Source organism: Pseudomonas sp. 5.2, assembly GCF_059025405.1.
Genome location: NZ_JBYBHH010000007.1, coordinates 282,969 through 335,718, shown reverse-complemented (window position 1 = coordinate 335,718; position 52,750 = coordinate 282,969). Strand labels below are relative to the sequence as shown.

Here is a 52,750-nt window from a genome sequence, read left to right as displayed (position 1 = left end):
CCCGGTGGGCCTGGTGCTGCGCCTATGTGGCGCGGCGCAACCACAAGGGCAGCGCAAGGCCGCCTGAAACACCGCGTTCTATCTGCCGCAACCCTCGACAACAACCCGAAAAGGTACGCGAAGATGTACGAGTCCCCGTTCACCCGTCGTTTGCTTCAGTGCGCTTGTGCCATGGCGCTTTCCGTGACGTGCCTGGGCGCCAGCGCCTCCACCGACAAGCCAGGGGAGGGGGTGAAGATAACCCCGTCGTTCCCTTCGGTGGATGAAGAACGCTTCCGCGGCGAAATCGCCATGCAGGGCCTGCGCGAATTGGGCTACAACGTGCAGAAACCCAAGGAAACCGAATACGCCACGATGATTCTGGCAGTCGGTTACGGCGACGCCGACTTCAGCGTCAACCTGTGGGACAAGCTGCACGCCAGCTTCTACGAGAAGGCCGGCGGCGACCAGAACATGGTCAAGGCCGGCGATATCATGCCTGGCGTGTTGCAGGGCTACCTGATCGACAAGAAAACCGCCGATCAATACAACATCAAGTACATCACCGACCTGAAAAAGCCCGAGCTGGCCAAGCTGTTCGACACCGACGGCGATGGCAAGGCCGACCTGACCGGTTGCAACCCCGGCTGGGGCTGCGAACTGGTCATCGCCCACCACATGAAGGCCTATGACCTGGACAAGACCGTGCACGTCAACCAAGGGTCGTATTTCGCCTTGATGGCCGACACCATCACCCGCTTCAAGGAAGGCAAACCGGTGCTCTATTACACCTGGGTACCCCAGTGGGTGGCCGGGGTGATGGTGGAGGGGCGCGACGTGGTGTGGCTGCAAGTGCCCAACACCGATTTGCCGGGCGGCGGCAACAGCGTCGATACCACGTTCGAGGGCAAGAACCTGGGCTTTGCGGTGGACAAGGTCGAAGCGGTACTCAACCGAGCGTTCGCCGACAAGAACCCGGCGGCACTGAAGTTTCTGTCGCTGGTGCAGATCAGCGCGGCGGACGAGAGCGCGCAGAACCTCAAGATGCAGAACGGCGAGAAGAACCTGAGCGACATTCAGCGCCACGCCCAGGCGTGGATTGCAGCGCATCGTCAGCAGTTTGATCAATGGCTGCAGGCCGCGCGAGCGACAGCGGTGCAAGCCAGCAACTAGCGGCGCCACCTTGCAGGTGGGTGATTCTTCCAACACTACGATCAAGGAAGCCCTCGCACCATGATGACTTCGCCGTTCTCGATCCCCGCCCAGTCACGCCGTATCGACCCGTCGCGCCAGCGTGCTGCCGCGCTCAGGGCCGACGGCTCGGTCGATGACAACGACCGCAGCGAAATCGGCCCGACCCCTCTGGCGTTCGCCGAGTGGGCCGCGCTCGGCCTGCAGGTGCCGCAGTTGGCGACGATGCGTGAGTACCGCCTGCAACGCATCTGCGAGCAGCTCGTGGCCCGTGACCTCGGCGGCATTCTGCTATTCGACCCGTTGAACATCCGCTACGCCACCGACAGCACCAACATGCAGCTGTGGACCACCCACAACCCCGCCCGTGCCTGTTTCGTCGCTGCCAGCGGGCATGTGGTGCTGTGGGATTTTCATGGCTGTGACCACCTCTCGGCACACCTGCCGTTGGTGCGTGAGCTGCGCAGTGGCGCGTCGTTCTTCTACTTCGAAACGGGCGAGCGTACCGACGAACATGCCCGGCGTTTTTGTGCCCAGGTCGACGAACTGCTGCGAACCCATGCCGGCGACAACCGCCGCTTGGCCGTGGACCGCATCGAGGTTGCCGGCCTGCGAGCCCTGGACGCCTTGGGCGTGCAGGTGCACAACGGCCAGGCGGTGACCGAGTTCGCGCGTTTGATCAAGGGCCCCGATGAAATCCTCGCCATGCGCTGCGCGGTGGCTTCCTGTGAAGCTGCCATCGCCGAAATGCGCCAGGCCATGCGCGCCGGGGTAACCGAGAACGACGTCTGGGCGGCGTTGCACAGCGGTAATATCCGCCGTGGCGGCGAGTGGATCGAAACCCGCATCCTCAGCTCCGGCCCGCGTACCAACCCGTGGTATCAGGAGTCCGGCCCACGGGTGCTGAACGACGGCGACCTGCTGTCGTTCGACACCGACCTGATCGGCGTGTACGGCTTTTGCGTCGACATGTCGCGCAGCTGGATGTGTGGCGGGCTTGAGCCGACGGCCGAGCAAAAACGCCTGTATCGAATCGCCCATGAGCACATCCATGTCAACGCCGACATGGTCAAGCCTGGCGTGCGTTTCTCCGAGCTCACCGCTAACGGGCATCGTCTGCCGGAAAGCTGCCGTGCCCAGCGTTATGGGGTGATGTTCCATGGCGTGGGGCTGTGCGACGAGTACCCCTGTATTCGTTACCCGGAAGACTTCGACGCCTACGGTTACGAAGGGGAACTGCAGCCTGGCATGGCGCTGTGCGTAGAGGCCTATGTGGGGGAGGTAGGAGGGCGTGACGGGATAAAACTGGAGAACCAGCTGCTGGTGACGGAGACGGGGTATGAAGTGCTGACCCATTACGCGTTCGAAGACAGCTTTCTCGTCGAGTGACTGAAGCGGCCCGGGCCCGCTTGGCGGCCCCGGGTTGTTGCAGCGTAGGGGTTATCCGTTCAGCTCGGCGTCGGCCAGGGGTTGCGCCTGCTTGCTCGCGGACTTCTTCTCCTGCACCACGATGTAGAACTCCTCGCCGTGTTTCACCGCGCCATACAGCACGGCCTTTTCGATCAGCTCAGTGCCACGCAGGTGGCGCAGCATCATCGGGTCCTTGCGCAGGTCGCGGTACAGCGCCAGGCACAGCAGCACCATCACCACGACAAAGGGCAGCGCCACCACGATGGTCAGGTTCTGCAGCCCGGTGAGCGCTTCGCCGGGGTCGCGTGGGTCGCCGATCGCCAGCATGATCGCCGCCACCGTGCCGGTCAGCGCCCCCCAGAAGATCACGGTGCGCCGTGATGGCGTGGTGGTGCCGTGCTCCGACAGGGTACCCATGACCAGCGACGCGGCATCGGCACCGGAGACGAAGAAGATACCCACCAGGATCATCACCAGTACCGAGGTCACCGAGGCCAGCGGGTAGCTGTCCAGCAACTGATAAAGGGCATGGTTGCTGTTCACGGCGCCATTGACCAGTGCGAAGCTGCCTTCGCGCAGGGCGTCGATGGCGGCACCGCCGAAGATGGTGAACCACACCAGGCTGACCAGGCTCGGTACCAGCAGCACGCCGGTGACGAATTGGCGGATGGTGCGGCCGCGGCTGATGCGGGCAATGAACATGCCGACGAAAGGCGTCCAGGAGATCCACCAAGCCCAGTAGAACACTGTCCAGCCGGCCAGCCAGCTGTCCATCTGCTCACCGCCGCTGGCGTTGGTGCGAGCCATCATCTCTGGCAGCATCTTGATGTAGATGCCGATGGAGGTGGGCAGCAGGTTGAGCATCAACAGTGTCGGGCCAACCAGGAACACAAACACTGCCAGCACCAGCGCCAGCACCATGTTGGTGTTGGACAGCCACTGGATGCCTTTGCCGATGCCAGAGACCGCAGAGGTGACGAAGGCGATGGTCAGCAGGGTGATGATCGAGATGTAGAACAGCTTGCCGGGGCTCTCGATCCAGCCGTTGTATTCCAGGCCACCGGCGATCTGCAGGGCGCCAAGGCCGAGCGAGGCGGCAGAGCCGAACAAGGTGGCGAAAATCGCCATCATGTCGATCACACGGCCAATTGGGCCGTTGGCGTGTTTACCGATCAGGGGCCGGAAGGCGGTGGAAATCAGCTGCGAGCGGCCGCGTCGGAAGGTGCCGTAAGCGATCACCAGGCCAACGATGGCATACATGGCCCAGGGGTGCAGGGTCCAGTGGAACAGGGTGGTGGCCATGGCCACCTGCATGGCTTCGCTCGATTGCCCGGTGGCCGAGCCGGGAGGCGGCGACACGTAATGTGACAAGGGTTCGGCAACGCCGAAGAACATCAGGCCGATGCCCATACCGGCGCTGAACATCATGGCCACCCAGGAAACCGTACGGAACTCTGGCGCTTCGCCATCACGCCCTAGCGGAATTCTGCCGTAGCGGCTGGCTGCCAGCCACAGCACGAAGATGACGAGCACGGTCGAGGTAAGTACGAAAAACCAGCCAAAGTTGAGAATGACCCAGGATTGCGCTGAGGACGCGCTGGCGGCCAGGCTGGCCTGGCTGATGAAGCCCCAGATGACGAAGCCGATGGCCAGGATGCTGGTGATGCCAAAGACGATCCAGTCGATCTTGCCCTCGAGGTGCCGGTCCTGGCGCGCTTCTGCAGTCTTCGAGGGGTCCGTCACGCCAAGGTCGAGCGTTTCGGTGATGTGTTCCTTTGCCATGAATGGTGTTGCCCCTTTGTGGCTTACCTGCGCGTGCAGGCTTGTTGTTGTGGGCTGCCGGGGTCGATAACGGTCTCGGCGGGGGAGTCTTGCCGGGCCGATTATCCTGTGCGAGTCACAGCGCTTCCTGTCCCGAATGCGCCGTGGGGCATCCATTGAACGACCTGTTTAATACTTTTAGTTCCGGGGGCGATGGCCCTATTTGTCCCGCGTTCTGGTACCCTGATGGGCATTACCCTGGCCCGCACTCCCGAGCACCGTAGAAGCGGCGCTGCCTGCGAGCCTGGCCTTATCAGGAAACGGAGATTCGTCAATGGCCACTGACCGTGTGAGCCTGATTCATTTCGATAAATTGAGCATGAGCCCTGCCGCTGCCCAACGGTTCCAGACTGCCCTCGATGCCCTGGAAACACTCAAGCTGCAGGACCGGTACGTGTACCTCGTTGCTCCTTATCTGGGTGATATCGCCGACGCCTCTGACCGTGAGCAACTGAAAACTGCCGAGGCACAGTGCGTTCGTGTGGTGGAGGAACTGTTGGCCGCCAAGTCGATTACCAAGGCCAAGTCCGAAGAGCTTCGCAAAGTCTTTGAAGAAGCCGCCGAACGTGTGCGCGCTGAAATGCCGGCCTGAATGTTGGTCTTGAGCGTGTAATGGCCAAAGACATCGACAACCCCTGCGTCTCGCTTTGCCAGCTCAACAGCGAGCTGTGCGTAAGCTGTGGCCGCACCCGTGAAGAAATCCGCAAGTGGCGCGGCATGAAGCGCCCTGAGAAAATGGCCACCGTGCAGCGCGCGGCCACGCGGATGAAGGCCATCGTCAAGAAGAACGCGAAGCGGCAGAATACCGACTGACCGTTGTCTACTGCGTCAACACTCAACTCTCTGAACGTTAAATCGAGCCTGGAAAATGGATTCTCACTCGCTTCTTGCCTTTACCTTGGTCGCTGCGATCGCCATCGCCAGCCCTGGCCCTGCAACGCTGATGGCGATCAACAACAGCCTGGCCCACGGGCAGCGCAGCGCTGTCTGGTCCTCGCTGGGCAATGGTTCGGGGCTGTTCTGCCTGTCGGCAGCGGCCATGCTCGGGCTGGGCGCCTTGTTGGCCAGCTCTGAAGTCCTTTTCAATGCGGTCAAGATCATCGGTGCCGCGTACCTGTTCTACCTCGGCGCACGGCAGTTGTTGAAGAAAGGCCCGATGCTCGAGGCGGGGGCTGACGCCGGGGTGGCCAAGCAACGCCCGACGCCGATGAAACTGTACAAATCGGCGTTCCTGACGGCGGTGACCAACCCCAAGGCGACCATGTTCTTCACGGCGCTGTTCCCGCAGTTCATCGATCAGGGTGCAGCGTTGCTGCCGCAGTTCCTGATCCTGACCGGGATCTTTGTCGCCTTGTCGCTCGTTTCGCTGACCCTGTACGCCGCGCTGGCCTCGCGTGCCAAGGGCGTGTTGACCCGGCCCAGCCTTTCGCGCTGGGTGAGCCGGGTGGTGGGGACGACCTTCATTGGCTTCGGTGCGGCCATTTTGACGATGCGTCGTCAGTCGGCTTAAGCCATTCGGGGCTTACTGGCGACGCGCAGTGGCCCCGTCAACCTGCCTGCGCAACAAAACCCTGCCGCCTAGCCATTGTTGAGCCAGACTGTCTACACCACGCGAAGCCAGATGCTGCAGTCTTCCACGGGATGTGGCAGCCTTTGGCGACCACGCCGGGTCGCCGGGTGCCACTTGTGCCGAGGGTTGTAGATGATCGAGCGTTGCGTTCGCCACGCCTTGCTGTTGTTGTGCGGGTCCCTGCTACCGATGGGCGCGGGTGCGCAGGCGGCATGCCAGCACCTGACGGCCACTGGCAACCCTGAATACCCCCCGTACCTGTGGCGTGACCCACACAACCCTCAGCAGTTGATCGGTGCCAATGCCGACTTGCTCAAGCACTTGGGCAAGCAACTCGGGCTGGAGGTGGAGGTGGTCTATGGCGGGCCTTGGTCGCGTGCCCAGGAGGAAGTGCGCACGGGCCGTATCGACCTGCTGGCCGGGTATTTTCTGACCCAGGCGCGCACCCACCTGATGGACTTTATAAGCCCCGCGTTCCTGCACACGCCCAGCGTGGTCTGGGTGCGCCAGCAAGGGGCCTTTGCCTATCAGCAATGGGCGGACCTGCAAGGCCGTAAAGGCGGGACACTGGTCAATAACAGCCATGGCCAGCAGTTCGATGACTATGCCAGGGCCAACCTCACGCTCGAAGCGGTGCCCAGTGCCAAGCAGGCCTTCGAGAAACTGTTGCTCAAACGCAGCGACTACGTGGTCTTCGAGCAGTACCCCGGCATGGCATTGGCGCAGACGCTGGGCATGCAGGACAAGCTGCAGGTGCTGGACCCGCCCGTGTCCAGCGAAGGCTTGTACCTGGCGGTATCACATCAGTCGCCCTGCAATCAGCCGCAGTTGCGCGAAGCGCTGACGCGGGAGATGACCCAGGTCGTGTCCAGCACGTTGCCGGAGCAATTACTGCGGCAGAACCTGGCACGTTGGCAGCAACAGCAGTCGCAAGGGCTCGCTCACTGACCCTCACATCGACGTCAGGGCTTGAGGCACGTCAACGTCCAGCACTACCCCAGCATCGTCGACGGCTACGCTGGCACACGCCTGCGGATTGTCCAGGATGAGCTGCCTGCCGCCTTGATCGCCGTGCAACTGCGCCAGTGCCGGCCAGAAGGCACGGCCGAAGACCACCGGGTGCCCGCGCTGGCCCTGGTACAGCGGCAGCACGATACGTGTAGCGCTGGCCTGCTCGCACAACGTGTGCAAGGTACGCGGTGCGATCCACGGCATATCCGCCAACAGCACCGCCACCGCCTGGGCGGGGGTCTGCAACAGGGCGGTTACCCCCGCTGCCAGGCTGGCGCCCATGCCATGCTCGGCCTGGTCGGCCCATACGATCCGGGCACGCGGGTCGATGCCCAGTTGTTGCGCGTTGTCGCCCGGGCGCAGCACGATGTGCACCACGGCGAACTGCTCGAATGCACGCGCCAGCGTCGCTGCCAGCAGCGTCTGCCCCGAAGGCAGCCGTGCCAGGCGTTTGTCGCTGCCAAAACGCTGCGCTCGCCCGGCCGCCAGTACCAGCGCGGCGCAGGTCATGGGGTGTGCAGGCACGCCTCGGCCTCCCGCGCAAGCTTGGCCTTGGTCACGTTGACCGCGCCAGGCAGGCTCACGTCGTTCTTGGCGGCAAGGATCTCGGCCATGACGCTGACGGCGATTTCGGCCGGGGTCTTGCTGCCGATGTAGATGCCGATAGGGCCGTGCAGGCGCTGGAGGCTGGCTTCGGTCTCGCCGAAGTGTTCGATCAGGCGCTCGCGGCGCAGTTGGCTGTTGCGCCGCGAGCCGATGGCGCCGATGTAGAACGCCGGGCTGTGCAGGGCTTCGAGCAATGCCAGGTCGTCGAGCTTGGGGTCGTGGCTGAGGGCGACGACGGCGCTGCGCAGGTCGGGGGCGAAGGCGCGAACCACGTCGTCCGGCATCCCGGCCAGCTTCACCACGCCTTCGACGCTCCAGCCGCCCATGTACTCGGGCCGAGGGTCGCACACCGACACCGTGAAGCCGTTGAACAGGGCCATGGTCGCCAGGTATTCGGCCAGCGCGCCGGCGCCGATCAGCAGCACGCGGTAGCCAGGGCCGAGGGTGCTGAGCATGCGCTGGCCGTCGAAGCTGAACTGATCCGGTGTGGCGCTGGCCGTAAGCGTGGCTGCGCCGCTGCGCACATCCAGCTCGCGGCGTATCAGGCTACCGCTGTCCAGGCCGGCCAGCAGTTGCGCCAGGTGTGCTGCCGATGGCTCGAACTCGAGGATCAGTTGCAGGGTGCCGCCGCAGGGCAAGCCGAAACGGTGGGCGTCCTCGGCGCTGACGCCGTAGCGAACCACCTCCGGCAGCCCGGTCTGCATGCCGGGGCCGCCATAGGCGGTGGTGTAGCGGTGGATGAGATCGTCCTCGATGCAGCCACCGGACACGCTGCCGACCACGCGACCGTCGCTGCGCAGGGCCATCATCGAACCGACCGGGCGAGGGGAGGAGCCCCAGGTGCGGGCCACGGTGGCCAGCAGGACGCGTTCACCGCTGGCAAGCCAGTCACGGGCGGTGCGCAATACCAGCAGGTCGATGCTTTCCATTCTCATTCTCCAAAGCGTAATACCTGTGCCGGCTTCATCGCATATGCAAGATGATGGGGCTGCTGCTGGCCGGGTCGGTGTGCCCGCGCAACGTGCTCACTGCCTGTACATCCACCGCGCTGCCGTGGTTGCCCCAACTGCTGCGCACAAAGCTCAGTACTTCGGCAACCTCCTGGTCCGACAATTGCTCGCGGAAGGCCGGCATGCGGTAGGCATCGGGCAGGCCAGCGGCAACGATGCGTTGCGAGCCATTGAGGGTTATGTTGATCGCCGAGGCGTTCTCGCCGGCCAAGGCCGAGGTTGCGCCCGCTAACGGCGGCATCCATTCGGCCTGGCCCTTGCCGTCCAGCCCATGGCAAGAGGCGCAGCGCGTGACGTAGGTGTGGGCGCCCGGGCGCTCAAGCGTCGTCGCCGCCGATGCCGCTTGGTACTGCCAGGGCGTGCCGTCACGTTGCGGATCGCCGGGCAGCGATTTCAGGTAGTGGGCGATTGCCGCCAGGTCCTCGTCGGCCATGAACTGCGTGGAGTTGTTGAACGCCTCGGTCATCGAGCCATAGACCACGGCATGCCGGTTACGCCCAGTCTTGAGAAACTGGACGATCTCGGCTTCGCTCCAGCGCCCAAGGCCGGTGTTGTGATCGGCGCGCAGGCTCGGCGCGTACCAGCCATCGAGCAGCGCGCCGGCCAGAAACGGCTTGCCGTCTTCATCCAGAGCCTTTTCGTTGAAGGCCAGGCCGCGCGGGGTATGGCAACTGCCGCAGTGCCCGGGGCCCTGGACAATATAAGCGCCGCGGTTCCACAGAGGGTCCTGGCCAGCCTTGGTCACGTAGGGCGTAGTGGGCGCAAACAGCCCATTCCACAGCGCGATGGGCCAGCGCAGGTTCAGCGGCCAGGGGATATCGCTGGGGATGTTCGGCTGGCTGGCAGGTTGCACGCCCTGCATGAAAAACGCGTACAACGCACGCACATCGTCATCGCTGAGCTTGGCGTAGGAGGGGTAGGGCATGGCCGGGTACAGCCGCCGGCCACCGGGGGCGACGCCATGGCGCACGGCGCGGTCGAAGTCGGCGAGGCTGTAGCCGCCGATGCCGGTGTCCCGGTCTGGGGTGATGTTGGTGGCATGTATCGCGCCTAACGGCGTGGCCATCTCCAGGCCCCCGGCGAACGGCTTGTTGTCGGGCAGGCTGTGGCAGGCCACGCAGTCGCTGAGCCGGGCCACGTACTCGCCGCGGCTGACCAGCGCCGGGTCGACGTTGGCATTGTGTTCGGCCACGAAAGGCGACGCGGGCTCCCGGGTGACATACCAGGCCAGCAGGCCTGCCGCGACCAGGCACGGCAGCGCCAGCCAGCCGGCGGTTCTTGCGAATCGGCTGTGGGTCATGGGCGTTCCTTGTCCTGTCAGGTGAAGGTGTAGCGGCTCAATGGGATGCTGCGGATGCGCTGGCCGGTCAGCCGCGCTACCGCGTTGGCCACCGCCGGTGCAACCGCGGGCAGCGGCGGTTCGCCGATGCCGCCCATCTTCGCGCCGCTTTCGACGATGCGCACATGCACCCGGGCCATGCGCGAAGGCGGCAGGATCGGGTACAGGTCGTAGTTGCGCGCCCGGGGTTTGCCGTCGATGTACACCGCTTCTTCCAACAGGGTCTGCGACAGGCCCAGGGCCACGGCGCCGTTGACCTGGGCTTCGATGATCGCCGGGTTGACGATGCTGCCTGGGTCGATGGCCTGCCAGATGTCGTGCACTTTGACCTGACCGTTTTCGATCGACACTTCGGCGATGACCGCCGCCTCCGAGCCAAACGGCGAGGCCATGGCCACACCGCGTGCCCGTTTGCTGCCGTCCTCGGCCGTGAATGGCCCACGCTTCCAGCCACCGGACAACTCGCCGACCGCCTGTAGCAGGGTGGTCAGGCGCGGGTTGTCGCGCAACAGATGCAGGCGCAATTCATAAGGGTCCTTGCCGCCTTTGTCGGCCAGCTCGTCGAGGAAGGCTTCGTAGAAGAAGTCGTTCAGCGAGTTGCCCACCGAGCGCCAGTAGCCGAGCATGACCGGGCCTTTGACGTAGATCTGGGCAATGCGTTTGTTGGCGATGGCGTACGACTTGCCCGACAGCCCTTCAAGGGCGGTGGGGTCGATCTTGTCACCTTGTTTGCCGGCCAGTGCCTCGGTTGGGCCTTCGGTGGCACTCACGGCTTCTATCGCGACGGGCAGGCCATCGTCATCCAGTGCCCCACGGAACTTGACCACCGCCAGCGGGCGCAACACATCCCGCAGAAACTCCTCTTCGCGGCTCCAGATCAGCTTGACCGGGCGGCCCACCGCTTTGGCCAGGGCGATGGCCTGTGGGTAGGGGTTGGCCGAGTCGTACAGAAAATGCCGGCCAAAAAAGCCGCCCAGCAGGGGTGAGTGCAGGGTGATGCGCGCAGGGTCGAGGCCGGTGCGTTTGGCGATATCGTCGCGGAACATGTCCGGCGCCTGGTTAGGCAACCACACCTCCAGCGAACCGTCGGGGTTGAAGCGGGCGAGCGCCGAGGGCGGCTCGAGCTGGGCGTGGTTGAGGTACTGGTTGTGGTAGGTCGCCTCGACCTTGGTCTTGGCCTTGGCCAGCACCCCGGCCACATCGCCTTGGTTTTCCTCGTCACGGGCGGGGCCTTGCTCGGTGGCCAGGCGGTCACGATAGGCGTCGCTGGAGAAGTCGGCCGGCATCGGCCTTACCGGCGAATCGCTACCGGGCTCCTGCCAGTCCACCTGGAGGGCCTCGACCGCGCGCTTGGCATGCCACCAGCGTTCGGCGACCACCGCCACCGCGCCGGGTAGTTGATGCACCGAATGCACGCCTTTCATGGCCTTGACCTGTGCTTCGTTGCGCAGGCTGCCCACTGTCATGCCCAGGCGCGGTGCGTGCTGGACGGCGGCGTGGAGCATGCCGTCGAGCTTGATGTCGATGGTGTACACGGCTTTGCCGGTGGATTTGTCATAGGCATCGACCCGGCGCACCGGTTTGCCGATCCAGCGGAACTGGCTGGGGTCGCGCAGCTTCACGCTGGCCGGGTCTGGCACCGGCAGGTCGAGGGCGCGCTCGGCCAGTTCGCCGTAGGGCACCGAGCGACCTGAGGCTGCATGGATGACCTTGCCGGGTTCGGTGGAGAGTTCGTCGACCGGCACCCCCAACTGCTCGGCACCTGCCTGCAGCAACATGGCCCGGGCCAGGGCGCCGAGGCGGCGCATGGTCGGGTAGCTCATGCGTACCGACATGCTGCCGCCGGTGATGCGCATACCGTTTTCCATCACCACGTAAGCCTCGCCAGGCGGTGCGCTGTCGACCAGGAACGTGGCCGGGTCGGCGTCCAGTTCTTCGCCGACGATCTGTGCCATGGCGGTGTAGGTGCCTTGGCCACCCTCCATGAACGGGCAGAGCAGGCGCACAGTGCTGTCCGGGCGAATTTCAAGGAAGGCCGGCACTTGTGTGCCGCGCTCCTGGGCCGCGGCGGTAGCGGCCTGGACCCGTGCCGAGCCCAGCGGCAACCCAAACCCGAGTACCAGCGCGCCCGCGGCGGCGCCCGCCGAGGCTAGCAGGAAGCGGCGGCGTGACAGGTTAACCGGCTCACCCAGCGGCAGCGCCGACAGCTCGGCAGGGGTATCGATACGCGTGTTCATCACGCCTCCTCCCGCTGGGCCGCAAGGTCGTGGACGGCGGCATGGATGGCGTTGTAGGTGCCGCAGCGGCACAGGTTGACCATCGCGGCATCGATCTGCGCGTCACTGGGCTGGGGCGTGTGCTTGAGCAGCGCCGTGGCGGCCATCACCTGGCCTGACTGGCAGTAGCCGCACTGGGCCACCTGGTGCTCGACCCAGGCCGCGACCACGCGCTTGCCAACGGCGTCGTCCTCGATCGCCTCGATGGTGGTCACTTCGCGCCCGACCACGCCTGCCACCGGGGTCACGCAGGCGCGCACCACGCTGCCGTCCACCAGCACCGAACAGGCGCCGCATTGCGCCAGGCCGCAGCCATATTTGGTGCCGGTCAGCCCCAGGTCGTCACGGATCACCCACAACAGGGGCGTGTCAGCGTCGGCCTCGACCTGATAGGTCTTCTGGTTGATGCGTAGTTCCATGGTTCACCTGCTCATCATCGGTTTGCTGTCGCGTTGTCGTCTTGAGTGGGGATACGCTGCCCCCAATCCAGAAACGCTAGCACAGCGCTACGACCGGCGAGCGGGCGCTGCCGACAGGTCAGGAGGATCAGGCAAGGAATCCGGCGGAATGCGCAAGGCAGGCGTTGGCGGCAGGCAAACAGGACTTCCAGGCGAAAAACCCGGATAATGCCGGCCAATTTCGTTTTGCACGCTTAACTCACGGTAATCCCGCATGGAAATCAAGGTCAATTTTCTCGACAATCTCCGTCTCGAAGCCAAGTTCGACGACTTCACGGTGATCGCCGACCAACCGATCCGTTACAAAGGCGACGGTTCGGCCCCGGGGCCGTTCGACTATTTCCTGGCGTCTTCGGCCCTGTGCGCGGCTTACTTCGTGAAGCTGTACTGCCAGACCCGCGACATCCCCACCGAAAACATTCGGCTGTCGCAGAACAACATCGTCGATCCGGAAAACCGCTACAACCAGATCTTCAAGATCCAGGTCGAGCTGCCCGAAGACATCTCCGAGAAGGACCGCCAGGGCATCCTGCGCTCCATCGACCGTTGCACGGTAAAGAAGGTCGTGCAGACCGGGCCGGAGTTCGTCATCGAGGTGGTGGACAACCTCGACGCCGATGCCCAGGGGCTGCTGATGCCGGTGTCGGACACCAGCACCTACATCCCGGGCAAGGACCTGCCGCTGGAGCAGACCATCGCCAACATGTCGGCGATTCTCGCGGGCCTTGGGATGAAGATCGAGATCGCCTCGTGGCGCAATATCGTGCCCAACGTGTGGTCGCTGCATGTGCGCGATGCACAGTCGCCGATGTGCTTCACCAATGGCAAGGGTTCGACCAAGGAGGCCGCGCTGGCCTCGGCGCTGGGTGAGTTCATCGAGCGCCTTAACTGCAACTTCTTCTACAACGACCAGTTCTGGGGCGAGGACATCGCTAACGCGCCGTTCGTGCATTACCCGAACGAGCAGTGGTTCAAGCCGGGCCCCAAGGACGCGCTGCCCAGCGAGATCCTCGACGCGAACTGCCTGGAAATCTACAACCCCGACGGTGAGCTGCGCGGCTCGCACCTGTACGACACCAACTCGGGCAACACTGCGCGGGGCATCTGCTCGCTGCCATTCGTGCGCCAGTCGGACCAGGAGGTGGTGTACTTCCCGTCCAACCTGATCGAGAACCTGTTCCTCAGCAACGGCATGAGCGCTGGCAACACCCTCGCTGAGGCGCAAGTGCAGTGCCTGTCGGAAATCTTCGAGCGTGCGGTGAAGCGCGAGATCCTCGAAGGCGAACTGTGCCTGCCGGATGTACCGCAGGAAGTGCTGGCCAAGTACCCGGGCATCGTTGCCGGTATTCAGGGGCTGGAAGAGCAGGGCTTCCCGGTGCTGGTCAAGGACGCATCGCTGGGCGGTGAGTTCCCGGTCATGTGCGTGACCTTGATGAACCCGCGCACCGGTGGCGTGTTCGCCTCGTTCGGCGCGCACCCGAGCCTGGAAGTGGCGTTGGAGCGCAGCCTCACCGAGTTGTTGCAGGGCCGCAGCTTTGAAGGCCTGAACGACCTGCCGCAGCCCACCTTCGAAAGCCACGCGCTGACCGAGCCGAACAACTTCGTCGAGCACTTCATCGACTCCAGCGGCGTGGTGTCGTGGCGCTTCTTCAGCGCCAAGGCCGATTTCGAGTTCGTCGAGTGGGACTTCTCTGGCCATGGCGAAGATTCCAACGTGCAGGAAGCTGCGACCCTGTTCGGCATCCTCGAAGACCTGGGCAAAGAAGTGTACATGGCGGTGTACGACAACCTCGGTGCCACCGCGTGCCGCATCCTGGTACCGGGTTACTCGGAGATCTACCCGGTCGAGGACCTGATCTGGGACAACACCAACCGGGCCTTGTCGTTCCGCGCTGACATCCTCAACCTGCACAGCCTGGACAACCGTTCGCTGAAGTTGCTGCTCAAGCGCCTGGACAACTGCGATGTGGACGATTACACCACCATCACCACGTTGATCGGCGTCGAGTTCGACGACAACACGGTGTGGGGCCAGTTGACCATTCTGGAGTTGAAGCTACTGATCTGCCTGGCCGTGCAGCGCTTCGAAGATGTCAAGGAGCTGGTCGAGGCGTTCCTTCAGTTCAACGACAACACCGTCGAGCGTGGCCTGTTCTACCAGGCGTTGAACGTGGTGCTGGAAGTGGTGCTGGATGATGAACTTGAGATGGAAGACTACGAAACCAACTTCCGCCGCATGTTCGGCAACCCGCGGATGGACGCGGTGCTGGGCTCGGTGGACGGCAGCGTGCGCTTCCATGGCCTGACGCCGACCAGCATGAAGCTGGAAGGGCTGGATCGTCATTTGCGTTTGATCGAGAGCTACAAGAAGCTGCATGCAGCTCGGGCCAAGTTTGCCTGATAGACCGAGCGCCGCTTGTGCGGCGCTTCGCAGCACAAGGCTGCTCCTACACAGGCCCGATTCGCCGCCAGGAAGGTCGCGCCCCTGCCACAGGAATAATTGGCCCGAAACAATTGTAGGAGCAGCCTTGTGCTGCGAAGCGTCGCGCAAGCGGCGCTCGATCACACAAGCGCCAAAACCCCCAAACCGTACACCTCGCAACCATCCCCATATAGCGGTTAATGCTTTCCGCTATCTCAAATCCGTCTTGCCTCTCACCCCTCACCGCTTGCCGCTTCCTCCATCAGGCGCATAATTTTTTGCTGCCCCCACGGGCTCGACCCCTCAACCTATCCATGGCGCGATGACCGCCAGAAGGACCTCGGCCGCGCACAACACGAAGGCGCAGACCATGAGCACCCCTTTGGATACCAATGCCTTGAAAGCCCGCCAGCAAGCCGCGTGGGCCAGCGGTGACTACGCCGTGATCGGCACCACCCTGCAGCTGGTGGGTGAACGCCTGGCCGAAGCCTGTGATTTGCGCTGGGACGAGCAGGTGCTGGACGTGGCGGCCGGCAACGGCAATGCCACCCTGGCCGCCGCGCGGCGCGGTTGCCGCGTCACCTCCACCGACTACGTGGCCGAGTTGCTCAAGCGCGGTGAGGCACGCGCTCAGGCCGAGCACCTGAACGTGGTGTTTCAAGTGGCCGATGCCGAAGCGTTGCCGTTCGCCGAGGGTGCATTCGATGCCGTTCTGTCGACCTTCGGTGTGATGTTCACCCCCGATCAGGCCCAGGCCGCGCGGGAATTGAGCCGCGTCTGTCGTTCCGGCGGCCGGATTGGCCTGGCGAACTGGACGCCCCAGGGTTTCGTTGGCCAGATGTTCAAGACGCTCGGGCGCCACGTTCCGCCGCCAGCCGGGGCATTGCCCCCTTCACGCTGGGGTGACGAGGAGCAGTTGCGGGTACTGTTCGACAGGGCGCTTGGCCAGATGCAGGTCACCCGTCAACACTTCAACTTCCGCTATCGCTCTGCAGCGCACTTCATCGATGTGTTCCGCACTTGGTATGGGCCGGTGCACAAGGCGTTTGCGGCATTGGCGCCTGAAGCTGCCAATGCGCTGGAGAGCGACCTGACTGCGCTGTTGAATGTAAACAACGTGGCGGGCGGGGCCTCGCTGGTGGTACCCAGCGAGTATCTGGAGGTGGTGATCACGCGGCGTTGAGCGTCAGCGACTGCTGCCTAGTTCTTGCACTTGGCCATCACCACCTGGCAGGTCTTCGGCGTCCCCCCAGACCTGCCTGCATAGCGCACACAGTTGTTCAGCGACTTCTGCCGGGCAATGCTCAGGGTATTGCCCCAGGCCAGGCCACCTTCGCCCGTAGTCGGTACGGCCTTGGCGAAGCAGTTGGAGCCAACGGTGGAGGCCGCATAGCGGGCTTGGTTTTTTTTGCTGGAGCAGCCCGCGCTCAGCCCCAGGCCGAGGATGAGCAGCGTGTTCAGTGCCCAGAACGCCCACGTGCGCTCCCGGTAGTCGCTCATGCTGTTCTCCTTGTTCGAATGATGCCAAAGCGCTGAAGGTGGAAAAGTACAGCGCGGGTGCTTGCAGGATACCATTCAAGCGAAACGGTGAACTATCGCGTCGTAGAGACGCTCCTTTCTTTAGCGCACCCCGCGCACGCCTGATGATGTCTTTGTCATCAGGCCCGGGTCACTGAACGATAAGGAGGCGCCGTGACCGCATCTGAGCAAACCCTCTACCGCTGCACGCCAGGCCCATTGCACGCCATGCTGTTGGCCGGCAGTGTTCCGCTGTTTCTTGGCGCGCTGATGAGCGATATCGCCTACTTCAATAGCTACCAGATCCAATGGAGCAACTTCGCGGCCTGGCTGATCGCCGGTGGCCTGGTGTTCTGTGGGCTGGCGCTGCTGTTCGCGTTGGTCAACCTGATCCGCGCCGAGCGCAAGGGCGGGCGTGCGACCCTGTATTTCGTGCTGTTGCTGGCGACCTGGGTGTTGGGGTTGGTCAATGCCTTCGAGCATGCCAAGGACGCCTGGGCAGTGATGCCGTCGGGGTTGGTGCTGTCGGTCATTGTGACCGGGCTCGCAACTGTCGCGGCGTGGACTGGCCTTAGCAACCTGCGTTCGGGAGGTGTGGCATGAAGGCTTTGCATACCTTGAGCCTGTTGAGCATGGCGTTACTGATCAGCGCCTGTGGTGGGGAAGGCACGCCCACTCAAGCCCATGGCCCGGACCCCAAGCTGCCTGAGCCACAGCGTGGTTTGCTGCCGAGCATGAAGATCGCTGAGCCAGTTGCCTGGGGTGAGCAGAAGCCGACTGTGCCTGAGGGCTTCAGCGTCACGGCAATCGCCACCGGCCTGAACATCCCGCGCCAGAGCCTGGTGCTGCCTAATGGCGATATTCTCGTAGCCGAAGGCCGCGGCGGCAGCGCCGCAAAACTCAAACCCAAGGATGTGATCGCCAGCCAGATCAAGGCCAAGGGCAATACCCAGGTCAAAGGCGGCAATCGCCTGACGTTGCTGCGCGACGCCGACGGCGATGGCACCTACGAGGTGCAGACGGTGTTTGCTGAAAACCTCAACGCCCCTTACGGCCTGGCGTTTGCCAACGGCAAGCTGTACGTGGCCAACCAGGATGCATTGGTGCGTTTCGACTACCAGGAGGGCCAGACCAAGGCCAGCGGTGCGCCGGTCAAGGTCACCGACCTGCCTGCCGAAATCAACCACCACTGGACCAAATCGTTGGCCGTCAGCGCTGATGGGCGCTTCCTTTATGTGGGTATCGGCTCGAACAGCAACATCACCGAGCGCGGCCTGGAAGTGGAGATCGATCGGGCCATGGTCTGGCAGGTCGATGCCCAGACCGGTGCTCACCGGCCCTATGCGACCGGCTTGCGCAACCCGACGGCCTTGGCTGTTCAGCCGCAGAGCGGGCAGGTGTGGGCGGTGGTCAACGAGCGTGATGAACTCGGCCCTGATCTGGTCCCGGACTACCTGACGTCGGTGCGTGAAGGCGGGTTTTATGGGTGGCCCTACAGTTATTGGGGCCAGAACGTCGATGACCGGGTCAGGCCACAGAACCCGGACAAGGTGGCGGCGGCAATCAAGCCGGACTACAGCCTTGGCTCGCATGTGGCTGCATTGGGGGTCGACTTCTCGGTACCGGCCATGGGCGAGCGCTTCGCCGACGGGGTGTTCGTGGGTGAGCACGGTAGCTGGAACCGGCCAAACCCCGTGGGCTACAAGGTGATCTTCGTGCCGTTCAGCAATGGCAAGCCGGGAGGCGAACCGATCGACTTCGCCACGGGCTTCCGGGGCGAGGACGGCAAGACGCGTGGGCGGCCGGTGGGGGTCACCGTCGACCCGCGCGGTGCCTTGATCATTGCCGACGACCTGGCCAATACGGTCTGGCGGGTGACGCGCAGCCAGTAATGACTATGCTTGTTGGCGCGTGAACCTTTCACGCGCCAACCCGGAAACGAATACAGGGAAGCAGGCCTATGAAACCCATTAGCTCACTCGCTCGCGCTGTCGCACTCGCCTCGCTGGTCTTCGCTGGCAGCTTCAGCTTCACGGCCCAGGCCGCTGATGTGCCGATTGGTAGCGAAGCGCTGGAAAGCCATGTCACCACCAAGGTGCAGGCTATCGACCTGGCCAGCCGCCAGGTCACGGTGGAGGGCGCCAACGGCAAGCCTGTGACCTTCCAATTGACCGAGAAGGCCAAGGCGCTGCCCAACCTCAAGGTCGGCGACACGGTTGACATCTACGTGACCCGCGCTGTGGCTTATGTGCTCAATACCGAGGTGGGCGGCGCGCCTAAAGTGAGTGATGAGTCCGGCAGCATTCGCGCCACCAAGGACAACCCCAACCCCGGCGGTGAGGCGTTCCGCCAGGTCAAGGTCACGTCGCAGATCAAGAAGATCGACCTCAAGAAGCATGAGGTGAGCCTGCTGCCGCCGGAAGGCAAGCTGCAGGTGGTGAAGGTCGAGAACCCTGACCTGCAGGCGCGCATGAAGAACCTCAAGGTCGGCCAGACGGTCGATGCCATCTACACCGAAGTGCTGCGCGTAGAGACCTCACGCTAGGTCGGCGAGTGAGGTGCCCGACTATTCACACGGCGAATAGTCGGGGTGCATGTGTTTGATTTCCATAACCGGTGCAGATCCATCGATCATGGCCTCCATCACACAACAAGGTGAGGGTGGTCATGTTGAGCAAGTCGATGGTTCTGTTGGGTATCCCTGTGGCGATGGCGTTGCTGGCGGGTGCCGTGCTGCCGTTTCAGGCAGCTGGCAACGCCGCTGTTGGTCGGGCGTTGGGCCACTGGTTATGGGGGGCGTTCACCTCGCTGACGGTCAGTTCAGTGGTGGTGATTGCGGCGCTGCTGATACTGCGGGTGCCAACGCCAGACCTGGGCAAGGCCCTCCAAGGGCCGTGGTGGCTGTGGATTGGCGGCGTGCTGGGCGCGCTCTACGTGGCCGGCGCGGCAGCACTGACGCCGAAACTGGGCGCCGCGGGCTTTCTAGTGCTGGTGGTGGCAGGGCAGATCTTGACGGCGGTCATCGCTGACCACTTCGGGGTAATGGGGCTGGGGGGCAAACCGGTCAACCTGGCTCGGGTGGCCGGCGTGGTACTGATCCTGTGTGGGGTGTTTCTGGTCCAGGGGGACTGGGGGAGCAGCGCTGCGGCCAAGCCTGTGGTGCTCGAGCAGTCACAGCGCTGATCAAGTGCCTGGCTGGCTGCAGGCCCACACGGCCTCGCGCAGCCAGCGATGCCCGGGGTCGCTGTCTTTGCGGCTGTGCCAGGCCTGCTGATAGGCAAACGAAGGAATGGCCAGTGGCGGCTCAAACCGGCGCAACGCCTGATGCTGGCGCAATGAACCTACCGCGCGGCTGGCCACCGTGAGAATCAGGTCGGTGCCCGCAAGCACCTCGACCGCTGCGCTCCAGTGCGGCAGTGCTAGGGCTATCCGCCGCTGCAGGCCGTGGGCGGCCAGTGCGCGTTCTATTTCATCATGGGCATCGGGGTGCATGGCCATCAACACATGGGGGCGAGCCAGCCAGTCGGCCAACGCTAGGCCCCCACTGGCAGGCAGCACCTGGCGGTCGGCAACACTGATGAAGTGTTCCTCGAACAGTGGCTGGGCGGTGATGCTCTGCGGCAGCTCGGGGAATAGGCCCAAGGCCAGGTCGAGCTCCCCGTCGAGCAGTTGGGCCAGCATGGTTTCACGGCTGGCCTGGCTGATTGCCAGGTCTACACCGGGTGCTACCTGGCGCACGTGGCGGACCAGGGGCGGGAGGATGATGCGCGAAGCATAGTCGGACAACGACAAACGGAACCGACGCTGCGCCTTGGCAGGGTCGAACAGTGGAGCGGCCAGCAGTGCGTTGAGGTTGCCCAAGGCATCTTGCAGCGGCTTGGCCAGTGCCTGCGCACGTGCGGTCAGGGCCATGCGGCCGTTCTGGCGTATCAGCAAGGGGTCGTCGAAGTGCCTGCGCAATTGTGCCAGCGCGTGGCTCACCGCCGGCTGGCTGCGGTGCAGGCGCAGGGCGGCGCGGGTCACGTGCTTCTCTGTCAGCAGTGCATGCAAGGCCAGCAGCAGGTTGAGGTCGATCTTGCGCAGTTCATCCATGGGGCGAATAGTCGAGGCTGGTTGGGCGGGCTTTGATCAGCCTAACAGATGCTCTGGTTTGGGTGCGCGGCGGTGCGCATGGCGGTCGGCTATTGCTGCACGGGTTGCAGAAATCATCTGCACTGCGCCGTATTGTTCAACTTGCCATGCCTAATTAGCCTGTATCGAAACCGTCATCCTCACAGGAATCGATCATGGCCAGCCGTATAACACTCAACGCCACCGGCACTGCCGATGTCATGCAGGTGCAGCACGTCCAACCGCAAGTGCCAGGGCCAGGCGAGGTTTGGCTGGAGCAGACCGCCATGGGCGTCAACCCGCTGGACGTACTGCAGCGCAAGGGCGGGGCGCCCCTGGCATTGCCGTCTGGCCTGGGGCTGGAGGGCGCAGGGCGGGTGAGCGCGGTGGGTGAAGGGGTGGGCAATGTGCGCGTGGGGGACCGGGTGGCGTATGCGATGGGCCCGGTAGGCGCTTATGCCAGCGGGCGGCTGTTCCCTGCCGAGCGCCTGGTAAAGCTGCCGGACTCACTGGATGACGAAGCCGCCGCAGCCGTATTGTTCAAGGGCATCACCGCGCAGTACCTGCTGAAGAGCACCTACCGCGTGGGGCCGGGTACCCAGGTGCTGCTGTATGGCGCGGGCGGGGCATTGGGGCAGCTCATGGCGTCTTGGGCCAGGCACCTGGGGGCGACCGTGATTGGCGTGGTGTCGCGACCACAGAGCGTCGAGCGGGCGCGGGCGGCGGGCTGCCATCACGTGATGGTGTTCGAGGCGGCCACGTTGGCCAGGGAGGTGCGTGAGTTGACGCACGGCGAGGGCGTGGACGTGGTGTATGACAGTGTCGGCAAGGTGTCGCTGGAGGCCTCGCTGGACAGCCTGCGCCCGCGCGGGTTGCTGGTGTCGTTTGGTGGCACCTCCGGCGCGCCGGCGGCCATTGAAGTGGCCACGCTCAATGCCAAGGGCTCCCTGTACCTGACGCGCCCGTCACTGGCAGCCCATACGCGCACCGTCGAGGAGTACCAGCAGCGCGCCGCCGATGTGCTGGCGGCGGTCGACGCAGGTATCATCCAGCCTCGGGTCTGGCGTCGCTACCCGCTGGCCGAAGCGGCCAGGGCCCACGCGGACCTGGAGCAAGGGCTGTCGGAAGGGGCGCTGATTCTCATTGCCTGACTTTCCTACCTTCTGCCGAGCCTTGCCATGGACGCCTTCGACAGCCGCCGCGCCGATGAACTTGCCACCTTGCTGGCCCTACACGAGCAGGGGTCGTTCGCGGCTGCTGGACAGCAACTGGCGCGCCACCCCACGGTGCTGTCCAAGCGCCTGAGCGCACTCGAAGCACGCCTTGGCATCCGCCTGGTTGAGCGCAGCACGCGGCAACTGCGCTTCACCGACGAAGGTGAGCGGTTGGTGGCGCGGGTGCGTGAGGCCAGCCGGCTGATCGCCGAAGCCGAACAGGAAGCCACGCAAGGGGCGGTAACGGTGCGGGGGCGTTTGCGCCTCGCCTTGCCGGCGGCCATGGGGCGGCGCTGGTTGAGCGGGATGTTGGCGGATTTTGTGCTGGCCTATCCGCAGGTCACCGTGGAGGCCGAGTACGCTGATCGCTTCGTTGACCTGATCGGCGAGGGCTTTGACGCTGCCATCCGTATCGGCGAGTTGGCCGATAACCGCCTGGTGGCGCAAAAGCTGTGCGATCACCGCCGCATCCTCTGCGCCTCGCCGGGCTACTTGGCCAGTCATGGCACGCCGCAGCAGCCTGAGCAGCTAGCCGGGCATAACTGCCTCGGCTTCAGCGGCTTGCGTTCGTTTCCCGAATGGCGCCTCACCCGGCAAGCGCAGCAAGTCAGTGTCAAAGTCAGTGGTTCGTTGCGCAGTAATGACAACGAAGCCTTGCTCGAAGCTGCTCGGCGGGGTGTGGGCATATTGGCTGGCGGCGACTGGCTGATGGGCGAGGATTTGGCCAGTGGGCGCTTGGTGAGGGTGCTGCCGCACTGGCAGCTCGACGTGGCGGCAGGGATCTACCTGGTGCGGCCTACGGCACGGCTGAACACCGCTGCACTCGGGGTTTTCAAGGCGTGGGTGACTGAGCAGTTCAGTGCGGGAGCGCCCTGGCGGCACCAGGGCGATCATCTTTAGATTTCGCCTTAATTTTATTGTTTAACTAGTTGAAATCAAACGATAAAACTATTTTTGGTTGTTCCGCCTGTTGTTAACGTTTTGCTGCAAATAATCAGGCTAAAGTACTGAAAAATATGAATTTATCGCCTTGCGACGGCATGCTGCACGCATTGCTCGTAATAGGTCTGCTTGATCGCCGCAGGTTTCAATCGCGAACGGCTGTTGTAAGTCTGCTCGGTAATGCCGAACGCGGTCATGCGCATCCACGGCTTGGCGAACTTGCGCGCCTGTAGCTTCTTGCGCGTGGCATACAGGGTTACCCCTGATAGCTTGGCCTGCTGGGCTTCTGCGGCGATCTGTGCGCCCCAGCCACAGGTCTGGCGATCGTTCTGGCTCAGCGTCCTGGCCTGCACGCCGAAGGCGGCCGTGGCCAGCAGGCAGCCGGCCATCGTTGCTAGAAGTACTCGCATGTTGCTGTCCTAAGCATCTGAAGGAGAAGGGAGTTTGCCTTCCCTTCAAACGCCTGGGGGCCAGCAATTTGCCGTCAGGCAGTGGCCATTCGCAACCGCCCTGAGGCGGGGACACGCAGGCTGGCCCAGGCCATGCAGCAGCACCAGGGCCGCGCTGACCCGCGCCAGGGTCGATCCCTGCCAGCGACGGGCCAGGCCCCAGGCAAACAGTGCGAACAACACGGCCAGTGGGAAGTTGTTGACCCGCGGTGACCAGTGCTGGGTGGCTGCATCCACGGCGCCGAGTTGGCTCATGGCCTGTTGCAGGTGGTCATAGCCGGGGTACGCTTGGGCGGTCAGCCACACGCCGGCCAGCAGCCACAGGGGGATCAGCAGGCCAGTGGCGAGCAGAATGCGGTCGAGCGGTTTCATGCTGTCGTTTCCTTCCATGGATAAGTGAGCGCGAAGCCGCACGGTACAGCCATTCGCTGGCTTTGGGCCAGCATGTGGCGCTGATTTTTCGCATTCCGCGTGTCGCAGACACAGTGTGAAATACCGCATTGGGTGTATGTGATCGTACAACTGCTTGCGCTATCATGGGCGCTGTCTTTCAAGGTGAAATACAGGGCATGACAGAGCAGCAGGTACAGGCAAGGACCCGGCGCAAGCCGCGCAGTCTGGCCCAGGAACTGGTCACGGTGCTGACCGAGCGAATTCGCAGCGGCCAGCTCAAGCGCGGCGACAAGCTGCCGACCGAATCGCAGATCATGGCGGAAGAGGGCGTCAGCCGCACCGTGGTGCGCGAGGCCATCTCGCGGCTGCAGGCCGCAGGCCAGGTGGAGACCCGCCATGGCATCGGCACCTTTGTGCTGGACGCACCGGCCACGGGCGGTTTCCGCATCGACCCGGCGACCGTGGTGACCCTGCGCGAAGTGCTGGCAGTGCTGGAGTTGCGCATTGCCCTGGAGATCGAGTCGGCAGGGTTGGCGGCGCAGCGGCGCAGTGATGAACAGCTGGTTGGCATGCGCGCAGCGCTGGACGAGCTCAACGAAGGCGCGGCCCATGCGACCGATGCCGTGTCCGCGGACTTCCAGTTCCACTTGCGCATCGCCCAGGCCAGCGGCAACCACTACTTTGCCGACATCATCAACCACCTGGGTACCAGCATCATTCCACGTACCCGGCTCAATTCGGCACGCCTGGCCCATGATGACCAGGCGCACTACATGAGCCGGTTGATGCATGAGCACGAGGCGATCTACGAAGCGATTGCCCGGCAAGACAGCGAAGGGGCGAAGATGGCCATGCGCATGCACTTGAGCAACAGCCGCGAGCGGTTGCGTCAGGCGCATGAAGAGGCGGAAGCGCAGGGGGGCTGAGCCCTCTGTCGCCCGGGCCGGCCTCTTCGCGGGTAAACCCGCTCCCACAGGGGGGGGGCACAGATTTCAGGCCTGCAGTGATCCTGTGGGAGCGGGTTCACCCGCGAAGGGGCCGGTACAGACAAAAAAAAAGCCCCGACATGTGCGGGGCTTTTTCCATTCTAAAGACGATCAGATCGCCTCTTCACTCCACTGCCCATTCACCAGGCGACGCAGCCCCAGCGGGTTGCCATCGCGCAGCGCCTCAGGCAGCAGTGCCTGCGGGTAGTTTTGGTAGCACACCGGGCGCAGGAAACGGTCGATGGCCAAGGTGCCGACCGACGTGCCGCGTGCATCCGAGGTTGCCGGGTACGGCCCGCCATGCACCATGGCGTCGCACACTTCGACACCCGTCGGGTAGCCATTGACCAGAATCCGGCCGACCTTTTCTTCCAGCAGCGGCACCAGCCAGGCGAACGCTTCGAAATCCTCCGGCTCGCCGATCAGGGTCGCGGTCAGCTGGCCGCGCAGGCCGAGCAGTGCGGCGCGCAGTTGTTCGTTGTCCTGGGCTTCGACGGCCACAGTGGTCGGGCCAAACACTTCTTCTTGCAGCAATGGGTCGGCGTCGACCAACAGGCGGGCGTCAGCCTTGAACAGTTGGGCGCGGGCTTGGTTGCCTTCCTGTGCCTGGCCGGCCAGGTGCTCGATGCCAGCGTGGGCGTGCAGGTGCTCCAGGCCGCCAACGTAGCTGCGCAGGCCGCCGGCGTTGAGCAGGGTCTGGCCAGCCTGTTGGTCGAGGTGCTGGCCGAGGTCGGCCAGCAACTGGCTGAATTGCGGCGATTGCAGGCCGATCACCAGGCCAGGGTTGGTGCAGAACTGGCCGGCACCCAGGCACACCGAGCCTGCCAGTTCGCGGGCGATGGCTTCGCCGCGTTTGGCCAGGGCACCGGGCAGGATGATCACCGGGTTGATGCTCGACATCTCGGCAAACACCGGGATCGGCTGTGGGCGTTCGGCGGCCATGCGGCACAGTGCATCGCCACCCTTGAGCGAGCCGGTAAAGCCGACGGCCTGGATCGCCGGGTGCTTGACCAGCCATTCGCCGACTCCGCCGCCGAAGACCATGTTGAACACGCCCTTGGGCATGCCGGTGCGCTCAGCGGCGCGCTGGATGGCACAACCGACCAGGTCGGCCGTGGCCATGTGGCCGCTGTGCGCCTTGAACACTACCGGGCAGCCCGCGGCGAGGGCGGCGGCGGTGTCGCCACCGGCAGTCGAGAAGGCCAGCGGGAAGTTGCTGGCACCGAACACGGCAACCGGGCCTACGCCAATGCGCATCTGGCGCAGGTCGACACGAGGCAGCGGTTGGCGATCCGGCAGGGCCAGGTCGATGCGTGCCCCCAGGTAATCACCGCGGCGCAGGACTTGCGCGAACAGGCGCATCTGGCCACTGGTACGCCCGCGCTCGCCCTGGATACGCCCTGCAGGCAGGGCGGTTTCGCGGCAGACAATGGCGACGAAGGCGTCGTCCAGCTCATCCAGTTCGGCGGCGATGGCATCGAGGAATTCGGCGCGGCGCGCCGGGGCCAGTTGGCGGAATTCGGCGAAGGCGGCAGCGGCGGCTTGGGCGGCTTGGTCCACTTCAGCCTCGGTGGCCTGGGCAAAGCTGTAGGGCAGGGCCTCGCCAGTGGTGGCGTCCAGGCTCTGCAGGCGTTGCGCGCCAGCGGCGCTGCGCTGGCCGGCGATGAAGTTGTGGCCGAGGATCTCAGGCATGGGGTGCTCCTTTGATGAAATAAAAGGCTGAAGGACGGCACGGTACTTGTGGGAGCGGGCTTGCCCGCGAACACCGGCAAAGCCGGTGCCCTGCATTGCGTTGGCTGCTTCGCGGGCGAGCCCGCTCCCACAGGGGCCATGCCAAATCGCTACATCAGGTAATCGGCGCCGGGTTGAACAGGGTGATGTCGTTGTGCAGCCGGTGTTGTTCGGCCCAGGTCTGCTTGCGGCCGCTGGCCACGTCCAGGTAGTAGTGGAACAGCTCCCAACCCAGTTCCTCGATGCTCGAGCGGCCTGTGGCGATGCGCCCGGCGTCGATGTCGATCAGGTCAGGCCAGCGCTCGGCCAGCTCGGTGCGGGTGCACACCTTGACCACGGGTGCCATGGCCAGGCCGTACGGCGTGCCGCGGCCGGTGGTGAAGACATGCAGGTTCATGCCAGCTGCGAGCTGCAAGGTGCCGCAGACAAAGTCGCTGGCCGGGGTCGCGCAGAAGATCAGGCCTTTGCGGGCGACTCGCTCGCCAGGGCCGAGCACGCCCTGAATAGCGCCGCTGCCGGACTTCACGATCGAGCCCAAGGACTTTTCGACGATATTCGACAGGCCGCCTTTCTTATTGCCCGGCGTGGTGTTGGCGCTGCGGTCGGCCGCACCTTGCTGCAGGTAGCGGTCGTACCAGTCCATCTCGCGCACCAGCGCATCGGCCACGTCCTGGTTCTCGGCGCGGGAGGTCAGCATGTAGATGGCGTCACGCACTTCGGTCACTTCCGAGAACAGCACGGTCGCGCCGGCGCGTACCAGCAGGTCCGAGGCATAACCCAGCGCGGGGTTGGCGGTGATGCCGGAGAAGGCATCGCTGCCGCCGCACTGCATGCCCAGGATCAGCTCGCTGGCGGGCACCGTTTCGCGACGGCGCTGGTCGAGCTTCTTCAGGCGGGTTTCAGCCAGCGCCATGATCTGTTCGATCATTTCGCCGAAGCCCAGGCTGGCGTCCTGCAGGCGATACAGCCACGGGTCGCTGAGGTCTACCGAGGGGTCGTTGTCGTGCATGACCTGGCCGGCCTGCAGCTTTTCACAGCCCAGGCTGATGACCAGCGCTTCGCCGCCAAGGTTAGGGTTACGCGCCAGGTTGCGCACGGTGCGGATCGGGATGTAGGCATCGCGGGCGTTGATCGCCACGCCGCAGCCGTAGCTGTGGGTGATGGCGACCACGTCATCGACGTTGGGGTACAGCGGCAGCAACTCTTGACGAATGCGCTTGACCGCATGCTCCAGCACGCCGGTCACGCATTGCACGGTGGTGGTGATGCCGAGGATGTTGCGGGTGCCGACGGTGCCGTCGGCATTGCGGTAGCCCTCGAAGGTAAACCCCTCGAGTGGCGGCAAGGCGTCGGGGACGGCGTCGCAGCGCGGCAGGCTGTCCAGCGCTGGGGCTTCTGGCATGGCCAGCTGGCTTTCCTGAACCCAGCTGCCTTGGGGCAAGTCTTCAAGGGCGTAACCGATGATCTGCCCATAGCGGCGCACCGGCTCGCCTTTGGCGATCAGTACGGTGGCGACCTTGTGGCTCTGCGGCACGCCTTCGACCAGGGTCAGGCCGTCGGGAAAGCGGGCGCCTTCGCCCAGGCCGCCGTCGTTGACCACTACCACGACATTGTCGTCATCGTGCAGGCGGACGTAGCGGGGCGAGTCGGAATGTTCGATCAACTGCATGTTCGGGCCCTTCTTGTGATTGCTCAGGCTTTATACATCCGCCCGCGGCCGGCAGGTGCCGGGCGCGGGCGTGTTCACTCAGTGTCGGGCGCTTGCCAGGTCACCATTGGCGGTGACGTCGGCTTCAGCCTTTGGGGGTTCACGCAGCTCGATGCGCTTGATCGGGCCGACGATCACCAGGTAGCTGAACACCGCGACCAGGGCGTTGGCGCCTACATACACCAGGGCCCACTTGAACGAACCGGTGGCGCTGATGATGTAGCCGATGACGATAGGCGTGGTGATCGAGGCGATGTTGCCGAAGGTGTTGAACAGGCCGCCCGAAAGGCCGGCGATCTGCTTGGGCGAGGTGTCGGCGACCACAGCCCAGCCCAGTGCACCAATGCCTTTGCCGAAGAAGGCCAAGGTCATGAAACCGACCACCATCCATTCAGCGTCGACATAGTTGCAGAAGACCATGGTGGTCGACAGCAACAGACCGCAGACGATCGGCAGCTTGCGCGAGAAGGTCAGCGAATTGCCGCGGCGCAGCAGCCAGTCCGACAGCACCCCGCCCAGCACGCCACCGATGAAACCGCAAATGGCCGGCAGCGAGGCAATGATGCCCGCCTTGAGGATGGTCATCCCACGCTCTTGCACCAGGTACACCGGGAACCACGTCAGGAAGAAGTAGGTGATGGCGTTGATGCAATACTGGCCCAGGTACACGCCCAGCAGCATGCGGCTGGTCAGCAACTGCTTGATGTAGCCCCATTTCGGGCCGTCGTTGCCGCGTTTCTGGTCCATGTCCACCAGGCCTCCGTTCTGCTCGATGTGCTCGAGCTCGCTTTGGCTGATGCGCGGGTGTTGCTTGGGGTTGTAGATGGTCTTCATCCACACGAACGAGAACAGGATCCCGAGGCCGCCCATGACCACGAACACGTGTTCCCAACCGAAGCTGAAGACAATCCAGCCCATGATCGGGGCAAACAGTGCGGTGGCGAAGTATTGCGCCGAGTTGAAGATGGCCGAGGCCGTGCCGCGTTCTGCGGTGGGGAACCAGGCCGCGACGATGCGGGCGTTGCCCGGGAACGACGGGGCTTCGGCAAAACCGACCAGAAAACGCAGGGTGAACAGCGTTACGATTGCCCATGCCACCGGCAGGCCACCGACAAACCCTTGCAACAGGGTGAACAGCGACCAGGTGAAGATGCTGAAGGCGTAGACGTTCTTGGAGCCGAAACGGTCGAGCAGCCAGCCACCAGGGATCTGGCCAGCCACGTAAGCCCATCCAAAGGCAGAGAAGATATAACCGAGGGTGACGGCGTCAATGCCGAGGTCTTTCTGCAGGCTGGAGCCTGCGATTGCAATGGTAGCGCGGTCGGCATAGTTGATCGTGGTCACCAGAAACAGCATGAACAGGATCAGGTAGCGCACATGCGTCTTCTTAGTCGCTTGCATGCTGGTAGTACTCCCACTAGTTATTTTTGTGCGGGCTCACGAGGTGTAACCGGAGTGGGGGCTTCCCACTCCGGGTGCGGCTGAGACAGGCCGCGGGGGTTCGCTTATTGCGGACCCATCTTGTCCATCAGGGCTGCGAGCATTTCGTATTCTTCAGCGGTCAGGTCGGTCAGCGGCGTGCGCACCGGGCCTGCGTCGTAACCGGCGAGCTTGGCGCCCGCCTTGACGATGCTGACTGCGTAGCCGGCCTTGCGGTTACGGATGTCCAGGTACGGCAGGAAGAAGTCGTCGATCAGCTTGCCAACGGTGGCGTGGTCTTCGCGGGCGATGGCGTGGTAGAAGTCCATCGCGGTCTTTGGCACGAAGTTGAACACGGCCGACGAGTAGACCGGCACACCCAAGGCCTTGTAGGCAGCAGCATACACTTCGGCGGTCGGCAGGCCACCCAGGTAGCTGAAACGATCGCCCAGGCGGCGGCGGATCGACACCATCAGCTCGATATCACCCAGGCCATCTTTGTAGCCGATCAGGTTCGGGCAACGCTCGGCGAGTTTTTCCAGCAGGTCGGCGTTCAAGCGGCAGACGTTACGGTTGTAGACCACTACACCGATCTTCACCGATTTGCACACGGCTTCGACGTGGGCGGCGACGCCGTCCTGGCTGGCTTCAGTCAGGTAGTGCGGCAGCAGCAGCAGGCCCTTGGCACCCAGGCGCTCGGCTTCTTGCGCGTATTCGATGGCCTGGCGGGTCGAGCCACCAACGCCGGCGAGGATCGGCACCGAAGTGGCGCAGGTGTCGACGGCAGTCTTGATCACCTGGCTGTATTCGCTGGCCGCCAGGGAGAAGAACTCACCGGTACCGCCGGCTGCGAACAGGGCGCTGGCGCCATAAGGGGCCAGCCATTCCAGGCGTTTGATGTAACCCGCCTGGTTGAAGTCGCCCTGGGCATTGAAGTCGGTGACCGGGAAAGACAGCAGGCCGTGGGAGAGGATGGATTTCAGTTCTTGTGGATTCATTGTTATAGGCATCCTGTGGCGCTTGGGTGAGGGTGTGTAGAAGCGATGGAGGTAAGTTATCGTACAACTTGTACGATGACTAGTCCCTCGATGCATTTTTTTTCCCTGATGGGCTGAGGAAGGCGTGTTTCTGCAGGCGTCCCTTTCGCGGGTAAACCCGCTCACACAGGGATAGCGCAAACAGTCAGCACCTAGAAAACCCCGTGGGAGCGGGCTTGCCCGCGGATGGGGCGTAGTAGGCGACAACCGATCATGCATGAAGCCTGGCACTCAGGTTCATGGCAAACAGTCATCGTATCTCTTGAGGGGGGAGGAAAAAACGATCGCGGAGACAGACACAAGGCCGCCGCCCGCATCCACGGGAAGTGTTCTGGGACCAGCAGAGGGTGACCGGGGAAGCGGGGGCGGCCTTGCGCCGCCCCGCGATCAAAGCTAACGAAGCTTTGTGTCAGGCAGCCTGATGGTGCTTGACCTGGGACTTGCGAACCTGGGCGCGGCAAGCGTCGCCGAAGGCTTGGAAGATCTTGATCGAATCAGGGTTTTTCGCAGCTTGCCACTCGGGGTGCCACTGCACCGCGAACAGGAAGGGCGAAATGCTCGGGGCATGAATAGCCTCGACCAGGCCGTCTTCGGCGAGGGCGATCGGCTCGATGCCTTTACCCAAATTGCGCAGGCCTTGGCCATGCAGCGAGTTCACGCGGATCTCGTCGCAGCCCAGGGTGTCGCGCAGCCAGCTGCCTGGCTTGACCTTCACGGCATGCACTTGAGCGTACTGCACGTCGACCGGGTCTTCGGGGTTTTCGCGGTGGTCGTTGAAGCCTGGCTCGGCGTACACCTTCTGGTAGATGTCGCCACCCAGCGCCACGTTGATTTCCTGCATGCCACGGCAGATGCCGAAGATCGGCAGGCCACGCTTGAGGGCTGCCTTGACCAGCGGGATGTCGAACAGGTCGCGTGCCTTGTCCTGGCCTTTGCCGGGGGTTTCGTTCTCCTGGCCGTACAGGGCCGGGTCGATGTTGCTGCCGGCACCGGTCAGGTAGACGCCGTCGGCCATGTCCAGGTAGGTCTCGAGGTCTTCAGTGCCACAGCAGGTGGGCACCAGGACCGGGACGCAACCGGCGAAGTCGACCAGCGGAGTAATGTATTTGTGGGTCATGACCTGATAGTCATGGCCTTTGCGCTCTTGGCTGCCCATGGTCATCAGGACGATGGGTTTGCGCAGGGAAGGTTGCTTGTTGCCAATGTTGCTGTTGGACATATGTCACCTTGGGACAGGTTCGACCTGTCGTTGTTGTGCAGGCGCACGGCCGGGGCCTTGAGTGCGACCTGAAGCCCCGAGCACTGCCGGCTCGTCAGAGGCGACGATTCCGGTCGGGACTTGTTGCTAGCTTGCCAGAGCCGTTCGATATGTCAAACGACTGGTAGAGGCTTTAGAGGGGGGTATACGCCGATTTCAGGGGGGTTAAACCGTTGCAGGCCTGTGGCGGCAAGGGTTTGGCAGGGGGTGAGGTCAATTATATTTAACGACGCAGTTGGTTCATTGCAGCGGTGCAATGAAGGCGGCGTATGCATTGGCACGCCACCTGTAATCGATGGACTTGTGCTGCGAAGAGGCCAGTGGCAGCCACGAAGATTTACGGTGCTGTCACTGGCCTCTTCGCAGCGCAAGGCTGCTCCTACACGGATCAGTGCAGTATCTGCGCCAGGAACCCTTTGGCCCGCTCGGTCTTCGGTTGGTTGAAGAACACCTGCGGCGGGCTGTCTTCGATGATCTGCCCACCTTCAAGGAACAGCACCCGCTCGGCCACCTGCCGGGCAAAGCCCATTTCATGGGTGACGCAGAGCATCGTCATGCCCGTGTCGGCCAGCTTTACCAGCACATCCAGCACCTCGGCGACCATCTCTGGGTCCAGCGCCGAGGTCGGCTCGTCAAACAGCATGATGCGGGGTTTCATGCACAAGGCGCGGGCGATGGCCACGCGTTGTTGCTGGCCACCGGACAGCTGGCTGGGGTATTTGTGCGCCTGGCTCTCGATGCCGACCTTGGCCAGGTACATGCGCGCGCGTTCCTCGGCGTCCTTGCGCGACAGCCCGCGCACGCTGGTGGGGGCCAGCAGGCAGTTGTCGAGCACGCTCATGTGCGGGAACAGGTTGAAGTGCTGGAACACCATGCCGATCTCGCTGCGGATCTGCGCCGCCTGGCGCGTGGTGGCGGCCAGGTCGGTACCATCCACCTGGACGCTGCCTTTTTCGGCCACTTCCAGGCGATTGATGCAGCGGATCAGCGTCGACTTGCCCGAACCGGACGGGCCGCACAGGACGATGCGTTCGCCTTCGCGGACCTGCAGGTCGATGTCGCGCAAGACATGAAACGCGCCATAGTGCTTGTTCAAACCCTCGATACGGATCAGTACCGGGCGCGGGTCGGGTGCTGGAGCAAGGCTGGCAAGGCTCAAAGGGGCGGTCATATTGTTGTTCTCCGCAGGGTTCAGTCGAAACGTGTCGCGCTGTAGGGCGCAGGGTCGGTAAACGGGCGCTCGCCGGTCAGCAGTTCTGCCAGCAGCCGGCCACTGACCGGGCCCAGGGTGAGGCCATGGTGTGCATGCCCGAAGTTGAACCACAGGCCTTTGTGCCGCGGCGCTGGGCCAATCACTGGGCGCATGTCTGGCAGGCACGGGCGCCGGCCCAGCCACGGCGTGTCATCAAGGCGTTCGCCGAGTGCCGGGAACAACCGCCGGGCCAAGGCTTCACAGCGGCGCAGCTGGATTTCGTTGCCTGGCGCGTCGCTGGCAGCAAACTCGATACCGGTGGTCAGGCGCACGCCCCGGGCCATGGGCGCCAACACATAGCCGCCTTGGGTATCGCAGATCGAATGCTCGAGTTGCGCACCGTCACGGGTGGCGTAGTGCATGTGGTAGCCGCGCTTGATCGCCAACGGGATCTGGTAGCCAAGGCCTTCATAGAGGTCGGCCGACTGTGGGCCGAGGCAGGCCACCACTTCGTCGGCGGTGACCGGGCCGCGACGGCTGTGGACCTGCCATTGCCCTTCGACCTGGCGCAGGCTGCGCGCATCGCCATGCAGGAACTGCCCGCCACGTTTGACGAACAGCGCCGCATAGCCGCGGGTGAGGGCGCCGGGGTTGTTCACGGTCTTCGGGTCGAGCCAATGAATGCCACCCACCACGGTGCTGTCCAGTTGGTGTTCGCGTGCCTGAAGCTGCCCGCATTCGAGAATCTCGTACTGCAGGCCGTAACGGCTCAAGCCTTTGAGGTCCTCTTTCGCCTGCTTGAACAGGGCCGGGTCGCGGAACACCTCGATCCAGCCTTTGGCCTGAACCAGCCCTTCCAGGCCGGCGGCTTCGATCAGCGCGTCATGCTCTTCGACGCAGCGCTGTACCAGCGGCAGCATGTCGGCGGCGGCACCCGCCAGGCGCCCCGGCGCCGACTGGCGCCAGTAGCGCCACAGCCACGGTGCGGCCTTGGGCAAGTGCAGCAAGCTGTAGCGTACGTCGGGCTGGCGGTTCAGGCCGTAACGCAGCAGCGCGCCCGCTTGCCGGGGGAAGGCATACGGAATCACGCTGGAGCGCTCGATCAGCCCGGCGTTGCCATGGCTGGTGCCGCTGCCGGGTTCGTCGCGGTCGATCAGAATCACCTGGCGCCCGCGCGCCTGCAGGTGCAGCGCGGTGCTGACGCCGACAATGCCGGCGCCGAGAACGAGAGTCTGGCAATGCATGGAACGTATCCTTCGGTCAGTTCAGGTGGCGGCCCAGGCGGGCTTCCAGGTGTTTCAGGAGGCGCCGTACCAGCTCGACGATCACCAGGTAGAGCACGGCGGCCCACAGGTAGATCTGGAAGTCGAAACTGCGCGAGAACGCCAGTTTGGTCACGCCCATCAGGTCGTAGATGGTCACCAGCGAAGCAATCGCGCTGGCCTTGATCATCAGGATCAGTTCATTGCCCAGTGGGCCGATGGCCACCAGCAGCGACTGTGGCAGGATCACCTTGAAGAAGGTGGTCGAGCGGCTCAGGTTCAGTGCCCGCGCCGCCTCATGCTGCCCAGGCGCGACGGCCATCAGGCTGCCGCGGAAGATCTCGGCCTGGTAGGCGGCGGTGTTCAGGGTGAATGCCAGCAACGTGCAGAACCACGCTTCGCGGAAGAACCACCAGAGGCCGACGTCCTGCCAGAAACCTTTCAACGAGCCGAGGCCGTAATAAAGCAGGAACAACTGCGCCAGCAGCGGCGAGCCGCGGAAGAAGTACACATAACCGGCCGACATGCGCTGCAGCACCTGGCTGCGCGACAAGCGTGCCAGTGCCAGCAGCAGGCCGAGTACGGCGCCCAGGGTGAATGAAATCGCCACCAGCTTGGCTGTCACCAGCAGCCCATCGACGAAGCGCGGGCCGTAGCGTTCCAGCAGGTCCGGGTCGAGGACGGCTGCCAGCCATTGTTCGATAGTCATGCCCGGGCTCCTTGCAGGTGACGGCTGCTGCGCCGTTCAATGAAGGCAAAGACCCGTCCCGAGACCGCCGAGAACAGCAGGTAACCCAGGCAGGCAACGCCATAGAAGAACATCGGCTCTTTGGTCACGCTGACGGCCAGGTTGGTCTGGCGCATCAGGTCGACCAGCGAGATGGTCGACACCAGCGAGGTGTCCTTGAGCAGCGACAACCAGTTGTTGGACAGGCCGGGCAGGGCGATGCGCGTCAGTTGTGGCAGCACCACCTTGAAGAAGCCTGTGCGCTTGCTCAGGCCCAGTGCCGAGCACGCTTCAAGTTGCCCTTTGGGCAGGGTCTTGAAGGCTGCCAGCCAGATTTCGCTGGAGAATGCGGCAAACACCAGGCTGAAGGCGATCATGGCGGCCAGGAACGTGTTGATCAGGAATTCGCCTTGATAGCCGAGGGCGGCCAACACTTTTTGCGCGGCGATCTGGCAGCCGTAATAGATGATCAGCAGCGTCAGCAGTTCGGGCAGGCCGCGGAACACGGTAGAAAAGGTCGTGGCCCAGGCCCGTGGCAGGCGTTTGCGCGAACGTGCGGCAAACGCTACGGCCAGGCCCAGCGGCAGGCCGATGGGCAGGCAGGCGAGGGCCAGCGAAACGGTGACCAGGGCGCCGGCCAGCAACGCCTGGCCCCAGCCTCCGCTGGCGAAGGACAGCAAGGACAATTGATCGAGCATGACAAACCCCTAAGGTGAGCAACGCGTTCTCTTGGTAGGAGCGGCCTTGTGTCGCGAAAGGGCTGCGGAGCAGCCCCAGGGTGTATGCCGCGGCACAGATTGCAGGGGGCCGCTTTGCAGCCCTTTCGCAGCACAAGGCTGCTCCTACAGGATTGCGTCGTTTCCTGAAGATCAGTTGTAGATATCGAAGGCGAAATACTTGCTGGCGATCTTCTGGTAGGTACCGTTGGCAACGATCTGTTGCAGTGCGGTATTCAGGCGTTGGCGCAGCGCCTCGTCATCCTTGCGCACGGCGATGGCCGCGTCGGCCTTGGTGTCGGCCACGTCGCCGAGGATCTTGCAGCAGTCCTGGCCGTTCTTGGTCATCCACTCGTGCAGGGGGAACTTGTCGGCGATCACGCCATCCAGGCGGCCTGCGGCCAGGTCGGCGTTGGCTTCATCCATGGTCGGGTAGAGTTTCACGTCGGCACCGGCCTTGCCGTAGACGTCTTCGGCATAGATGGCTTGTGTCGACGAGGATTGGGCGCCCACGGTGTAGCCGACGAAGTTGTTCTGGGCATCGGTGATCTTGCTGTCCTTGGCCACAGCCACAGTCAGCGGGGTACGGTAGTAATGATCGGTGAAGGCGATTTTCTTGCGGCGCTCTTCGGTATCGATCATCGACGCGACCACGGCGTCGTACTTGCGCGCCATCAGGGCCGGGATGATGCCTTCCCAATCCTGGGCGACCAGGGTGCATTCGACTTTCATCTGTTCGCACAGGGCGTGGGTGATGTCGATGTCGAAGCCGTGCAGCTGGTTATCGGCGTCGACATAGTTGAAGGGCGGGTAGGCACCTTCGGTGGCGAAACGCAGGGTTTCAGCACTGGCGGCGCCCGCCAGCAGCAGGGCACACGCACCTACCATAGCCATGGTCTTGTTCATCTCGCACCTCTTGCACTCTTGCTATTGTTGTTTTCCCGCCGGCCACGAGGTGTAGCCGACGAATTCGTTATGTAGAGCGGCAGTCGCTTCCAAGCGTTTTTCAACATCCGGCCCGAGCTTCTTGCAGACCTCGTTGACCATCAGGTGCACCCACGACAGCATGGTCGCGGTGGATTCCCAGAACAGGTTGAACTCGGTGGGGATGCGGAACACCTCGTCGGCGTTGGCATCGGCCCAGTCACAGAAGGTGTCGGTCACCAGGGTGACCGCAATGCCAGCCTCGCGCGCCTTCTGGCACAGCTGCAGGGCGTGGCGGGAATAACGACGCGCCTCGAACACCACCAGGGCGCTGTCTTCGGCGCGGCCCAACAGCACCTCACCGAAGTGCCCGGCGCTGAGGTCGACCAGTTGTACGCCATCGCGCAGGTACTGCAGCAGGTGGCTCATGCACATGGCGACGCCGCGCTCGGTCTGAAAGCCGGCGATGAACACCCGTGGTTTGCTTGCCAGGCGCTGTGCCACGCGGTGCCAGGGCTCGCTCTGGCGGTACTCGTGCACACGCACCAGGGCGGCGATTTCCAGCTCCAGGCTGCCGGCGTTGTCGCTGGCATCATGGTTCTGGCGGTAGTCTTGCAAGCGGTCACCGACCAGCCACGGGCCATCGCCCAGGTCGTTCTGCAGGTCTTGCTTGAGCGCCTTGAGGTGGGCATAACCTAACGAGCGGCAGAAACGGCCAACACTGGATTCGCTGACACCCAGCTTGGCAGCGATGCTGGCCGAGGTCTGAAAGGGCAGTTCGTGCAGGTTGGCAAGCATGTAGCTGGCGATCGTGCGGCCTGAGGCGGCAGCCCCTTGCAGGCTGTTTTCCAGGCGTTGCTTGATCGGTTGGCTCATGCTGTTTCTCCGGGGGTGAGGCTTGCGATAGAAAATGAATGTTTTCTGTCATCAAGTCAATATTTGACAGATAGCTGTCACATGCAGGAAAGTTTTTGTCGTTGCAACGCTGTAGCCACTCTAATTCCAACAAGGAGCTTCAGATGTCCGCACCTTCCACTGGCACTGCCGTGCGTGTGCCTTTTACCGAGCTGCAGAACCTGTTGCAGGCAATCCTCCAGCGTCATGGCTGCAGCGAAACCGTGGCCCAGGTGCTGGCCCACAACTGCGCCAGCGCCCAGCGCGATGGCGCTCACAGCCATGGCGTGTTCCGTATTCCGGGCTATGTCTCGACCTTGGCCAGTGGCTGGGTCGATGGCCAGGCCAGGCCGAAGGTCAGCGATGTGGCGGCTGGCTATGTGAGTGTCGATGCAGCGGGCGGATTTGCTCAGCCGGCGCTGGCGGCGGCCCGTGAGCTGTTGGTGGCCAAGGCACGCAATGCCGGCATCGCAGTGCTGGCGATCCACAACTCGCACCACTTCGCGGCGCTGTGGCCGGATGTAGAGCCGTTCGCCGAAGAGGGCCTGGTGGCCCTGAGTGTGGTCAACAGCATGACCTGCGTGGTGCCGCATGGTGCACGCAAACCGCTGTTTGGTACCAACCCCATCGCCTTTGCCGCACCGTGTGCCGAACATGACCCGATCGTCTTTGACATGGCCACCAGCGCCATGGCCCATGGCGATGTGCAGATCGCTGCACGGGCCGGCCAGCAGTTGCCCGAGGGCATGGGGGTAGATGCCAACGGCCAGCCGACCACCGACCCCAAGGCCATTCTCGAAGGCGGCGCCTTGCTGCCGTTTGGCGGGCACAAGGGGTCGGCGTTGTCGATGATGGTCGAGCTGCTGGCGGCGGCGCTGACGGGCGGGAACTTCTCTTGGGAGTTCGACTGGTCCGGGCACCCTGGGGCCAAGACGCCCTGGACCGGGCAGTTGATCATCGTCATCGACCCGAGTAAGGCCGAAGGCGAGCGGTTTGCCCAGCGCAGCCGCGAGCTGGTGGAGCAGATGCAGGCCGTGGGCCTGACGCGGATGCCCGGGGAGCGGCGTTACCGCGAGCGCGAGGTGGCCGAGGAAGAGGGCGTGGCATTGACCGAGCAGGAACTGCAGGGCCTCAAGGCATTAGTTGCCTGAACCGGCCTCTTCGCGGGTAAACCCGCTCCCACAGGTTCTGCGCAGTATTCGAGACCTGCGGTGCACCTGTGGGAGCGGGTTTACCCGCGAAAGGGCCGTTACAGGCAGCACGAATCTAGGGCTGTGCAATCTTGCATAGACAACCTGCACAATCGGTGATGTTCCTCCACCGCGACTCCGGGTATGCTCAGGGCAGCCATTCCGAACTGTCCTGATCCAAGGAGCTGCACGCTGTGTTCAAACATGTCGATGCCTATGCCGGCGACCCGATCCTCTCGCTGATGGAAACCTTCAAGGCCGATCCCCGCGCCGACAAGGTCAACCTGAGTATCGGCCTGTACTACGATGAAGCCGGCGTGGTGCCACAACTGGCGGCGGTGGATGCCGTCGAAAAACGCATCGCAGGCGTTGCTCACGAAGCGTCGCTGTACCTGCCGATGGAAGGCCTGGCCAGCTACCGCCAAGCCATCCAGGCGCTGCTGTTCGGTGCCGATCACCCGGCCGTGACCGGCGGCCGCGTGGCCACCGTGCAGACCGTGGGTGGTTCTGGCGCACTGAAAGTGGGGGCCGACTTCCTCAAGCGCTACTTCCCGCAGTCCGAAGTCTGGGTCAGCAACCCGACTTGGGACAACCACCGCGCCATCTTCGAAGGTGCCGGGTTCAAGGTGAATACCTACCCGTACTTCGACCAGGTCAGCCGTGGCGTCGACTTCGACGGCATGTTGGCAACCCTGCAGACCCTGCCGGCCAACAGCGTCGTGCTGCTGCACCCGTGCTGCCACAACCCGACCGGCGCCGACCTGGACCAGAACCAGTGGCAGCAGGTGGTGGAAGTGGTCAAGGCGCGTCAGTTGATCCCGTTCCTCGACATCGCCTACCAAGGCTTCGGCGAAGGCCTGGTGGAAGACGCCTACGCCATCCGTGAAATGGCCCGTGCCGGCGTACCGTGCCTGGTCAGCAACTCGTTCTCGAAGATCTTCTCGCTGTATGGCGAGCGGGTTGGGGGCCTGTCGGTGGTCTGCGACGATGACGCCACCGCGCAGAGCGTGCTCGGCCAGCTCAAGGCTACCGTGCGCCGCAACTACTCCAGCCCACCCAACTTCGGTGCCCAACTGGTCGCCGGCGTACTGGGCGATGCCGCGCTCAATGCCCAATGGGCGGCAGAAGTCGAAGTGATGCGTAAACGCATCCTGGACATGCGTCAGGCGTTGGTCGATGCGCTGGCCACGCTGCTGCCAGGCCAGGACTTCCAGTTCTTCCTGCGTCAACGCGGCATGTTCAGCTACACCGGTTTCAGCGTCGAGCAGGTGCGTCGCCTGCGTGACGAGTTCGGCGTTTACCTGATCGACAGCGGCCGGGTATGCATGTCCGGCCTGCGTCCGGCCAACCTGCAACGGGTTGCCGAGGCGTTCGCCGCCGTTCAGAAGTGATGTGATAGGGGCCGCTTCGCGCAACAGCTGTAGGAGCGGCCTTGCGCCGCGAATGGGGCGCGAAGCGGCCCCCGGTTTCACCCAGTTGTCATGACAAGTGCAACCGTCCCTCGGACGGGGCTTCGCAACCGCCCACTTTCAGTGCACAATCGCGCCCCTCTTTTTTGGTTGGGGAGCGCGAAGCGTCTGGTTCGCCATTCCCAGCCCTGTTGCAGTCTTGCGAGTGGAGCTACACCCGGAATGAATGAGCAGGCCCCAAGCGTCGAACGGCGCTATGAAGAATCGACCCCGGCAGCCTTGGGCAGCTGGGCACGTCAAGACACCACATGGATGCTGGGCCTGTTCGGCACCGCCATCGGCGCAGGTACTTTATTCCTGCCCATCAATGCTGGCCTCGGTGGCTTCTGGCCGCTGATCATCCTGGCCGTGCTGGCCTTCCCGATGACTTACTTCGCCCACCGTGGCCTGACCCGTTTCGTCCTCTCCGGGCGCAAGGGCGGGGACATCACTGAAGTGGTCGAGGAGCATTTCGGCATTACCGCCGGTGCGTTGATCACCGTGCTGTACTTCTTCGCCATCTTCCCGATCCTGCTTATCTATAGCGTGGCGCTGACCAACACCGTCACCAGCTTCATGGAGCACCAGCTGCACATGACGCCGCCGCCGCGGGCGATCCTGTCGTTCGTGCTGATCCTGGGCCTGCTGGCCATCGTGCGCTGCGGTGAGCAGGCCACGGTCAAGGTCATGAGCCTGCTGGTCTACCCGTTCATCGTGGCCCTGGCGCTGTTGGGCCTGTACCTGGTACCGCACTGGACCGGTGGTATTCTCGACAGCGCCACCCAGCTGCCGTCGGGCTCGGCCTTCCTGCACACCGTGTGGCTGGCGATTCCGGTGATGGTGTTCTCGTTCAACCACTCGCCAATCATCTCGGCGTTCGCGGTCGACCAGAAGCGCCGTTACGGCGAGCATGCCGATGAGCGCAGCGGCCAGATCCTCGCCCGCGCCCACCTGCTGATGGTGGCCATGGTGCTGTTCTTCGTCTTCAGCTGCGTGCTGACTCTCAGCAGCGCCCAGCTGGCTGAAGCCAAGGCACAGAACCTGTCGATCCTGTCGTACCTGGCCAACCACTTCAGCAACCCGACCATCGAGTTTGCCGCACCGCTGATTGCCTTCATTGCTATCGCCAAGTCGTTCCTGGGCCACTACATCGGTGCCAGTGAAGGCCTGAAAGGCATCATTGCCAAAACCGGCGCGCGCCCGGGCGCCAAAGCCCTGGACCGCGTGGTCGCTGCGCTGATGCTGGTGGTGTGCTGGATCGTCGCCACCCTCAACCCAAGCATTCTGGGCATGATCGAATCGCTGGGCGGCCCGATCATCGCGGTGCTGCTGTTCCTGATGCCGATGTACGCCATTCGCCGCGTGCCTTCGATGCGCAAGTACAGTGGGGCGATGTCCAACGTGTTCGTGGTCGCGGTTGGCGTGGTTGCGCTGACGTCGGTGGTTTACGGCTTGCTGAGCTGATCCACCGCCCGTGACAAGCAATGCCCAGGTCGCCTGTTGCGACCTGGGCATTTTTTTGTCCACAAGAATTGTCTGGCAATAAAACAATTTTTGCTTCACCCATAGGCACCCGGCCGCCTTCATGCTTAACTCGGTGTCCTTTTCAAACCCCGCATAAGGATTTCGTCCATGGCTCAAGTGACTCTCAAAGGCAACCCGGTTCAGGTCAAAGGCAACCTGCCGCAAGCCGGTGCTCAGGCGCCAGCCTTCTCGCTGGTGGGTGAAGGCCTGGCTGACAAGTCGCTGCAGGACTACGCCGGCAAGCGCAAGGTGCTGAACATCTTCCCGAGCGTCGACACCCCAACCTGTGCCACGTCGGTGCGCAAGTTCAATGCCCAGGCCAACGATGTAGCCAACACCGTGGTGCTGTGCATCTCCGCCGACCTGCCATTCGCCCAGGCGCGCTTCTGCGGTGCCGAAGGCCTGGAGAACGTGAAGAACCTGTCGACCCTGCGTGGCGCCGAGTTCCTCGAAAACTACGGTGTGGCCATCGCCGACGGCCCGCTGGCTGGCCTGGCTGCACGTGCAGTGGTCGTGCTGGACGAAAACGACAACGTGCTGCACAGCGAGCTGGTCGGTGAAATCGCTGACGAGCCGAACTACGAGGCTGCGCTGGCTGTTCTGAAATAAAGGCAGGTCGGGCCGGTGGGTTTACCTGTTCCGGCCCTTTCGCGGGTAAACCCGCTCCCACAGGATGGCCACTGGTCTTAGAAACAGTGGTAATCCTGTGGGAGCGGGTTTACCCGCGAAGAGGCCGGCAGAGGCAACGGAACTCCAGCCCCGCCCACCGCTCCAAGCAACACCCTGTAACGGCCCGGAACGATTTCCGGGCCGTTTTCGTTTAAAGTTCAGTGTTTTGGCAACGTCAGGCAAAGGTAAACCTCTGGTAAAGGGCCTTTGCTAAAACGATGCCAGTGCTTATCGTTCAACCCTCCCAAGTCGTCACTCCGAACAAGGTTCGTTCAACCCATGCAAGCGTCTAATTCCCGTTCCCCCCGTCGCTGGCTCGTCGGCCTGCTGATCCTGCTGCTGGTGGCCTTGCTGGCCTGGTGGCTGTGGCCCGCATCGCCTGCACATAAAGAAGCCAGCAGCGGGCGCATGGGCAAAGGCGGACGCCCAGGTTTCGGGGCTTCCAGCGACCCGGTGCCGGTGCGTGTCGAGCCGGTTCGGGTGGGCGATTTCCCGTTGTACTACAAGGCGCTGGGTACGGTCACTGCGACCAACACCGTCAATGTGCGCAGCCGTGTGGCCGGTGAGCTGGTCAAGATCCACTTCAAGGAAGGCCAACAGGTCAAGGCTGGTGAACTGCTGGCCGAGATCGACCCTCGCAGCTACCGCATCGCCTTGCAGCAGGCCGAAGGCACCCTGGCGCAGAACCAGGCACAGCTGAAAAACGCCCAGGTCGACCTGGCGCGCTATAAAGGCCTGTATGCCGAGGACAGCATCGCCAAGCAGACCCTCGACACCGCAGAAGCCCAGGTCGCGCAATTCCAGGGCCTGGTCAAGACCAATCAGGCACAGGTCAGCGATGCGCGCCTGAACCTCGATTTCACCCAGATCCGCTCGCCGATCTATGGCCGGGTAGGCCTGCGCCAGCTCGACCTGGGCAACCTGGTGGCTGCCAACGACGCTACCGCGCTGGTGGTCATCACCCAAACCGAGCCAATCAACGTCGCGTTCACCCTGCCAGAAACCGAATTGAGCACCGTGCTGGAGCGCTACCGCAGCGGCGCCAGCCTGCCGGTCGAGGCGTGGGACCGAAGCGACAGCAAGCTGCAGTCCACCGGGGTACTGGGCAGTATCGACAACCAGATCGACACCACCACCGGCACCCTCAAGTTCAAGGGCCGCTTCGAGAACAAGGACCTGGTGCTGTTCCCCAACCAGTTCGTCAATGTGCGCCTGTTGGCCGACACCCTCAAACAGGTGGTGCTGGCCCCGGCCGCGGCTATCCAGTTTGGCAACGATGGCACCTTTGCCTATGTGGTCAACGCCCAGAACACCGTCAATATCCGCAAGCTCAAGGTTGGCGCCAGCGATGGCGAGAACAGCGTGATCGTTGAAGGCCTGGCTGCCGGCGATCGCCTGGTGCTGGAAGGCACCGATCGCCTGCGTGAAGGCACCAAGGTAGAGGTGGTCGAAGACAGCTCGCAGGTGCCAACCACCCCGGGCCAGCACCTGCAGGGCCAGGACGCCAAGGGCTCGGCCCAAGCCGGTGAAGCAGGCAAGGCGGGCGCATGAACCTCTCGCGCCTGTTCATCCTGCGCCCGGTCGCCACCACGCTGAGCATGCTGGCCATCGTCCTGGCCGGCCTGATTGCCTACAAGCTGCTGCCGGTCTCGGCGCTGCCGCAGGTCGACTACCCGACCATCCGGGTCATGACCCTGTACCCAGGGGCCAGCCCGCAAGTCATGACCAGTGCGGTCACCGCGCCGCTGGAACGCCAGTTCGGGCAGATGCCGGGGCTGACCCAGATGGCCTCGACCAGCTCCGGCGGGGCGTCGGTGCTGACGTTGCGTTTCAGCCTCGACATGAACATGGATGTTGCCGAGCAACAGGTGCAGGCCGCGATCAACGCTGCCAGCAACTTGCTGCCCAGCGACTTGCCGGCGCCACCGGTCTACAACAAGGTCAACCCGGCCGACACGCCGGTGCTGACCCTGGCCATCTCCTCCAAGACCATGCCGCTGCCCAAGCTCAACGACCTGGTCGACACCCGCGTGGCCCAGAAGCTTGCCCAGATCAGTGGCGTGGGCATGGTCAGCATCGCTGGCGGCCAGCGCCAGGCGGTACGTATCAAGGTCAACGTCGATGCGTTGGCCGCCAACGGCCTCAACCTGGAGGACGTGCGGACGCTGATCGGGGCGTCCAACGTCAACCAGCCCAAGGGCAACTTCGATGGCCCGACCCGGGTGTCGATGCTTGATGCCAACGATCAACTGCGTTCCCCCGCGGAATACGCCAACCTGATCCTGTCCTATAACAACGGTGCGCCGCTGCGCCTGAAGGACGTCGCCGAGATCGTCGATGGTGCGGAAAACGAGCGCCTCGCGGCCTGGGCCAACGAAAACCAGGCGGTGTTGCTGAATATCCAGCGCCAGCCGGGCGCCAACGTCATCGAGGTGGTCGACCGGATCAAGGAACTGCTCCCCTCGATCACCGACAACCTGCCTGCCGGCCTGGACGTGTCGGTACTGACCGACCGCACCCAGACCATCCGCGCCGCGGTCAAGGACGTGCAGCACGAGCTGCTGATCGCCATCGTCCTGGTGGTCATGGTCACCTTTGTGTTCCTGCGCCGTTTCAGCGCCACCATCATCCCCTCGATCGCCGTACCGCTGTCGTTGATCGGCACCTTTGGCGTGATGTACCTGGCCGGGTTCTCGGTCAATAACCTGACCCTGATGGCCCTGACCATCGCCACCGGCTTCGTGGTGGATGACGCCATCGTCATGCTGGAGAACATCTCCCGCCACATCGAAGAAGGCGAAACGCCGATGCAGGCCGCGCTCAAGGGCGCCCGGCAGATTGGCTTCACCCTCATATCGCTGACTTTCTCGCTGATCGCGGTTCTGATTCCGCTGCTGTTCATGGCCGACGTGGTCGGCCGCCTGTTCCGCGAGTTCGCCATCACCCTGGCGGTGGCGATTCTGATTTCCCTGGTCGTGTCGTTGACCCTCACGCCCATGATGTGCGCGCGGTTGCTCAAACGTGAGCCCAAGGAAGAAGAGCAGGGCCGTTTCTACCGCGCCAGCGGCGCCTGGATCGACTGGCTCATCGAACACTACGGCCGTGGCCTGCAGTGGGTGCTCAAACACCAGCCGCTGACCCTGCTGGTGGCCGTGGCCAGCCTGGGGCTCACCGTGGTCCTGTACATCGCCGTGCCCAAGGGCTTCTTCCCGGTGCAGGATACCGGCGTCATCCAGGGTATTTCCGAGGCGCCACAGTCGACTTCGTTCGCCGCCATGAGCGAACGCCAGCAGTCGCTGAGCAAGGTGATCCTGCAGGACCCGGCGGTGCAGAGCCTGTCGTCCTACATCGGCGTGGATGGCGACAATGCCACGCTCAACAGCGGGCGCCTGCTGATCAACCTCAAGCCGCACGGCGAGCGGGATGTGACCGCTGGCGAGGTCATCAGCCGCCTGCAGCCGCAGCTCGACAAGCTGGTGGGTATCCGCCTGTTCATGCAACCGGTGCAGGACTTGAGTATCGAGGACCGGGTCAGCCGCACTCAGTACCAGTTCAGCCTGTCGTCACCTGACGCCGACCTGCTGGCGCAGTGGAGCGGCAAGCTGGTGCAGGCGCTGCAACAGCGCCCAGAGCTTGCCGATGTGGCCAGCGACCTGCAGGACAAGGGCCTGCAGGTGTACCTGGTGATCGACCGCGACATGGCCAGCCGCTTGGGCATCTCGGTTTCGCAGATCACCAACGCCTTGTACGACGCCTTTGGCCAGCGGCAGATCTCGACCATCTACACCCAGGCCAGCCAGTACCGCGTGGTGCTGCAGTCGCAAGCCGCCGCCAGCATCGGCCCGCAGGCCCTGGAGTCGATCCACGTCAAGGCCACCGATGGCGGCCAGGTGCGGCTGTCGGCGTTGGCCCGTATCGAGCAGCGCCAGACGCAGTTGGCGATCTCGCACATCGGCCAGTTCCCGGCGGTGATGATGTCGTTCAACCTGGCCCATGGCGCGTCGCTGGGCGAGGCGGTCAAGGTGATCGAACAGGTGCAGCAGGACATCGGCATGCCGATCGGCGTGCAGACCCGCTTCCAGGGCGCTGCAGAAGCCTTCCAGGCCTCGCTGTCGAGCACCTTGCTGCTGATTCTCGCCGCGGTGGTGACCATGTACATCGTGCTGGGCGTGCTCTACGAGAGCTACATCCACCCGGTGACCATTCTTTCGACCTTGCCCTCGGCGGCGGTGGGGGCCTTGCTGGCGCTGCTCATCAGTGGCAATGACCTGGGGATGATCGCCATCATCGGCATCATCCTGCTGATCGGCATCGTCAAGAAAAACGCGATCATGATGATCGACTTTGCCCTGGAAGCCGAGCGCAACCAGGGCATGAGCCCGCAGGACGCCATCTACCAGGCCGCATTGCTGCGTTTCCGGCCGATTCTGATGACGACGTTGGCCGCGCTGTTCGGCGCCGTGCCGCTGATGCTGGCGACCGGGTCCGGTGCCGAACTGCGCCAGCCGCTGGGCCTGGTGATGGTAGGCGGGCTGCTGGTCAGCCAGGTGCTGACACTGTTCACCACGCCGGTCATCTACCTGTACTTCGACCGCCTGGCCCGTCGCTGGCGCCCGGCCACTGATGCCAAGCAGGCTGAGGCATGAACCTGTCCGGACCGTTTATTCGTCGCCCGGTGGCGACGATGCTGCTGAGCCTGGCGATCATGTTGCTGGGCGGCGTCAGCTTCGGCCTGTTGCCGGTTGCGCCGCTGCCGCAGATGGACTTCCCGGTGATCGTGGTGCAGGCCAACCTGTCCGGCGCCAGCCCTGAGGTGATGGCCGCCACGGTGGCCACGCCTTTGGAACGCAAGCTGGGCAGTATCGCGGGCGTCACTACGCTGACCAGTAGCTCTAACCAGGGCTCGACGCGGGTGGTCATCGGCTTCGAAATGGGCCGTGACATCGACGGTGCGGCGCGTGAGGTGCAGGCGGCGATCAACGCCACCCGTAACCTGCTGCCCAGTGGCATGCGCAGCATGCCGACGTACAAGAAGATCAACCCCTCGCAGGCACCGATCATGGTGCTGTCGTTGACCTCTGACGTGCTGAAGAAAGGCCAGTTGTACGATTTGGCTGACACCATCCTGTCCCAGAGCCTGGCCCAGGTATCCGGGGTAGGGGAGGTGCAGATCGGCGGCAGTTCGCTGCCCGCCGTGCGCATCTCGGTGGAGCCGCAGTTGCTCAACCAGTACGGCCTGTCGCTGGACGAGGTGCGTACCGCCGTGTCCAACGCCAACCAGCGCCGGCCCATGGGCTTCGTCGAGGATGCCGAACGCAGTTGGGAGGTGCGGGCGAATGACCAGTTGGAAACGGCGAAGGACTACGAGCCGGTAGTGATACGCCAGCAGAACGGCACCATCCTGCGCCTGTCCGACGTAGCCACCCTCACAGACAGCGTTGAAAACCGCTACAACAGCGGCTTCTTCAACGACCAGAGCGCGGTGTTGCTGGTGGTCAACCGGCAGACCGGCGCCAACATCATCCAGACGGTCGACCAGATCAAGTCGCAGTTGCCGGCGTTGCAGTCGTTGTTGCCAGCCAGCGTGCAGCTGAACGTGGCCATGGACCGCTCGCTGGTGATCAAGGCCACCCTCAAGGAGGCCGAGCACACGCTGCTGATCGCGGTGGGGCTGGTAATTCTGGTGGTCTACCTGTTCCTCGGCAGCCTGCGTGCCTCGTTGATCCCCAGCCTGGCAGTGCCGGTGTCGCTGGTAGGCACGTTCGCAGTCATGTATTTGTGCGGTTTCTCCCTCAACAACCTGTCGCTGATGGCGCTGATCCTGGCCACGGGCCTGGTGGTGGACGACGCCATTGTGGTGCTGGAGAACATCTCCCGGCACATCGAGGACGGCCAGCCGCCGATGCGTGCGGCGTTCCTCGGTGCCAAGGAAGTGGGCTTCACGCTGCTGTCGATGAACGTTTCGTTGGTGGCGGTGTTCGTCTCCATTCTGTTCATGGGGGGTATCGTACGTAGCCTGTTCCAGGAGTTTTCCATCACCCTGGCGGCTGCAATCATTGTCTCGCTGGTGGTCTCGCTGACCCTCACGCCGATGCTCTGCGCCCGTTGGCTGAAACCGCACCAGGCCGAACAGAGCCGCCTGCAGCGCTGGAGCGACAAGGTTCATCAGCGCATGGTCAACGGCTATGACCGCAGCCTCGGCTGGGTGCTACGGCACAAGCGCCTGACCTTGCTAAGCCTGCTGGCCACCATCGGTATCAACATCGCGTTGTATGTGGTGGTGCCCAAGACGCTGATGCCGCAGCAGGACACCGGCCAATTGATTGGCTTTATCCGTGGTGACGATGGCCTGTCGTTCAGCGTGATGCAGCCGAAGATGGAAACCTACCGCCGCGCCTTGCTGGCCGACCCTGCGGTACAGAGCGTTGCTGGCTTCATCGGCGGCAACAGTGGCACCAACAATGCGATGGTGATTGTGCGCCTGAAACCGATCAGCGAGCGCAAGATGGATGCCCAGAAGGTGATCGAGCGCATGCGCAAAGAGATGCCAAAGGTGCCCGGCGGGCGGCTGTTCCTGATGGCCGACCAGGACCTGCAGTTGGGTGGCGGTGGGCGTGACCAGACGTCGTCGCAGTACCTCTATACCTTGCAGAGTGGCGACCTGACGGCCCTTCGCGAGTGGTTCCCGAAAGTGGTCGCGGCGGTGCGCGCATTGCCCGAACTGACCGCCATCGACGCCCGTGATGGCGCGGGTACTCCGCAGGTTACCCTGGTGGTCGACCGTGATCAGGCCAAGCGCCTGGGCATCGACATGGACATGGTGACCACCGTGCTCAACAACGCCTACAGCCAGCGGCAGATCTCGACCATCTACGACAGCCTCAACCAGTACCAGGTGGTGCTGGAAATCAACCCGAAATACGCCTGGGACCCGAGCACGCTGGAACAGGTGCAGGTGATCACCAGCGACGGTGCCCGCGTGCCGTTGTCGACCATCGCCCACTACGAAAACAGCTTGGCCAATGACCGGGTCAGCCACGAAGGGCAGTTCGCTTCCGAAGACATCGCCTTCGACGTCGCCGAAGGCTACAGCCCCGACCAAGCCATGGCTGCAGTGGAGCGGGCGGTGGCCAAGCTTGGCCTGCCCGAGGAAGTCATCGCCAAACTCGGTGGCACCGCCGACGCCTTTGCCAAGACCCAGGAAGGCCAGCCCTTCATGATTCTGGGCGCGCTGGTGCTGGTGTACCTGGTGCTGGGCATTCTGTATGAAAGCTACATTCACCCGCTGACCATTCTGTCGACCCTGCCGTCGGCCGGCGTCGGTGCCTTGCTGGCGCTCTACGTCACCGGAGGCGAGTTCAGCCTGATCTCGCTGCTGGGCCTGTTCTTGCTGATTGGCGTGGTGAAAAAGAACGCGATCCTGATGATCGACCTGGCCCTGCAGCTGGAGCGCCAACAAGGCCTGTCGCCGGAGGAATCGATCCGCCGCGCCTGCCTGCTGCGCCTGCGGCCGATCCTGATGACCACCCTGGCGGCCATCCTCGGCGCCTTGCCGTTGCTGGTGAGCCGTGCCGAGGGGGCGGAAATGCGCCAGCCTTTGGGCTTGACCATCATCGGCGGCCTGGTCTTCAGCCAGATCCTCACCCTTTATACGACGCCGGTGGTCTACCTGTACCTCGACCGCCTGCGTCACCGTTTCAACCATTGGCGCGGCGTGCGCACCGACGCCGCTCTGGAAACCCCGCTATGAATTTTGCCCAGACACCGCTTCACCGTGCCCTGCAGTCATTGACCCTGGGGCGTGGCTCGCGTCTGCTCGGCGCCAGTTTGTGCGTGGCGCTGCTCAGTGCCTGTACCTTGAGCCCGGACTACCACCGCCCCGAGCTGAGCACCCCGGCGCAGTACAAGCAGGCCGAGGGCTGGACCCAGGCCAAGCCCTCGGACGCGATCGCCCGTGGCGCCTGGTGGGAAGTCTACGGCGATGCCGGGCTCAATGCGCTGGTCGAAGAGCTTAACCGCAGCAACCAGACGGTTGCGCAGTCGGAGGCCCAGTACCGTCAGGCCCAGGCCCTGGTGCGCAGCAGCCGCGCCGCGCTGTTCCCCAGCCTGGACTTGAGCGCCAGCAAGAACCGCTCTGCCCAGGGGACTGGCAGCTCGAGTTCCAGCCTGTCGAACAACAGCAGCGGCATCCGCAATACGTATAACACCCAGCTCGGCGTGAGCTGGGAGATCGACCTGTGGGGCAAGCTGCGTGAGACGTTGAACGCTAACGAAGCCAGTGCCGAAGCCAGCTTCGCTGACCTTGCCTCGATCCGCCTGAGCCAGCAGTCGGAGCTGGTGCAGAACTACCTGCAGTTGCGTGTGATCGACGAGCAGAAGCGCCTGTTGGAAGCGACCGTGGCCACCTACGAACGCTCGCTGCGCATGACTGAAAACCAGTACCGCGCCGGAGTGTCTGGCCCGGATGCGGTGGCGCAGGCGCGCACGCAGCTGAAAAGCACCCAGGCGGATCTGATCGACCTGATCTGGCAGCGTGCGCAGTTCGAAAATGCCATTGCCGTGTTGCTGGGCAAGGCCCCGGCGAATTTTGCCCTGGCAGACAGCAAGACCATCCCGGCGCTGCCGCAAATTCCAGTGACGTTGCCCTCGCAGTTGCTCGAACGCCGCCCGGACATTGCCTCGGCCGAGCGCAATGTGATGGCAGCCAATGCCAATATCGGCGTATCGCGGGCCGCTTACTTCCCCGACCTGAGCCTGAGCATGAGTGGCGGGTATTCCAGCAGCAGCTTCAGCAACTGGATCGAACTGCCGAACCGTTACTGGTCGGTAGGGCCTTCGCTGGCCATGACCTTGTTCGATGCGGGCAAGCGCAGCGCCGAGGTGGACCGCACAGTGGCGGTGTACGACCAGACCGTGGCGCAGTACCGCCAGACCGTGCTGGATGGCTTCAAGGAAGTGGAGAACTTCCTGGTGCAGCTGAAGGTGTACGGCGATGAAGCGGTGGTGCGCCAGGAGGCCCTGGACGCGGCGCGTGAGTCGCTGCGCCTGACTGAAAATCAGTACCGTGCAGGGCTGATCGGTTACCTGGATGTGGTGAACGTGCAGACCACCGCGCTGAGCAACGAGCGCAGTGTGCTGAACCTGCTGCAGGGGCGGTTGGTGGCCAGTGTGCAACTGATTGCCGCGCTGGGCGGCGGCTGGGATGCCGAGCAGGCGTTTGCCGAACAGGAGTGATGGCCGGCCATTCATGCTGGGCTCTAGGCGCCACTTCGTGGACTCATGCCTCGATCACTGTAGGAGCAGCCTTGTGCTGCGAAGAGGCCCTTACGGCTACTACATCTTTGCCAGGCATACGGGCCTCTTCGAAGCACAAGGCTGCTCCTACAAAGACGTGCGCATGACTGGATTTTGCCAGCCGCTGAGTCTTACGTGCGGGCCTTGAGGATCACGAACTTCGCATTGAACATAGGGGTTTAGCCCTTCCTTGTAGGAGCAGCCTTGTGCTGCGAAGAGGCCCTAACGGCTAATACATCGCTACCAGGCATACGGGCCTCTTCGCAGCGCTAGGTACGTATGCCCAGCCGTGGCATCCCAGCACTTGGATCCATTCCCATTCGCAAAAACCCCGTGCGTTTCACCAAAGCTTGAGTACAATCGTCAGCTTTTTCCGGGCCCCCTGGCCCGTCGCTGGAACTCCCAATGCTGACCGGTAGCTACTCCTCTTCGCTGGTGTTGATTTCGCTGTGCGTGGCGATCCTGGCGTCCTACACCGCCCTTGACCTGACCGGCCGTATCGCGACGGCCAAGGGCAGGGCTGTGCACCTGTGGATGGGGGGCGGTGCGTTGGCCATGGGGGTCGGCGTGTGGTCGATGCACTTCATCGGCATGCTCGCGTTCAGCCTGCCCATCGACCTGGGCTACGACCTTGGCCTGACTGCGTTCTCGCTGTTGATTGCGGTGCTGTCGTCAGGCTTTGCCTTGTGGCTGGTAAGCCAGCCAAGCCTGCCCTGGCTGCAGCTGGGCTTTGGCGCGTTGATCATGGGCGCGGGCATCAGTTGCATGCACTACACCGGTATGGCCGCGCTGCGCATGCTGCCGGGCATCGACTATGACCCTACGCTGTTCGGCGCCTCGCTGATGATCGCCGTGGGCGCCTCGGCAGCGGCGTTGTGGATCGCGTTCCGCTTGCGCAAGCACACCCCTTACGTCCGGCAGATTCGTGGCCTGGCAGCAGTGATCATGGGGATGGCCATCGTCGGTATGCACTACACCGGCATGGCCGCAGCCAATTTCCCCGAGGGCAGTTTCTGTGGTGCGCTGGCCGGTGGGCTGCAAGGCGACGGGCT

44 protein-coding genes and 1 pseudogene (1 of these 45 running past the window's edge) are annotated in these 52,750 nt (G+C 63.6%); 24 read left to right on the top strand and 21 right to left on the bottom strand.

Going from position 1 to position 52,750, the window contains the following annotated elements; genetic code table 11:
• Positions 1–123: 123 nt before the first annotated feature.
• Together proX and dddP are read left to right on the top strand one after the other, a co-directional pair.
• A complete protein-coding gene (gene proX / locus AC5PZ0_RS13905) occupies positions 124–1,152 on the top strand; it encodes a glycine betaine/L-proline ABC transporter substrate-binding protein ProX (protein WP_085274354.1) in 1,029 nt (342 codons plus the stop codon).
• A gap of 60 nt (positions 1,153–1,212) precedes the next feature.
• Positions 1,213–2,559 carry a dimethylsulfonioproprionate lyase DddP gene (gene dddP / locus AC5PZ0_RS13900; RefSeq protein WP_493855202.1) on the top strand — a complete coding sequence of 449 codons (1,347 nt, stop codon included), beginning with the start codon at positions 1,213–1,215 and terminating at the stop codon, positions 2,557–2,559.
• Positions 2,560–2,610: 51 nt separating this feature from the next.
• Here dddP and AC5PZ0_RS13895 read toward each other — a convergent pair whose 3' ends face one another.
• Entirely contained in the window at positions 2,611–4,362 is a 1,752-nt protein-coding gene (locus tag AC5PZ0_RS13895; RefSeq protein ID WP_493855201.1) for a BCCT family transporter, read from the bottom strand.
• A 313-nt stretch (positions 4,363–4,675) separates the two neighbouring features.
• On the opposite strand from AC5PZ0_RS13895, the gene AC5PZ0_RS13890 reads away from it, so the two are divergent.
• The 4 genes from AC5PZ0_RS13890 to AC5PZ0_RS13875 all read left to right on the top strand — a co-directional run bounded on the left by AC5PZ0_RS13890 (position 4,676) and on the right by AC5PZ0_RS13875 (position 6,919).
• Positions 4,676–4,993 carry a hypothetical protein gene (locus AC5PZ0_RS13890; protein ID WP_027593642.1) on the top strand — a complete coding sequence of 106 codons (318 nt, stop codon included), beginning with the start codon at positions 4,676–4,678 and terminating at the stop codon, positions 4,991–4,993.
• A gap of 20 nt (positions 4,994–5,013) precedes the next feature.
• The gene (locus AC5PZ0_RS13885) at positions 5,014–5,214 is read left to right on the top strand and encodes a DUF1289 domain-containing protein (RefSeq protein WP_027593641.1); all 201 of its coding nucleotides are present in this window, start codon (positions 5,014–5,016) and stop codon (positions 5,212–5,214) included.
• A 55-nt stretch (positions 5,215–5,269) separates the two neighbouring features.
• Entirely contained in the window at positions 5,270–5,911 is a 642-nt protein-coding gene (locus AC5PZ0_RS13880; protein WP_099429076.1) for a LysE family translocator, read from the top strand.
• Positions 5,912–6,103: 192 nt separating this feature from the next.
• Complete coding sequence (locus AC5PZ0_RS13875; RefSeq protein WP_099429077.1) at positions 6,104–6,919, top strand: substrate-binding periplasmic protein; 816 nt, start codon at positions 6,104–6,106, stop codon at positions 6,917–6,919.
• Positions 6,920–6,922: 3 nt separating this feature from the next.
• Here the strand turns inward: AC5PZ0_RS13875 and AC5PZ0_RS13870 are convergent, their stop codons facing one another.
• From AC5PZ0_RS13870 to AC5PZ0_RS13850, 5 genes are read right to left on the bottom strand one after another with little or no spacing between them, the layout of a single operon-like run.
• Complete coding sequence (locus tag AC5PZ0_RS13870; RefSeq protein ID WP_493855207.1) at positions 6,923–7,492, bottom strand: nucleotidyltransferase family protein; 570 nt, start codon at positions 7,490–7,492, stop codon at positions 6,923–6,925.
• Entirely contained in the window at positions 7,489–8,517 is a 1,029-nt protein-coding gene (locus AC5PZ0_RS13865; protein ID WP_027593626.1) for an XdhC family protein, read from the bottom strand. Before AC5PZ0_RS13865 ends, AC5PZ0_RS13870 begins: the two co-directional genes overlap by 4 nt.
• Positions 8,518–8,551: 34 nt before the next feature.
• On the bottom strand, positions 8,552–9,898 hold the full coding sequence (locus tag AC5PZ0_RS13860) for a c-type cytochrome (protein WP_493855200.1): 1,347 nt from the start codon (positions 9,896–9,898) through the stop codon (positions 8,552–8,554).
• Positions 9,899–9,915: 17 nt separating this feature from the next.
• A complete protein-coding gene (locus AC5PZ0_RS13855) occupies positions 9,916–12,174 on the bottom strand; it encodes a xanthine dehydrogenase family protein molybdopterin-binding subunit (RefSeq protein WP_493855199.1) in 2,259 nt (752 codons plus the stop codon).
• On the bottom strand, positions 12,174–12,632 hold the full coding sequence (locus AC5PZ0_RS13850) for a (2Fe-2S)-binding protein (RefSeq protein WP_027593623.1): 459 nt from the start codon (positions 12,630–12,632) through the stop codon (positions 12,174–12,176). Before AC5PZ0_RS13850 ends, AC5PZ0_RS13855 begins: the two co-directional genes overlap by 1 nt.
• A gap of 253 nt (positions 12,633–12,885) precedes the next feature.
• Between AC5PZ0_RS13850 and AC5PZ0_RS13845 the strand changes: the two genes are divergently transcribed.
• Positions 12,886–15,072 carry an OsmC domain/YcaO domain-containing protein gene (locus AC5PZ0_RS13845; RefSeq protein WP_493855198.1) on the top strand — a complete coding sequence of 729 codons (2,187 nt, stop codon included), beginning with the start codon at positions 12,886–12,888 and terminating at the stop codon, positions 15,070–15,072.
• Between the two features lie 391 nt (positions 15,073–15,463).
• The gene (locus AC5PZ0_RS13840; RefSeq protein ID WP_493855197.1) at positions 15,464–16,276 is read left to right on the top strand and encodes a class I SAM-dependent methyltransferase; all 813 of its coding nucleotides are present in this window, start codon (positions 15,464–15,466) and stop codon (positions 16,274–16,276) included.
• Positions 16,277–16,293: 17 nt separating this feature from the next.
• Here AC5PZ0_RS13840 and AC5PZ0_RS13835 read toward each other — a convergent pair whose 3' ends face one another.
• Complete coding sequence (locus AC5PZ0_RS13835; protein WP_085274366.1) at positions 16,294–16,593, bottom strand: hypothetical protein; 300 nt, start codon at positions 16,591–16,593, stop codon at positions 16,294–16,296.
• 246 nt (positions 16,594–16,839) lie between these two features.
• Here AC5PZ0_RS13835 and AC5PZ0_RS13830 point away from each other — a divergent pair, with 246 nt between their 5' ends.
• The 4 genes from AC5PZ0_RS13830 to AC5PZ0_RS13815 all read left to right on the top strand — a co-directional run bounded on the left by AC5PZ0_RS13830 (position 16,840) and on the right by AC5PZ0_RS13815 (position 19,794).
• Positions 16,840–17,214, top strand: a complete 375-nt coding sequence (locus AC5PZ0_RS13830; protein ID WP_493855206.1) for a DUF2231 domain-containing protein — start codon at positions 16,840–16,842, stop codon at positions 17,212–17,214.
• On the top strand, positions 17,211–18,503 hold the full coding sequence (locus tag AC5PZ0_RS13825; RefSeq protein ID WP_493855196.1) for a PQQ-dependent sugar dehydrogenase: 1,293 nt from the start codon (positions 17,211–17,213) through the stop codon (positions 18,501–18,503). The genes AC5PZ0_RS13830 and AC5PZ0_RS13825 overlap by 4 nt, the downstream gene beginning before the upstream one ends.
• Before the next feature lie 68 nt (positions 18,504–18,571).
• The gene (locus AC5PZ0_RS13820) at positions 18,572–19,156 is read left to right on the top strand and encodes a hypothetical protein (RefSeq protein ID WP_493855195.1); all 585 of its coding nucleotides are present in this window, start codon (positions 18,572–18,574) and stop codon (positions 19,154–19,156) included.
• 122 nt (positions 19,157–19,278) lie between these two features.
• A complete protein-coding gene (locus AC5PZ0_RS13815) occupies positions 19,279–19,794 on the top strand; it encodes a DMT family transporter (protein WP_265970074.1) in 516 nt (171 codons plus the stop codon).
• Here AC5PZ0_RS13815 and AC5PZ0_RS13810 read toward each other — a convergent pair whose 3' ends face one another.
• Positions 19,795–20,703 (bottom strand): LysR family transcriptional regulator, encoded by a 909-nt coding sequence (locus AC5PZ0_RS13810; RefSeq protein ID WP_099429085.1) that lies wholly within the window; start codon positions 20,701–20,703, stop codon positions 19,795–19,797.
• A gap of 194 nt (positions 20,704–20,897) precedes the next feature.
• Between AC5PZ0_RS13810 and AC5PZ0_RS13805 the strand changes: the two genes are divergently transcribed.
• Both AC5PZ0_RS13805 and AC5PZ0_RS13800 read left to right on the top strand, forming a co-directional pair.
• Complete coding sequence (locus AC5PZ0_RS13805) at positions 20,898–21,872, top strand: quinone oxidoreductase family protein (RefSeq protein ID WP_493855194.1); 975 nt, start codon at positions 20,898–20,900, stop codon at positions 21,870–21,872.
• 27 nt (positions 21,873–21,899) lie between these two features.
• Positions 21,900–22,835: a LysR family transcriptional regulator gene (locus tag AC5PZ0_RS13800; protein WP_027593613.1), complete on the top strand. Its 936-nt coding sequence runs from the start codon at positions 21,900–21,902 to the stop codon at positions 22,833–22,835.
• A 122-nt stretch (positions 22,836–22,957) separates the two neighbouring features.
• Here the strand turns inward: AC5PZ0_RS13800 and AC5PZ0_RS13795 are convergent, their stop codons facing one another.
• Entirely contained in the window at positions 22,958–23,287 is a 330-nt protein-coding gene (locus AC5PZ0_RS13795; RefSeq protein WP_085274370.1) for a hypothetical protein, read from the bottom strand.
• Between the two features lie 123 nt (positions 23,288–23,410).
• Positions 23,411–23,698, bottom strand: a pseudogene (locus AC5PZ0_RS13790) (DUF998 domain-containing protein); the annotation flags it as partial.
• A gap of 197 nt (positions 23,699–23,895) precedes the next feature.
• Here AC5PZ0_RS13790 and AC5PZ0_RS13785 point away from each other — a divergent pair.
• Positions 23,896–24,645 carry a FadR/GntR family transcriptional regulator gene (locus AC5PZ0_RS13785; protein ID WP_493855193.1) on the top strand — a complete coding sequence of 250 codons (750 nt, stop codon included), beginning with the start codon at positions 23,896–23,898 and terminating at the stop codon, positions 24,643–24,645.
• 171 nt (positions 24,646–24,816) lie between these two features.
• Here the strand turns inward: AC5PZ0_RS13785 and AC5PZ0_RS13780 are convergent, their stop codons facing one another.
• The 11 genes from AC5PZ0_RS13780 to AC5PZ0_RS13730 form a co-directional block, all read right to left on the bottom strand.
• Positions 24,817–26,397 carry an aldehyde dehydrogenase (NADP(+)) gene (locus AC5PZ0_RS13780; protein ID WP_085274371.1) on the bottom strand — a complete coding sequence of 527 codons (1,581 nt, stop codon included), beginning with the start codon at positions 26,395–26,397 and terminating at the stop codon, positions 24,817–24,819.
• Positions 26,398–26,551: 154 nt separating this feature from the next.
• Positions 26,552–28,105 carry a galactarate dehydratase gene (gene garD / locus AC5PZ0_RS13775; protein WP_085274372.1) on the bottom strand — a complete coding sequence of 518 codons (1,554 nt, stop codon included), beginning with the start codon at positions 28,103–28,105 and terminating at the stop codon, positions 26,552–26,554.
• A 78-nt stretch (positions 28,106–28,183) separates the two neighbouring features.
• Entirely contained in the window at positions 28,184–29,545 is a 1,362-nt protein-coding gene (locus AC5PZ0_RS13770) for an MFS transporter (protein WP_493855192.1), read from the bottom strand.
• 104 nt (positions 29,546–29,649) lie between these two features.
• The gene (kdgD, locus tag AC5PZ0_RS13765; RefSeq protein WP_099429090.1) at positions 29,650–30,561 is read right to left on the bottom strand and encodes a 5-dehydro-4-deoxyglucarate dehydratase; all 912 of its coding nucleotides are present in this window, start codon (positions 30,559–30,561) and stop codon (positions 29,650–29,652) included.
• Between the two features lie 448 nt (positions 30,562–31,009).
• A complete protein-coding gene (locus AC5PZ0_RS13760; RefSeq protein WP_493855191.1) occupies positions 31,010–31,819 on the bottom strand; it encodes a gamma-glutamyl-gamma-aminobutyrate hydrolase family protein in 810 nt (269 codons plus the stop codon).
• Positions 31,820–32,246: 427 nt separating this feature from the next.
• Positions 32,247–33,029, bottom strand: coding sequence for an amino acid ABC transporter ATP-binding protein (locus tag AC5PZ0_RS13755; protein WP_027593604.1), 783 nt, complete (start codon positions 33,027–33,029; stop codon positions 32,247–32,249).
• A gap of 20 nt (positions 33,030–33,049) precedes the next feature.
• On the bottom strand, positions 33,050–34,294 hold the full coding sequence (locus tag AC5PZ0_RS13750) for an NAD(P)/FAD-dependent oxidoreductase (RefSeq protein ID WP_493855190.1): 1,245 nt from the start codon (positions 34,292–34,294) through the stop codon (positions 33,050–33,052).
• Positions 34,295–34,310: 16 nt separating this feature from the next.
• Positions 34,311–35,021, bottom strand: a complete 711-nt coding sequence (locus AC5PZ0_RS13745) for an ABC transporter permease (RefSeq protein ID WP_493855189.1) — start codon at positions 35,019–35,021, stop codon at positions 34,311–34,313.
• A complete protein-coding gene (locus AC5PZ0_RS13740) occupies positions 35,018–35,737 on the bottom strand; it encodes an ABC transporter permease (protein ID WP_027593601.1) in 720 nt (239 codons plus the stop codon). The genes AC5PZ0_RS13745 and AC5PZ0_RS13740 overlap by 4 nt, the downstream gene beginning before the upstream one ends.
• Positions 35,738–35,908: 171 nt before the next feature.
• Positions 35,909–36,661, bottom strand: coding sequence for a transporter substrate-binding domain-containing protein (locus AC5PZ0_RS13735; RefSeq protein ID WP_099429094.1), 753 nt, complete (start codon positions 36,659–36,661; stop codon positions 35,909–35,911).
• Between the two features lie 21 nt (positions 36,662–36,682).
• The gene (locus AC5PZ0_RS13730) at positions 36,683–37,555 is read right to left on the bottom strand and encodes a MurR/RpiR family transcriptional regulator (protein WP_027593599.1); all 873 of its coding nucleotides are present in this window, start codon (positions 37,553–37,555) and stop codon (positions 36,683–36,685) included.
• A gap of 143 nt (positions 37,556–37,698) precedes the next feature.
• On the opposite strand from AC5PZ0_RS13730, the gene AC5PZ0_RS13725 reads away from it, so the two are divergent.
• The 9 genes from AC5PZ0_RS13725 to AC5PZ0_RS13685 form a co-directional block, all read left to right on the top strand.
• Entirely contained in the window at positions 37,699–38,724 is a 1,026-nt protein-coding gene (locus tag AC5PZ0_RS13725) for an Ldh family oxidoreductase (protein ID WP_099429095.1), read from the top strand.
• A 233-nt stretch (positions 38,725–38,957) separates the two neighbouring features.
• Positions 38,958–40,154 (top strand): amino acid aminotransferase, encoded by a 1,197-nt coding sequence (locus AC5PZ0_RS13720; RefSeq protein WP_099429096.1) that lies wholly within the window; start codon positions 38,958–38,960, stop codon positions 40,152–40,154.
• 240 nt (positions 40,155–40,394) lie between these two features.
• Complete coding sequence (locus AC5PZ0_RS13715) at positions 40,395–41,675, top strand: serine/threonine transporter (RefSeq protein ID WP_027593596.1); 1,281 nt, start codon at positions 40,395–40,397, stop codon at positions 41,673–41,675.
• A 168-nt stretch (positions 41,676–41,843) separates the two neighbouring features.
• Positions 41,844–42,344, top strand: a complete 501-nt coding sequence (gene tpx, locus AC5PZ0_RS13710) for a thiol peroxidase (RefSeq protein ID WP_252823768.1) — start codon at positions 41,844–41,846, stop codon at positions 42,342–42,344.
• Between the two features lie 339 nt (positions 42,345–42,683).
• The gene (locus AC5PZ0_RS13705) at positions 42,684–43,955 is read left to right on the top strand and encodes an MdtA/MuxA family multidrug efflux RND transporter periplasmic adaptor subunit (protein WP_493855188.1); all 1,272 of its coding nucleotides are present in this window, start codon (positions 42,684–42,686) and stop codon (positions 43,953–43,955) included.
• Entirely contained in the window at positions 43,952–47,050 is a 3,099-nt protein-coding gene (locus tag AC5PZ0_RS13700; RefSeq protein ID WP_274886925.1) for an MdtB/MuxB family multidrug efflux RND transporter permease subunit, read from the top strand. Before AC5PZ0_RS13705 ends, AC5PZ0_RS13700 begins: the two co-directional genes overlap by 4 nt.
• Positions 47,047–50,154, top strand: coding sequence for an efflux RND transporter permease subunit (locus AC5PZ0_RS13695; protein ID WP_493855187.1), 3,108 nt, complete (start codon positions 47,047–47,049; stop codon positions 50,152–50,154). Before AC5PZ0_RS13700 ends, AC5PZ0_RS13695 begins: the two co-directional genes overlap by 4 nt.
• On the top strand, positions 50,151–51,638 hold the full coding sequence (locus tag AC5PZ0_RS13690) for an efflux transporter outer membrane subunit (protein ID WP_027593591.1): 1,488 nt from the start codon (positions 50,151–50,153) through the stop codon (positions 51,636–51,638). Before AC5PZ0_RS13695 ends, AC5PZ0_RS13690 begins: the two co-directional genes overlap by 4 nt.
• A gap of 465 nt (positions 51,639–52,103) precedes the next feature.
• Positions 52,104–52,750, top strand: partial view of a putative bifunctional diguanylate cyclase/phosphodiesterase gene (locus tag AC5PZ0_RS13685; RefSeq protein ID WP_493855186.1) — the beginning only. The gene runs 1,441 nt beyond the window's last position; the window shows 647 of its 2,088 coding nt (coding positions 1–647); its start codon is at positions 52,104–52,106; its stop codon lies off the right edge, out of view.

Coding starts and splice junctions, on each gene's coding strand:
- proX (WP_085274354.1), top strand. CDS start 124: ATGTACGAGTCCCCGTTCACCCGTCGTTTGCTTCAGTGCGCTTGTGCC.
- dddP (WP_493855202.1), top strand. CDS start 1,213: ATGATGACTTCGCCGTTCTCGATCCCCGCCCAGTCACGCCGTATCGAC.
- AC5PZ0_RS13895 (WP_493855201.1), bottom strand. CDS start 4,362: ATGGCAAAGGAACACATCACCGAAACGCTCGACCTTGGCGTGACGGAC.
- AC5PZ0_RS13890 (WP_027593642.1), top strand. CDS start 4,676: ATGGCCACTGACCGTGTGAGCCTGATTCATTTCGATAAATTGAGCATG.
- AC5PZ0_RS13885 (WP_027593641.1), top strand. CDS start 5,014: ATGGCCAAAGACATCGACAACCCCTGCGTCTCGCTTTGCCAGCTCAAC.
- AC5PZ0_RS13880 (WP_099429076.1), top strand. CDS start 5,270: ATGGATTCTCACTCGCTTCTTGCCTTTACCTTGGTCGCTGCGATCGCC.
- AC5PZ0_RS13875 (WP_099429077.1), top strand. CDS start 6,104: ATGATCGAGCGTTGCGTTCGCCACGCCTTGCTGTTGTTGTGCGGGTCC.
- AC5PZ0_RS13870 (WP_493855207.1), bottom strand. CDS start 7,492: ATGACCTGCGCCGCGCTGGTACTGGCGGCCGGGCGAGCGCAGCGTTTT.
- AC5PZ0_RS13865 (WP_027593626.1), bottom strand. CDS start 8,517: ATGGAAAGCATCGACCTGCTGGTATTGCGCACCGCCCGTGACTGGCTT.
- AC5PZ0_RS13860 (WP_493855200.1), bottom strand. CDS start 9,898: ATGACCCACAGCCGATTCGCAAGAACCGCCGGCTGGCTGGCGCTGCCG.
- AC5PZ0_RS13855 (WP_493855199.1), bottom strand. CDS start 12,174: ATGAACACGCGTATCGATACCCCTGCCGAGCTGTCGGCGCTGCCGCTG.
- AC5PZ0_RS13850 (WP_027593623.1), bottom strand. CDS start 12,632: ATGGAACTACGCATCAACCAGAAGACCTATCAGGTCGAGGCCGACGCT.
- AC5PZ0_RS13845 (WP_493855198.1), top strand. CDS start 12,886: ATGGAAATCAAGGTCAATTTTCTCGACAATCTCCGTCTCGAAGCCAAG.
- AC5PZ0_RS13840 (WP_493855197.1), top strand. CDS start 15,464: ATGAGCACCCCTTTGGATACCAATGCCTTGAAAGCCCGCCAGCAAGCC.
- AC5PZ0_RS13835 (WP_085274366.1), bottom strand. CDS start 16,593: ATGAGCGACTACCGGGAGCGCACGTGGGCGTTCTGGGCACTGAACACG.
- AC5PZ0_RS13830 (WP_493855206.1), top strand. CDS start 16,840: ATGCTGTTGGCCGGCAGTGTTCCGCTGTTTCTTGGCGCGCTGATGAGC.
- AC5PZ0_RS13825 (WP_493855196.1), top strand. CDS start 17,211: ATGAAGGCTTTGCATACCTTGAGCCTGTTGAGCATGGCGTTACTGATC.
- AC5PZ0_RS13820 (WP_493855195.1), top strand. CDS start 18,572: ATGAAACCCATTAGCTCACTCGCTCGCGCTGTCGCACTCGCCTCGCTG.
- AC5PZ0_RS13815 (WP_265970074.1), top strand. CDS start 19,279: ATGTTGAGCAAGTCGATGGTTCTGTTGGGTATCCCTGTGGCGATGGCG.
- AC5PZ0_RS13810 (WP_099429085.1), bottom strand. CDS start 20,703: ATGGATGAACTGCGCAAGATCGACCTCAACCTGCTGCTGGCCTTGCAT.
- AC5PZ0_RS13805 (WP_493855194.1), top strand. CDS start 20,898: ATGGCCAGCCGTATAACACTCAACGCCACCGGCACTGCCGATGTCATG.
- AC5PZ0_RS13800 (WP_027593613.1), top strand. CDS start 21,900: ATGGACGCCTTCGACAGCCGCCGCGCCGATGAACTTGCCACCTTGCTG.
- AC5PZ0_RS13795 (WP_085274370.1), bottom strand. CDS start 23,287: ATGCGAGTACTTCTAGCAACGATGGCCGGCTGCCTGCTGGCCACGGCC.
- AC5PZ0_RS13785 (WP_493855193.1), top strand. CDS start 23,896: ATGACAGAGCAGCAGGTACAGGCAAGGACCCGGCGCAAGCCGCGCAGT.
- AC5PZ0_RS13780 (WP_085274371.1), bottom strand. CDS start 26,397: ATGCCTGAGATCCTCGGCCACAACTTCATCGCCGGCCAGCGCAGCGCC.
- garD (WP_085274372.1), bottom strand. CDS start 28,105: ATGCAGTTGATCGAACATTCCGACTCGCCCCGCTACGTCCGCCTGCAC.
- AC5PZ0_RS13770 (WP_493855192.1), bottom strand. CDS start 29,545: ATGCAAGCGACTAAGAAGACGCATGTGCGCTACCTGATCCTGTTCATG.
- kdgD (WP_099429090.1), bottom strand. CDS start 30,561: ATGAATCCACAAGAACTGAAATCCATCCTCTCCCACGGCCTGCTGTCT.
- AC5PZ0_RS13760 (WP_493855191.1), bottom strand. CDS start 31,819: ATGTCCAACAGCAACATTGGCAACAAGCAACCTTCCCTGCGCAAACCC.
- AC5PZ0_RS13755 (WP_027593604.1), bottom strand. CDS start 33,029: ATGACCGCCCCTTTGAGCCTTGCCAGCCTTGCTCCAGCACCCGACCCG.
- AC5PZ0_RS13750 (WP_493855190.1), bottom strand. CDS start 34,294: ATGCATTGCCAGACTCTCGTTCTCGGCGCCGGCATTGTCGGCGTCAGC.
- AC5PZ0_RS13745 (WP_493855189.1), bottom strand. CDS start 35,021: ATGACTATCGAACAATGGCTGGCAGCCGTCCTCGACCCGGACCTGCTG.
- AC5PZ0_RS13740 (WP_027593601.1), bottom strand. CDS start 35,737: ATGCTCGATCAATTGTCCTTGCTGTCCTTCGCCAGCGGAGGCTGGGGC.
- AC5PZ0_RS13735 (WP_099429094.1), bottom strand. CDS start 36,661: ATGAACAAGACCATGGCTATGGTAGGTGCGTGTGCCCTGCTGCTGGCG.
- AC5PZ0_RS13730 (WP_027593599.1), bottom strand. CDS start 37,555: ATGAGCCAACCGATCAAGCAACGCCTGGAAAACAGCCTGCAAGGGGCT.
- AC5PZ0_RS13725 (WP_099429095.1), top strand. CDS start 37,699: ATGTCCGCACCTTCCACTGGCACTGCCGTGCGTGTGCCTTTTACCGAG.
- AC5PZ0_RS13715 (WP_027593596.1), top strand. CDS start 40,395: ATGAATGAGCAGGCCCCAAGCGTCGAACGGCGCTATGAAGAATCGACC.
- tpx (WP_252823768.1), top strand. CDS start 41,844: ATGGCTCAAGTGACTCTCAAAGGCAACCCGGTTCAGGTCAAAGGCAAC.
- AC5PZ0_RS13705 (WP_493855188.1), top strand. CDS start 42,684: ATGCAAGCGTCTAATTCCCGTTCCCCCCGTCGCTGGCTCGTCGGCCTG.
- AC5PZ0_RS13700 (WP_274886925.1), top strand. CDS start 43,952: ATGAACCTCTCGCGCCTGTTCATCCTGCGCCCGGTCGCCACCACGCTG.
- AC5PZ0_RS13695 (WP_493855187.1), top strand. CDS start 47,047: ATGAACCTGTCCGGACCGTTTATTCGTCGCCCGGTGGCGACGATGCTG.
- AC5PZ0_RS13690 (WP_027593591.1), top strand. CDS start 50,151: ATGAATTTTGCCCAGACACCGCTTCACCGTGCCCTGCAGTCATTGACC.